The 57671-nt window shown below is 42.7% G+C and carries 49 protein-coding genes (2 of these 49 running past the window's edge); 10 read left to right on the top strand and 39 right to left on the bottom strand.

What is annotated here, in order from left to right; translation table 11 throughout:
• Together IGJ42_RS02415 and IGJ42_RS02410 are read right to left on the bottom strand one after the other, a co-directional pair.
• On the bottom strand, window positions 1–595 hold the 5' portion of the coding sequence (locus tag IGJ42_RS02415; RefSeq protein WP_275626404.1) for a heparinase II/III family protein. The gene continues 1073 nt to the left of window position 1, outside the view; the window shows 595 of its 1668 coding nt (coding positions 1–595); it begins with the start codon at window positions 593–595; its stop codon lies beyond the left edge, outside the window.
• Window positions 592–1440 (bottom strand): hypothetical protein, encoded by an 849-nt coding sequence (locus IGJ42_RS02410; RefSeq protein WP_034878078.1) that lies wholly within the window; start codon window positions 1438–1440, stop codon window positions 592–594. The genes IGJ42_RS02415 and IGJ42_RS02410 overlap by 4 nt, the downstream gene beginning before the upstream one ends.
• A gap of 169 nt (window positions 1441–1609) precedes the next feature.
• Here IGJ42_RS02410 and IGJ42_RS02405 point away from each other — a divergent pair, with 169 nt between their 5' ends.
• The gene (locus IGJ42_RS02405) at window positions 1610–3445 is read left to right on the top strand and encodes a DUF2264 domain-containing protein (protein ID WP_429947023.1); all 1836 of its coding nucleotides are present in this window, start codon (window positions 1610–1612) and stop codon (window positions 3443–3445) included.
• A gap of 247 nt (window positions 3446–3692) precedes the next feature.
• Here the strand turns inward: IGJ42_RS02405 and IGJ42_RS02400 are convergent, their stop codons facing one another.
• The gene (locus IGJ42_RS02400) at window positions 3693–4178 is read right to left on the bottom strand and encodes a hypothetical protein (RefSeq protein ID WP_429947022.1); all 486 of its coding nucleotides are present in this window, start codon (window positions 4176–4178) and stop codon (window positions 3693–3695) included.
• 91 nt (window positions 4179–4269) lie between these two features.
• Window positions 4270–5037: an AraC family transcriptional regulator gene (locus tag IGJ42_RS02395; RefSeq protein ID WP_034878082.1), complete on the bottom strand. Its 768-nt coding sequence runs from the start codon at window positions 5035–5037 to the stop codon at window positions 4270–4272.
• Between the two features lie 101 nt (window positions 5038–5138).
• On the opposite strand from IGJ42_RS02395, the gene IGJ42_RS02390 reads away from it, so the two are divergent.
• Window positions 5139–6671, top strand: coding sequence for an alpha-N-arabinofuranosidase (locus tag IGJ42_RS02390; RefSeq protein ID WP_429947021.1), 1533 nt, complete (start codon window positions 5139–5141; stop codon window positions 6669–6671).
• Between the two features lie 245 nt (window positions 6672–6916).
• Here the strand turns inward: IGJ42_RS02390 and adhE are convergent, their stop codons facing one another.
• The 9 genes from adhE to IGJ42_RS02345 form a co-directional block, all read right to left on the bottom strand.
• Window positions 6917–9508 (bottom strand): bifunctional acetaldehyde-CoA/alcohol dehydrogenase, encoded by a 2592-nt coding sequence (gene adhE / locus IGJ42_RS02385; protein WP_010748754.1) that lies wholly within the window; start codon window positions 9506–9508, stop codon window positions 6917–6919.
• A gap of 308 nt (window positions 9509–9816) precedes the next feature.
• Window positions 9817–10308: an NUDIX hydrolase gene (locus tag IGJ42_RS02380; protein WP_052533141.1), complete on the bottom strand. Its 492-nt coding sequence runs from the start codon at window positions 10306–10308 to the stop codon at window positions 9817–9819.
• 141 nt (window positions 10309–10449) lie between these two features.
• Window positions 10450–10968, bottom strand: coding sequence for a GrdB-related putative oxidoreductase (locus tag IGJ42_RS02375; protein WP_008376052.1), 519 nt, complete (start codon window positions 10966–10968; stop codon window positions 10450–10452).
• Window positions 10969–10985: 17 nt separating this feature from the next.
• Entirely contained in the window at window positions 10986–12341 is a 1356-nt protein-coding gene (gene celB, locus IGJ42_RS02370) for a PTS cellobiose transporter subunit IIC (RefSeq protein ID WP_008376054.1), read from the bottom strand.
• A 68-nt stretch (window positions 12342–12409) separates the two neighbouring features.
• Window positions 12410–12742, bottom strand: coding sequence for a PTS sugar transporter subunit IIB (locus IGJ42_RS02365; protein ID WP_005227348.1), 333 nt, complete (start codon window positions 12740–12742; stop codon window positions 12410–12412).
• A gap of 39 nt (window positions 12743–12781) precedes the next feature.
• Window positions 12782–13729 (bottom strand): N(4)-(beta-N-acetylglucosaminyl)-L-asparaginase, encoded by a 948-nt coding sequence (locus tag IGJ42_RS02360; RefSeq protein ID WP_429947020.1) that lies wholly within the window; start codon window positions 13727–13729, stop codon window positions 12782–12784.
• 123 nt (window positions 13730–13852) lie between these two features.
• Window positions 13853–15154, bottom strand: coding sequence for a Sapep family Mn(2+)-dependent dipeptidase (locus IGJ42_RS02355; protein WP_429947019.1), 1302 nt, complete (start codon window positions 15152–15154; stop codon window positions 13853–13855).
• A 25-nt stretch (window positions 15155–15179) separates the two neighbouring features.
• Window positions 15180–15908 carry a GntR family transcriptional regulator, LSA1692 subfamily gene (locus IGJ42_RS02350; RefSeq protein WP_429947018.1) on the bottom strand — a complete coding sequence of 243 codons (729 nt, stop codon included), beginning with the start codon at window positions 15906–15908 and terminating at the stop codon, window positions 15180–15182.
• 26 nt (window positions 15909–15934) lie between these two features.
• The gene (locus tag IGJ42_RS02345; RefSeq protein ID WP_005227341.1) at window positions 15935–16777 is read right to left on the bottom strand and encodes a YitT family protein; all 843 of its coding nucleotides are present in this window, start codon (window positions 16775–16777) and stop codon (window positions 15935–15937) included.
• Window positions 16778–17024: 247 nt separating this feature from the next.
• On the opposite strand from IGJ42_RS02345, the gene IGJ42_RS02340 reads away from it, so the two are divergent.
• Window positions 17025–17456 carry an Hsp20/alpha crystallin family protein gene (locus IGJ42_RS02340; RefSeq protein ID WP_005227339.1) on the top strand — a complete coding sequence of 144 codons (432 nt, stop codon included), beginning with the start codon at window positions 17025–17027 and terminating at the stop codon, window positions 17454–17456.
• A gap of 131 nt (window positions 17457–17587) precedes the next feature.
• Here IGJ42_RS02340 and yajC read toward each other — a convergent pair whose 3' ends face one another.
• Both yajC and tgt read right to left on the bottom strand, forming a co-directional pair.
• Window positions 17588–17929: a preprotein translocase subunit YajC gene (gene yajC / locus IGJ42_RS02335; protein ID WP_005232170.1), complete on the bottom strand. Its 342-nt coding sequence runs from the start codon at window positions 17927–17929 to the stop codon at window positions 17588–17590.
• Window positions 17930–18011: 82 nt separating this feature from the next.
• Window positions 18012–19157, bottom strand: coding sequence for a tRNA guanosine(34) transglycosylase Tgt (gene tgt / locus IGJ42_RS02330; protein ID WP_429947017.1), 1146 nt, complete (start codon window positions 19155–19157; stop codon window positions 18012–18014).
• A 198-nt stretch (window positions 19158–19355) separates the two neighbouring features.
• On the opposite strand from tgt, the gene IGJ42_RS02325 reads away from it, so the two are divergent.
• Entirely contained in the window at window positions 19356–20066 is a 711-nt protein-coding gene (locus tag IGJ42_RS02325) for a DUF975 family protein (RefSeq protein WP_005227331.1), read from the top strand.
• 450 nt (window positions 20067–20516) lie between these two features.
• On the opposite strand, the gene queA is transcribed toward IGJ42_RS02325, so the two are convergent.
• On the bottom strand, window positions 20517–21548 hold the full coding sequence (queA, locus tag IGJ42_RS02320; protein WP_008376077.1) for a tRNA preQ1(34) S-adenosylmethionine ribosyltransferase-isomerase QueA: 1032 nt from the start codon (window positions 21546–21548) through the stop codon (window positions 20517–20519).
• 352 nt (window positions 21549–21900) lie between these two features.
• Between queA and IGJ42_RS02315 the strand changes: the two genes are divergently transcribed.
• Genes IGJ42_RS02315 through IGJ42_RS02300 form a run of 4 tightly spaced genes read left to right on the top strand, consistent with a single transcriptional unit; the run spans window position 21901 to window position 25302 of the window.
• Window positions 21901–23076 carry a betaine/proline/choline family ABC transporter ATP-binding protein gene (locus IGJ42_RS02315; protein ID WP_008376079.1) on the top strand — a complete coding sequence of 392 codons (1176 nt, stop codon included), beginning with the start codon at window positions 21901–21903 and terminating at the stop codon, window positions 23074–23076.
• Window positions 23077–23079: 3 nt separating this feature from the next.
• Window positions 23080–23715, top strand: a complete 636-nt coding sequence (locus tag IGJ42_RS02310; RefSeq protein ID WP_005227319.1) for an ABC transporter permease — start codon at window positions 23080–23082, stop codon at window positions 23713–23715.
• Window positions 23715–24635 (top strand): osmoprotectant ABC transporter substrate-binding protein, encoded by a 921-nt coding sequence (locus tag IGJ42_RS02305; protein WP_008376082.1) that lies wholly within the window; start codon window positions 23715–23717, stop codon window positions 24633–24635. Before IGJ42_RS02310 ends, IGJ42_RS02305 begins: the two co-directional genes overlap by 1 nt.
• A 4-nt stretch (window positions 24636–24639) precedes the next feature.
• Complete coding sequence (locus IGJ42_RS02300) at window positions 24640–25302, top strand: ABC transporter permease (RefSeq protein WP_005227316.1); 663 nt, start codon at window positions 24640–24642, stop codon at window positions 25300–25302.
• Window positions 25303–25432: 130 nt separating this feature from the next.
• Here IGJ42_RS02300 and IGJ42_RS02295 read toward each other — a convergent pair whose 3' ends face one another.
• From IGJ42_RS02295 to IGJ42_RS02255, 9 genes are all read right to left on the bottom strand, one after another.
• Complete coding sequence (locus tag IGJ42_RS02295) at window positions 25433–28264, bottom strand: endo-beta-N-acetylglucosaminidase (RefSeq protein ID WP_086299058.1); 2832 nt, start codon at window positions 28262–28264, stop codon at window positions 25433–25435.
• Window positions 28265–28439: 175 nt separating this feature from the next.
• Entirely contained in the window at window positions 28440–30380 is a 1941-nt protein-coding gene (locus IGJ42_RS02290) for a glycoside hydrolase family 127 protein (RefSeq protein WP_086299057.1), read from the bottom strand.
• A gap of 49 nt (window positions 30381–30429) precedes the next feature.
• Window positions 30430–31062, bottom strand: coding sequence for a DUF624 domain-containing protein (locus tag IGJ42_RS02285; RefSeq protein WP_086299056.1), 633 nt, complete (start codon window positions 31060–31062; stop codon window positions 30430–30432).
• 4 nt (window positions 31063–31066) lie between these two features.
• A complete protein-coding gene (locus IGJ42_RS02280) occupies window positions 31067–31960 on the bottom strand; it encodes a carbohydrate ABC transporter permease (protein WP_016609627.1) in 894 nt (297 codons plus the stop codon).
• A gap of 12 nt (window positions 31961–31972) precedes the next feature.
• On the bottom strand, window positions 31973–32896 hold the full coding sequence (locus tag IGJ42_RS02275) for an ABC transporter permease (protein ID WP_016609626.1): 924 nt from the start codon (window positions 32894–32896) through the stop codon (window positions 31973–31975).
• A gap of 102 nt (window positions 32897–32998) precedes the next feature.
• Window positions 32999–34585: an extracellular solute-binding protein gene (locus IGJ42_RS02270; RefSeq protein ID WP_086299055.1), complete on the bottom strand. Its 1587-nt coding sequence runs from the start codon at window positions 34583–34585 to the stop codon at window positions 32999–33001.
• A gap of 121 nt (window positions 34586–34706) precedes the next feature.
• Window positions 34707–36257, bottom strand: a complete 1551-nt coding sequence (locus IGJ42_RS02265) for a response regulator transcription factor (RefSeq protein WP_086299054.1) — start codon at window positions 36255–36257, stop codon at window positions 34707–34709.
• Window positions 36232–37875, bottom strand: coding sequence for a sensor histidine kinase (locus IGJ42_RS02260; RefSeq protein WP_086294500.1), 1644 nt, complete (start codon window positions 37873–37875; stop codon window positions 36232–36234). The genes IGJ42_RS02265 and IGJ42_RS02260 overlap by 26 nt, the downstream gene beginning before the upstream one ends.
• Before the next feature lie 40 nt (window positions 37876–37915).
• The gene (locus IGJ42_RS02255; protein ID WP_060792630.1) at window positions 37916–38815 is read right to left on the bottom strand and encodes a helix-turn-helix domain-containing protein; all 900 of its coding nucleotides are present in this window, start codon (window positions 38813–38815) and stop codon (window positions 37916–37918) included.
• 120 nt (window positions 38816–38935) lie between these two features.
• On the opposite strand from IGJ42_RS02255, the gene IGJ42_RS02250 reads away from it, so the two are divergent.
• Window positions 38936–40201, top strand: a complete 1266-nt coding sequence (locus IGJ42_RS02250) for an alpha-galactosidase (protein WP_429947016.1) — start codon at window positions 38936–38938, stop codon at window positions 40199–40201.
• Between the two features lie 124 nt (window positions 40202–40325).
• On the opposite strand, the gene IGJ42_RS02245 is transcribed toward IGJ42_RS02250, so the two are convergent.
• From IGJ42_RS02245 to IGJ42_RS02200, 10 genes are all read right to left on the bottom strand, one after another.
• Window positions 40326–42326 (bottom strand): glycoside hydrolase family 31 protein, encoded by a 2001-nt coding sequence (locus tag IGJ42_RS02245; RefSeq protein ID WP_429947015.1) that lies wholly within the window; start codon window positions 42324–42326, stop codon window positions 40326–40328.
• A 33-nt stretch (window positions 42327–42359) separates the two neighbouring features.
• Window positions 42360–43286: a helix-turn-helix domain-containing protein gene (locus IGJ42_RS02240; protein ID WP_429961050.1), complete on the bottom strand. Its 927-nt coding sequence runs from the start codon at window positions 43284–43286 to the stop codon at window positions 42360–42362.
• 137 nt (window positions 43287–43423) lie between these two features.
• Window positions 43424–43690, bottom strand: coding sequence for a DUF6171 family protein (locus tag IGJ42_RS02235; RefSeq protein WP_429947013.1), 267 nt, complete (start codon window positions 43688–43690; stop codon window positions 43424–43426).
• A 4-nt stretch (window positions 43691–43694) separates the two neighbouring features.
• Window positions 43695–45140: an alpha-N-arabinofuranosidase gene (locus tag IGJ42_RS02230; protein ID WP_429947012.1), complete on the bottom strand. Its 1446-nt coding sequence runs from the start codon at window positions 45138–45140 to the stop codon at window positions 43695–43697.
• Window positions 45141–45150: 10 nt separating this feature from the next.
• Complete coding sequence (locus IGJ42_RS02225; protein WP_429947011.1) at window positions 45151–46773, bottom strand: glycoside hydrolase family 43 protein; 1623 nt, start codon at window positions 46771–46773, stop codon at window positions 45151–45153.
• A gap of 18 nt (window positions 46774–46791) precedes the next feature.
• Entirely contained in the window at window positions 46792–47748 is a 957-nt protein-coding gene (locus IGJ42_RS02220) for a glycoside hydrolase family 43 protein (RefSeq protein ID WP_429947010.1), read from the bottom strand.
• A gap of 15 nt (window positions 47749–47763) precedes the next feature.
• Complete coding sequence (locus tag IGJ42_RS02215) at window positions 47764–48180, bottom strand: hypothetical protein (RefSeq protein ID WP_008376104.1); 417 nt, start codon at window positions 48178–48180, stop codon at window positions 47764–47766.
• A gap of 8 nt (window positions 48181–48188) precedes the next feature.
• Complete coding sequence (locus tag IGJ42_RS02210) at window positions 48189–49040, bottom strand: carbohydrate ABC transporter permease (RefSeq protein WP_005227285.1); 852 nt, start codon at window positions 49038–49040, stop codon at window positions 48189–48191.
• Between the two features lie 12 nt (window positions 49041–49052).
• Complete coding sequence (locus IGJ42_RS02205) at window positions 49053–49943, bottom strand: carbohydrate ABC transporter permease (RefSeq protein WP_176257025.1); 891 nt, start codon at window positions 49941–49943, stop codon at window positions 49053–49055.
• 47 nt (window positions 49944–49990) lie between these two features.
• A complete protein-coding gene (locus tag IGJ42_RS02200; protein ID WP_008376109.1) occupies window positions 49991–51241 on the bottom strand; it encodes an extracellular solute-binding protein in 1251 nt (416 codons plus the stop codon).
• Window positions 51242–51558: 317 nt separating this feature from the next.
• Here IGJ42_RS02200 and IGJ42_RS02195 point away from each other — a divergent pair, with 317 nt between their 5' ends.
• Window positions 51559–52449, top strand: a complete 891-nt coding sequence (locus IGJ42_RS02195; protein ID WP_008376111.1) for an ArsR/SmtB family transcription factor — start codon at window positions 51559–51561, stop codon at window positions 52447–52449.
• 71 nt (window positions 52450–52520) lie between these two features.
• On the opposite strand, the gene IGJ42_RS02190 is transcribed toward IGJ42_RS02195, so the two are convergent.
• The 4 genes from IGJ42_RS02190 to IGJ42_RS02175 all read right to left on the bottom strand — a co-directional run.
• Window positions 52521–54344, bottom strand: coding sequence for an APC family permease (locus IGJ42_RS02190; RefSeq protein ID WP_034872061.1), 1824 nt, complete (start codon window positions 54342–54344; stop codon window positions 52521–52523).
• 217 nt (window positions 54345–54561) lie between these two features.
• Window positions 54562–57267, bottom strand: coding sequence for a YhgE/Pip domain-containing protein (locus IGJ42_RS02185; protein WP_081118311.1), 2706 nt, complete (start codon window positions 57265–57267; stop codon window positions 54562–54564).
• A 15-nt stretch (window positions 57268–57282) separates the two neighbouring features.
• Entirely contained in the window at window positions 57283–57507 is a 225-nt protein-coding gene (locus IGJ42_RS02180) for a hypothetical protein (protein WP_223347157.1), read from the bottom strand.
• A gap of 47 nt (window positions 57508–57554) precedes the next feature.
• Window positions 57555–57671, bottom strand: the 3' end of a protein-coding gene (locus tag IGJ42_RS02175; RefSeq protein WP_005232216.1) for an HAD family hydrolase. Its footprint extends 558 nt past the window's final position; only the last 117 of its 675 coding nucleotides appear in the window; its start codon lies off the right edge, out of view; it ends in the stop codon at window positions 57555–57557.

The raw sequence follows: 57671 nt of genomic DNA, 5'->3' as shown, positions 1-57671 counted from the left end.
TTTGCATTGCGGTATCCAATCGTTTGATCATCCGCAATTGTCGCTCACTTTTTTTCGGCAATACATAGAGCGCCGTCATTCCAAGACAGCCACCAATGACCGCGGACCAATTGTTCTCTTTTGTCTCCCACTCCCAGGTTTGCTCCTCGAAGGGTAAAAAAAGCCGTTGATCGATCTCATACAACACTCGTTCTGTGATGACTGGTGAAAGGTCTCCCCCAATCAGCATCAACAATTCCGCTAAGGATTGCCCAGTTTCAGCTGCAAAAAGATCGACTGTGTGGCGCGCTTGCGAAGAAAACTGGCCATCGACAATCGGCAGATGCGCTGGCAGACACCATGTATATTCATTGCAGATTTCCCAAATCACTTGCTCCAGCAGCACTTTGATCGCTGCCTTACGCTCCATTTCATAAGCAAGTCCTAAAACCACCAACATCCGTCGGCGGGCAAAATAATGGGATTCGAAGACAACACGATTCCCCGATTCGAGATACTCTTGATAGCCTTGATAAGGCAAATAGGGAATCTCACCAGTGTCAAGATAAGCCTGTGCCGCCTGTAAAATTTCTTCTTTTACCTCTGCTGGATTCACGCGTTTTCCTCCTGAATAGAGCGTCCGAAGACTTCGATTTGGGTCAACGCTGGAAATGGTGAGGGATCGTCATTTTGGATCAGTTCATGCAATTTTACCCAAGTGACCGTTCGCGGCTGGAAAGAAAACCGTTGAGGCTGGCTGCTTTTGACCGTATGCAAGATTTCTTGACTCCCATCGGAAAACGCCAACGTGACTTGTTGCCAATAGCTATCATGGGGAAAATCCGCCCGTAACGTAAGCGCACATTGGTCGATGCTGACCTCATGACCAAAGTCGATCGTCAAAGCGGCATCTGCTTGTTGATTGATCCCCCATGAGCCATAGGGATAATTGCCATGAGACGTATTGGCAAAAATGCCATCAATAGCGTTACAAGCGAAAAACGTCGCATCATCTCTTGTTTCAACATTGGCATGGGCATGCGGATAGGCACCCAAGAATTCTTTTTGATCATGAGGGTTTAAGGCGACGTTGCGGTAAGCCGCTAGTTCTTCTTTTGTTGCTACCCGCACACTCAAATAGTGACTTTTCCCAGCAAAACGGCCTTCTGGCGCAGCTTCTTTGGCATTTTTACTAAGATTTACGGGGTAGATCCACTCGTTGCCTTTGATGTACACCAAAGTAGTCGCCAGCGTTTCATCGAGTGTGACCCACACAAATTGTCCGCTGCGTGAGAGCGAAACAACGATTTTATCTCCGTCCTCGTAACAACACTCTTGGGATGCCAACGTGACAAAGTCTTCCGCCGTCGCTTGCAGAAGGGTAGATTCACTTTCAGGTGCTCGTTTGCCTTGTTTTACTTGATGCTTTTGGTCATAAATCGTTAAGGAAATCTGGGTCATTGCATGTAGCTCCTCTCGTATTTTCTCCATTATAGCGATGTCGACAAAAAAATGTAACTGTTTCCAGCGATTTTTTACTATTTTTTTACTTAAAACCGAGAAATGCAACAGTTTCCATTTCTTTATTTTACTAAATAAAGTAAAATAACAACTAAAAGGAGCTGTTTGCATGAGAAACTTCCAAGAAGCATTAAGTAAGAACCCTCTTCGAACCAAAACCGATCTAGAAGAGGCCCTTGTTGATCTGGTCACTCCCATATACGAATGTATGGCACAACAAGGAACTCCCGGGAGGGTCCACCTAGGAAATTCAGGAGCGGTGTACACTCAGGAAAAGAGTGACATCGAAGGCTTTTTACGGACACTCTGGGGATTGGGCCCATTGTTCAGCCAAGAAGAAGCGTGTCTTCGTTTCCCAAAACTTTTTCAACAAGCCAATGCCGGGATCGTTGCAGGCACCACCCCGACCTCTCAGGAGTACTGGGGAAAATTGCATGACTATGACCAATTGTTTGTGGAAATGGGTGCCCTTGCTAGCTATTTGATTTTTACCAAACCGATCTTTTGGGATCGCCTCACACCAAGAGAGCAAACGAATCTCTTTGATTGGCTCAACCAGATCAATCAGCACACGATCCCTAAAACCAATTGGCTCTTCTTTCGGATTTTAGTCAATACCTTCTTTGAAATGGCAGCATTGCCTTTTGTAGAAACCACCCTTTTGGCTGATCAAGAAGAGATCGAGAGGTATTACTTAGCAGACGGCTGGTATTTTGATGGCTATGAAAATCAAATCGACTATTATATTCCTTTTGGGATGCAATACTACGGACTCCTTTACAGTGTTCTTACCTGTCGTTCCCAATGCCCTTATCAGTTTAACTACCGTCAAAGAGCCGCTACGTTTGCTCAATCCTTTAAGCAGTGGTTCACAAAAACCGGTGCGGCATTGCCTTTTGGCCGTAGTCTAACGTATCGGTTTGCGCAATCAAGTTTCTTTGCCGTCGGTGCTTTCGCCGATATAGAATATGAAGGCTTCACAAAAAATGAAGGAAAATATTTACTGTTACAAAACATGCGTTACTGGTTTCGCCAACCAATCTTTACGCAAGAAGGCTTTTTAAGTATTGGCTATGCCTACCCCAACCTAAATATGGCTGAAGGCTATAACGCACCAGGATCGCCTTATTGGGCTTTCAAAAATTTCTGTGTATTGGCAATCCCAGCGGATGCTGAATTTTGGACGCTTGAGGAGCAGGTGCCAACCTTTGCCACACAGGTGCGCAATCTTCATAGTCGGATGCTCTTGGTGCATAACCAAGAAGGCACAGAATTGCAAGCTTTCACGGTGGGGCAGCATTCCCACGAACATGCTCACGGCAATGCCAAATACGAAAAGTTTGTCTATTCGACAACGTTTGGGTTTAGCGTACCGAAAGCAACCGTTTTATTGAAACAAGGTGCTTATGATAATACATTGGCGATCTCAGAAGGGCAGACGGATTTTAAAACGGCTTTTGGTTATGAAGCCTTTGCGATTGAAGATGACTACGTCTATAGTCGCTGGCGTCCCTACGAACAGGTCATCATCGAAACCTTTGTGATTCCGATGTATCCTTGGCATCTGCGTTACCATCGGATTCAAACGGATCGAAGGTTGCAACTGGTCAATGGCAGCTTTGCAGCACCGGCTGATGGTACTGCGTTTTCTAGCAAAGAAGGCACCTTTTATCAAAGCTCGGTTGGCTGTGTTGGTATCAAAACCTTCGCGACGCATCAAGAGGGTACCCTCTTGATGCCAGAACCCAACACGAATCTACTTTATAGTCGAACAGTCATCCCTCAAGTAAGCAAAACCGTTCTCGCCGGACAACAGGAATGGCTCGTTGCGTGTTTAGGCAATGCCTTTTCTGATCAGATCCCACCCTTTGATGTCACTATCACAGCGGACAAAATAACAATGAGCAAAGGGAATCAGAGAAAAACTATTCAGCTTAACTACTAGCAAAAAATTATTGGCAAATGCTAGTAGAAAAGCTACCGAAAACACCTTTCTGATTTACGGGATTGAAGAATGCCCCCCCAGAAGTTCGATTTCAGTCTAAGGTTTCAGCGTCGGTACCTTCTGATCTCTACGTTTCTATTGGCAAAGAGCAAAAAAATACTTGTACCACAAAACGGTTCTTCACGCATTGTGAAGCGCCGTTTTTTTTTTGGTACAAGTGATTCATGTTTTGATTGACGATCAGTGCTTATTTCCCGAAAAGCTTTTGGAGAAACCCTTTTTTCTCAGGGACTTCCTTTGTCTCAGTCACCTGAAGCGGTCCAGTTTCCTTCACGACTTGCTGAAAACCACGATTGTCTTGCAGCAACAGACCGTTTAGTTCCAAAATCCCAGTCAGACTGCCAATCATCCGCCGCACCTCTCCCGCACTTTTGCCAAAAAAGCGCTGGTCGTCGTTTGCTTCGGCTTCTTCCAAAATGACCAGCAGCTGCTGGATGCTTTGATTTTGTTCACCTAAGACGTACGACAACTGGTCAACTTCCACTGTTGTAGTTGCCGCTGACGGTACTAAATCCGTTACGAGCTTTAAGCTATCTAAATAATCCTTTAAGTCAAAAATGAACGTTTGTGCTGCTTCATTATTCATTAATTGGCTTTGACCCAATTCCCTTTGTAGCGCTTCCAATTCGCTTGAACGTTTAGAAAGTTCGCTTACGATCGTTTCTGTATCCATACGCCACCTCCTAATGACATTGTCCCGTTTTCTCTTGCATCCGTCAAGAATTCGTCGGATTTTTTTCAGCGTTTTTACCGATCAGACCTGCCTATTGCTCCTGTTGGTACTTTGTCGGTGCACAGCCATAGCGCTTCGCAAAGAGCCGATTAAAATGGTTGATATTTTGGAACCCAGATTGAAACGCCGCCTCTCGAATCGTTAGTGTTTCGTTGCTGCGTAAATAAAAAAACTTTTGAAACCGAGCTTGCAATAAATCTTCTTTGGGCGTTGTATGAAAAAACTGTTGATAGAGCTTATAGAATTGGCTTTTACCGATGGAAAGCTCTCGGCTAAACTGGGAAAAATCCCATTGCTGCTCACAATTGACTAACATTTTCAACCGCATCGCTTGAAACAGTTGATAGTGTTCGTGTTGTGGTTGCGGGATGCTTTCTTCAAAACTGCGTTCAAGTAAGACCAATAGATTTGTCATATACGCCGCGATCAATTCTTCCGTGTGCCGTTGCGGCAACAAGGATTCATGATTGATCTTTTGGATCAATTTGTTGATTTGTTGAATGTTTTTCGGCTGGAACAGTTGGTTGCAAGGGATCGCATAGGTTTCTTCGATCACCTGATCCGTTTGAAACTCAACAAAGCTATTAAAAAAATCTTCTTTGCCACGATAATCTTGATAGACGGTTGGAGGAAAAAGAATGCAGCTACCTTTTTCACTAGTTTCTTGATGACCATCTTCAAAAGTGAAAACCATTGGAGACAACGTCAACACGAAAAGATAATGCTTTAAGCCAGAGGGTCGATAAATATGATCGGAAACAGCATTGTGCATTTGAAATCCTGAATAGGTTACGTTCAACTTCTCACTCCTTCCTACTTGCCTTTAGTATAAAGAAAACGGACAAAACGTCAATAGAATAAGACAGAATGTAGTGTTTATTTTCATGGACTATCGCTACAATGAAAGAAAAGAGAGGGGTTGCAAAATTGAAGAAAACTACGATGTATTTAGACAAACACTTTATTTTGGCACCAGTCGACGAACGGATCTACGGCTCTTTTGTGGAGCACTTAGGGCGCTGTGTGTACGAAGGGATCTATCAACCAGAAAGTCCTTTTGCCGATGAGCAAGGCTTTCGTCAAGATGTCGTTACCTTGATCAAGCAGTTGAATGTGCCGATCGTCCGTTACCCAGGAGGCAACTTCGTCTCTGGGTATAAATGGGAAGATAGCGTCGGACCTAAAGAGCAACGGCCAGCAAAAATCGATTTGGCCTGGCGGGTGATCGAGAGCAATCAGTTCGGCTTAAACGAATTTATGGATTGGACCAAAGAAGTCAATACGGCACCGATGATGGCGATCAATCTTGGGACACGAGGAATCGAAGCAGCGAAAAACTTGATTGAATACACCAATTTAAAAGGCGGCAGCTATTATAGTGATCTCCGTCGTACCCATGGGGTGGCCGATCCTCATGACATCAAACTTTGGTGTCTAGGCAATGAAATGGACGGCCCTTGGCAAGAAGGACATAAGACAGCCGATGAATACGGCCGTCTCGCAGAAGAAGCTGGCAAAGCGATGCGTCTGGTGGACCCAACGATCGAAACCGTCGCTTGTGGTAGTTCTTCTCTCACGATGCCGACCTTTGGCATGTGGGAAGATACAGTATTAAGTCATTGTTACGACCAAGTCGACTACATCTCCATGCACCAATATTATGGCAACCGTAACGGCGATAGCCAAGATTATCTAGCAAGCAATGTCGCAATGGATCAGTTCATCAGTCAAGTCGCAGCGATCTGTGATGCGGTGAAAGCCAAACGCCGAAGCAAGAAGACGATCAATATTTCCTTCGACGAATGGAACGTCTGGTATCACTCAAATGAACAGGATCAAAAAATTGAACCTTGGAGTCAACACCCACCACAATTAGAAGACGTCTATCACTTTGAAGATGCGTTACTCGTCGCAAGCATGATGATCACGATGCTTCATCACGCAGATCGCGTTAAAATCGCCTGCATGGCACAGCTGGTCAACGTGATCGCACCGATCATGACTTCCGATACTGCCGCTTGGAAACAAACGATTTTTTATCCCTATGAAATGATCAGCAACTATGGTCGCGGTCACGTGTTGCATAGCATCCTTCGAGGAGCTGATTTCGATAGCAGCCACGGAAAAGCTTCTTATGTGGATGCCATTGCGATCGAAAACGAAGATGACTATTTGACCTTTTTCTTGGTAAATAAGGATTTGCAGGATGCCAACGAATTCACTTGCGACTTGCGTCAATATGATTCATTGCAAATCGCTACCCATCAAGTGTTGCACCACCCAGACTTGCATGCCGTCAATACCGAAGCAACCCCGAACAACGTTGTACCCGTCAATGGAAAAACAGCGGAATTGAATGACGGCATTTTGCGTGTCGTCTTGGAAAAACAAAGCTTCCAGATGCTACGCTTGAAGAAAAACGGCAGCAAGTAACGAGCCTATCTGTTTGAGCAAAAAAGCAGCCGCCTTGGCGATACCCTGAAAAAATGAGACTTTTACGGAGTGGAGACATCCACTCCTTTTTTATGATCCCCCCCTGTTCGATTGCTGTTTTTCGCATTCTTAACTGATCTGGGCAAGGAAGCGGCAACTGCCAGCTTGCTTTCTCAAAAAAAATGAAACGACAAAAGAACACCCTGCGGCAGCTAAGATACCGCAGGGTGTTCTTGATTCATTGTTTAGCCGTTATAGGCATCAACGATGATTTGTTTCAATTCAGAGATTAGTGGTTCTTTTGGATTTGCTGTTGTACATTGGTCTTCGTAAGCCAATTCAGCCATGCGATCGACTGTTGTATCTAGTGTTTGTTGAGTGACGCCTTGCGCCTTCAAGCTCATGTCGATACCCACAGATTGTCCTAATTCGTAAACAGCTGTTGCCAATGCTTCAACCAATTCAGCCGTTGTTTTGCCTTTAAGGCCTAAGAATTTCGCAATGTCTGCGTAATCTGTATCGGCACGGAAGAAATCATATTTAGGGAACATTGCATGTTTTTGCGGGTCTTTGGCATTGTAACGGATGATGTGCGGTAAAAGAATCGCATTTGTACGTCCGTGAGGAATACCATATTCACCACCGATTTTGTGGGCTACTGAGTGACAAATACCTAGGAATGCATTGGCGAAGGCCATACCTGCCATTGTTGAAGCATTATGCATTTTTTCGCGAGATTCCATATCAGGTGTTTTCACTGATTTTTCTAAGTAGTCAAAGACTAACTTGATTGCTTGTAAGCTCAATCCACGAGTGTAATCAGATGCCATTACTGACACATAAGATTCGATCGCATGAGTCAAAACGTCCATTCCAGTGTCTGCTGTAACAGAAGCAGGTACTGACATTACGAATTGAGGGTCAACGATTGCAACATCTGGTGTCAATGCGTAATCAGCTAATGGGTACTTCACGTGTGTTTCACTGTCAGTGATAACCGCAAATGGGGTTACTTCAGAACCAGTACCAGACGTTGTTGGGATACAAACGAATTGCGTTTTTTCTGGTTTGTCGATCTTGTAGGTCCGTTTACGGATATCTAAGAATTTTTGTTTCGCGCCGAAGAATGAAGTATCTGGGTGCTCATAGAACATCCACATGCCTTTGGCAGCATCCATTGCTGATCCACCACCAAGAGCGATCACTGTATCTGGTTTGAAATCAACCATCATTTTTGTTCCAGCGTAAACGGTGTTTGTTGATGGGTTTGGTTCTACATCAGAGAAGACTTCGATTTTCACGTCATTTTTACGACGAGCAAGTACTTCACGGACCGTATCGCAATAGCCGAATTGAACCATACCAGGGTCACAAACGATCATGACACGTTCAACGTTTTCCATTTTCTCCAAGTACATTAGAGAGTTCTTTTCAAAGAAGATTTTTGGTGGCAATTTAAACCATTGCATATTATTTCTCCGTTTCGCTACAGTTTTCACGTTGATCAAGTTCACGGCAGAAACATTTCGTGATACAGAGTTTTTCCCGTATGAACCACAACCAAGTGTCAATGATGGAATCATTTCGTTGTAGATATTTCCGATACCACCTTCTGCAGATGGTGTGTTAACTAAGATACGGCAAGCTTTCATGCGTAGGCCGAAGGCTAATTGCAAGTCTTCGTTTTCAGTGTGGATCACCGCTGTATGGCCTAATCCGCCTAAATCAAGCATTGCTTCACATTTTTCGAACGCGTCTTCTGTGTTGTTTGCTTTGATCATTGCTAAAACTGGAGAAAGTTTTTCTCTTGATAGTGGGTAATCAGCACCGACACCGTCAAGTTCAGCGATCAATAATTTTGTTCCTTCTGGTACGTTGATGCCTGCTAATTTCGCGATTTCCATTGCTGAATGTCCAACGATTGCTGGATTTACGGCATATTTTCCTTCGTTCATCACGGCATCTTCAAGTTTTTGTAATTCTTTTGCTTTTACAACATATACTTGATGTGCTTCAAATTCTGCTTTCACAGAGGCATAGACTTCTTTATCAACGATCACTGCTTGTTCAGAGGCACAGATCATTCCGTTATCAAAGGTTTTTGATACGATCAAGTCATTGACTGCTCGTTTCACTTTCGCTGTTTTTTCGATATAGGCAGGTACGTTCCCTGGTCCAACACCTAATGCAGGTTTACCAGTTGAGTATGCTGCTTTGACCATGCCAGCGCCACCAGTTGCTAATACGATCGCAATTCCTGGGTGGTTCATCAATAAGCCAGTCGCTTCGATTGATGGATGTTCGATCCATTGCACACAGTTTTCAGGTGCCCCAGCAGCGATGGCCGCATCACGAACGATACGTGCAGCTTCTGCTGAACATTTTTGTGCAGATGGGTGGAAAGCAAAAACGATCGGGTTACGTGTTTTCAAAGCGATCATTGCTTTAAAGATCGTTGTAGATGTTGGGTTGGTTGTTGGTGTTACCCCACAAACGACACCAACTGGTTCAGCGATTTCGATCAAGCCTTTTTGTTTGTCTTCATTGATCACGCCGACTGTTTTGTCATGTTTGATACTGTTCCAAATATATTCTGAAGCGTACATGTTTTTGATCGCTTTATCTTCATAGATACCACGGCCAGTTTCTTCTACTGCCATTTTAGCTAAAGGCATGTGTTTGTCTAATGCTGCCATTGCCATTTCATGAACAATGTGGTCCACTTTTTCTTGATCAAAGCTTTCCATTTCTTTTAACGCCACATTTGCCTTCGTTGCTAAATCGTCGATCATTGCTTGTACGTCGATTGTCACTTCTTTTTCCAATGTCTTAGCCATTGTATGTCCTCCTAGTTTTTAAACATGTTTTGTTTGTTAACTACTTCACATACAGATCATACAACATCTTTTTTCGTTTGTAAATAGTTTTTGTGATTTTTTTCACAGTTTTATTAAACTCCCTTTAAATTAAGCGTTTTCAAGAGCTTTTAAGGAAAAGAAGTGGACAAAAGTTTCGGTTTTTATTAAGAAAAATGTCATGTGCTAAGTTGAACAATGGAGGGATTTACGAAAACACCTTATCCCTACTAAATATGATCATCTGCTCTTTTCACTTTTTCTGTCAAACGTCATATGATCTGAAAGGATTATTCATAAGAAGGGTCCTCTAATACATCCCATTTCATTAGGCGTTGGCTTCTTGCCGTAAATGCCTTCTGTTTAAACACCTCACAAGCTTTTATTACAAGAGGTGATGCATTTTGTTCATTTAGCTGCTCGATGGGGAAAAAAACTGCTCCCAATGAATCTTGGCCTGTAAATTGAGGAACATTCTTCTCAAGACTTCCAACGGTTGTTTGAATCTCATAAAAGACACAGATGTGATTATTCATAGATGTTCCTTGATAGTGCCAGGGGTAAAGAAAATTAATTGCCCCTAATTGATGATAGCTAGTAACGGTTATGACGGTTTCTTCTTTAAATTCTCGGCACAGTGTGTCTTCCAGCAACTCACCTGCTTCCATGCTGCCGCCCGGCAAATCATAGCGGTTTTGATAAGGTCCCGCCTTCTTTTTGATGACGGCTAAGCAATTACCTTGAAACAAAATTCCATATACTCCAAATGCGGTATGGTACAATCGAATCCCTCCTAACATGTATCTATTCTACGTAAATAAAAAAAAATCATCAACAGGCTTAGTCGATTTATGTCTTACATCGAACATGTTTGGCTTGATTCACACAAAAAAACGACCAGCCAACGCTGATCGTCTTTCTCTTTAAAACAAATCCTCTTGGTCTACTTCTGTTAGAGGCTTCCCGTGGGCAAGCTGGGAAACAACGTGCGCCATCTTTTTGTAGGAATCATTCAATCCAATCCCGCCTTTTTTCGGCATCTTCAAAATATAGATGTCTTTGGCATAGATTGCCACTGCTGGGTTTTCCTCTGACATCGCTGCAGCCCCTGGAATTCCTTGCGCATTGAATACTTTCGTCAATCCTGCTGCCATTTCGCCAAAATTAGGATAATGCATCGCAGGTCCGCAAAGAACGGCATCTGCTTCAAATTTTTTGGCAAACCCCACAAATTTTTTATTCACTTCTTCTTGATGCTCGTGATAATATTGGTCACCACAATAAAGCGTTGCAACGATTTGTGCGTCTTGCTCTTGAAAAAGTGGATTCAAGGTTCGACCTGGACCAAGGGCAGCTTTTTTGCCGCTTGGCGGCAACTGAGCATTTTCATCACTTCCCATCCCTGCAGTGACATGATTGAGAATCAAAATTATTTTTTTCATGAGCGGCGCCTCTTTTCTTATAGATCATCAAAATCGAAATCGTCAAAATTGATTTCCTCTTCTTCTTGTTCAACGGCATCCGCTTCTTCTTTTAGATATTGATTATCTAAGACTTTGATAAACGGATAATAAATAGCCATTCCTAAGAGGATCAACAAGACTTGTAAAACAGACGCTTGCCAACCACTGACTAAGAAACCAGAAATAATCGGCGGCGTGGTCCAGGGCAGTTGAATTCCATTGGTATAGTTGACTAACCCAAGATCCATACAGAAGTAAGAGATAATAATATTGATCGTTGGCACTAAAGCAAAAGGAATCAGCAGAACTGGATTCAAGACGATCGGTAACCCAAAGATGATTGGTTCATTGATCCCAAAGATACCTGGTATCAACGATAACTGTGATAGTTTTTTGACCCTTTGGCTTTTACAGACTAAGATCATGACTAAAATCAAAGACAATGTCGAACCGCCCCCGCCAAAGGTCGCGAACATGTCTTGAAATTGACCGGTGATGATGTTAGGAATTTCTGCGCCATTCTTAAAAGCATCTAAGTTTTCAATAGATAATGCCCGTAAGATAGGGTTGAAGACAGCGCCGACCACACTGGAACCATTGATCCCAAAGAACCAGAAAAAATGCAAAAATAGGTAGGCTATGATCATGGCACCTAAAGTATTTCCTAAACTTAACAACGGTGTCTGTAAGAACTTAAAGAGGATCTCTTGCAGATTGCCATAAGACGTCAAGTTGGCTAACCAGTTGGCGATCATAAAAACCGTCACGATCACAAAGCTGGGAATCAATGCCTCAAAGGATTTCACCACGGTTGGGGGAACACCGTCAGGCATTTTGATCGTCCACCCTTTGCGTAATAACGCAACGAACATTCTGGTGGAAATCAAGGCAACGACCATCCCTAAGAACAAACCGCTAGAACCCATCCATCGTAATGGCAGGCTGCCAACTTCATATACTTCCGTAGAGCCTTCTGGTGTGAAAACGGTCGTAAATGGTGTCACGATAAAAAAAGAAACGAGTGAAATAATGGCTGCTTGCATGGCATCAACTTTAAACTGTTTTGCCAAACTATACCCGATCCCACCAACGGCTAAAATCGTCATAATGTCAAAGCTGGCTGTTGCTGGCATATTCAACATCGTTGCCCAGTTGTCTCCCAGCAAACCGCTCATCATCTCGTTCCAATTTGGAATCGGAAAATTGGTCAAGACTAAAAAGAGTGAACCCACGATCAACAACGGTGTGGATAATAAGAAACCATCGCGAATCGCAATCAAGTATTTGTTTTCACCAATCGTCTTTGCCATCGGTGTTAACACTTTTTCTAACCAGTTTAAAAATTTCTGCATTTTTCTTCCTCCCATCTGCGTGCTATCTGGCAGATAACACGTAGTCCCCTGTTACTCCAACACTTTTATTACTTTGCTTTGGCTTTTTTGATCAAGCTCAAGGCATCTTTCAATGCTCGTTCGCCATCCATCATGCCGTATGCTTCTGTCGCGATCGTGCCGACTGGAATCCCCATTGGCTCGAAAGTTGCTTTCATTTTGCTATCTAAGTGTCGTACTTGTGGACCTAACAAAATAGCGACTGGTTTTTCTTGTTCGACTTTTTCTTCTGCGTGGATCGCAGGGAATGCTTCGATCGTCAAAGGCATGTTGTGCTTTTTGACGACTTCCATCATTTTATTGACCATGATACTCGTTGACATTCCAGCTTCACAAAACAAATAGATTTTTTTCGTTGCCATATCCATTCCTCCAATGTTTGTTTTTCTCAATCGCGGTTGTTAGACCGGCGCTTTGATTCGTTTTTCATAAGCCTCCAACCATTCTTGCGTGATGGGTTCGATCACGGTTGTCTGCTGAGGTCCTGGTGTTGCCATAAAAATAGCAGGCGCTTGATTGGTGGTTGCGACACTAAAGGTAAATTCTACATTGGTTGCCACCCCCCAGCGACCCTGTTTATCTAAGGCGATCAGCGAGAAGGCGCCGGCTTTGCCGTAGCGCTTCTTCAATCGCGCTTCAAAGTCGTAAACGGCTTGATCACATGCTTCTTGCGGTGCTAGCCCTTCTCCCATCAAACGAACGATTTCGTAGGAAAGGCAGCCTTTCATCAAGTCTTCCCCTAACCCTGTGGCAGCGGCACCGCCGATTTCACTATCCACATAAAAACCAGATCCAGACAAAGGTGAATCGCCAACACGACCGCTTTTTTTCATAAATAAACCAGAACTAGAGGTTCCTGCTGCCATGCTTTGGTGTTCATCCAGCGCAACTACTCCCACTGTATCGTGGCCGTCATAGGGATCGAGGTTGTTGGCAGCGATCTCTGCTTTGCGCTTTTCCCAAATGGTTTTGGCTCGCGGTGTCAGCATCTCTTTGGGCTGGAATCCTTCGGCAAGCGCATAAGCGACCGCTCCTTGGCCGATTCGAAAACTATTGAATTTTTCCTCACTTAGGCGGCGTGCCACGGAAATAGGATTTTCCACATCGACGATCCCAGCGACGGCACCAATTTTGAAGGTATCACCATCCATGAAGGCAGCGTCCATTTCCAACACGCCTTCTTCGTTGGGCAGCCCGCCATACCCCACCGATTTATAAAATGGATAATCTTCCACTGCTTTAATGGCTGTTTCTACTGCATCTTGGCAGGAGCCTTGTTGCTCTAATAGTGCTTTAGCAGCGAGCACGCCATCGTGTGCCATCCGCCATGTAGCAATCATTCCCCACATAAATATCCCTCCATTTTTCATAGCGCTTTCAAGTATATTCTATACGGTATATACTACTATGTCTATACTAAAAAAGAGTTTCTCAAAAAAAATGGAAAAACTCTTCTTCGTTCGTGTCTTCGCTTATTTTGTCAGTGCTTGTAAACTGCGCAAATAAATTTCAAGATTCATCCGCAGATCGGCAACCGCCATGTACTCATCTTGGTTATGAGCGATCCCTTTTTGCCCTGGAAAAGACGGACCAAAAGCAAGGATGTTTGGCATTTTGCGGGCGTAGGTTGCTCCTGTAGTCGTCACGGGGGTTGGATCATTGCCCGTTACTTGGTGATAGATCGTCGATAGCGTTTGGATTTCGGGGGCATCTTTTGATCGGCAGAACCCCGGAATGCTGCGAAGGATCGTAAGACTTGCCCCTTTTGGCAATGCCTTTTGCACCCCAGCGAGTACTTGTTCCTCCGTTACCGATACCGGATAGCGAAAGGCCACTTCTAACGCTAGTCCACTGGCGGATTTTTGGAGAACCACAGGGGTCAAGATCAACTTTCCTGAATCAGCATCTTCTAGTACCAAATCAATGCCTTCGCCATAGTGCTGCTGGTGAAAACTTTGGGCGATCCACTGCAAAGCTGCTTGCAAGGATGGTGTCGCTGCTAGTTGCGGTGCTGCTTGCTGGGCAAGCTTTGTAATGGCATTGTCCCCTAGCTCAGGGGCATTGCTAGGGGAACGTTTGCCTAGTGCTTCAAAGGACTGGCTGCCTACGGTTACCGATAGGTGGTCTGGTACATGATCGCGGAATTGATCGCCAGAAAACGCCGCTAACAGCTGCTGTTCTTGGGCGGGCAATGGAAAATCAAGTTGCACATTGACGACACCTCGTTCGCCGTAAACCACTGGATACTTGCAGTCTGGCGTAAAACCAAAACGCGGTGGCTGCTCAACCGCTAGATAATGCGGGATATCCGACATGCCGCTTTCTTCATCTGTACCGAAAATGATCCGCAGCGGTAATTGCGGTTGATGACCAAGGTCTTTCAATAATTTCATGGCAAACAAACAGCTGATGATCGGGCCTTTGTTATCTAAGATCCCTCGGCCATAAAAGTTGCCGTCTTTTTCAGTTAGTGCAAAGGGTGGGTAGCTCCAGCCAGAACCTGCCGAGACGACATCCAAGTGTCCTAACACACCGATATAGTCGGTATCCGTTGGTCCCCAATGGGCATAGCCGATCGCATCATCAATGACCGTTGTTTGAAACCCGTATGCTGCGCTTTTTTCCATGATGTATGCTAACACTTCTCGTGGTCCCTTGCCATAAGGCGCATGGGGCCCCGGCTCACCTTTGACGCTTGCGATCTGCATCACTTCGTCCAAAAGTGTGAGAAATTCTGACCAATTGGCTTCAATACTTGCTGTGAGTGGATCCATTGTCTTCACCTCTAAAGGATTGATTTTATTTTTGACGCACTAATGTATTTTTGAAGGTATATTTGTCTGCTCGGTAATAGGATGTATCGTATAAGATCGGTTTGGCTGATGCGGAATAGGTCATCGAATGGACCAAAAGCATCGGTTCCTCTTGAGGCACCTGCAAAAGTTTCGCAATATCGGCAGGACTTTTCACAGCTTCCACCTCTTGATGGGAATAACCAATCTCGATGTTGGCTTCAATGACTTGATACAAAGACGACTCTAATTGAGCTTTCGTGAGTTCTGCGGTGTCTTCTTGCAGATAGCGTTTCAGTACGTAAAGATTTTCCACCGTCATCGGCTCATCATCAAAGTAACGCAAGCGCACCAAATAAACGATCGGTTCCTTGCCATAATCGCCAAACAGCTGCCCAATCTCTATCGGGAGCTCTTTGACGGTTTCGATATGCAAAACTTCCGTACGGGTCTTTTTCCCTTGGATCTTTGCAGTTTCAGTAAAACTTTGGAGCCCGCCAGAGCCGCTTTGGATCTTGGGCTGTTTCATGACATAGGTTCCTTTGCCTTTTTCTTTCACTAACAAATTCTGGCCAATCAATAGATCGATGGCTTTGCGCACCGTTAAACGGCTGCACTGAAATTCCTCTGCTAAATCATAATCGGAAGGAAGCTTTTGGCTCGTCACGTACGTACCTTCATGAACCCGTTGCGCAATCTGCTGGGCAACTTCTTGAAATACTGCTTGTTTTTTCAACGTCTCTCCTACTTTCTTTCACTTTGCTACCATTCATAAAACGATCGATTGGCACTGACGCCAGAAGAAACACTGACAAACGCTTGTTCATCGATTCCTTGGATCATGCCTTCGACGGTCTTGAGTTCTCTATGGGAAATAACCAGTAATAATAGTTTTTTCTGTTGATGATCAAATCCACCTTCGACATCGTTGATGACCGTGATGCCTCGCTGCAAAGCACATTGCAACGTCGTAATGACGGGTTCTGCTTTTTCTGTAACGACCAGCAGCTGCACACGCCGCTGTTTCAGGTTGACGTAGTCGACCATCCGCCCACTGATGAAGAAGGAAATGGCACTATAAAAAGCATAGGGCCAGCCAAAGATCAGCCCGGCTGCTAGCTGCAAACTGACATTGAAGCCGATAAAGAAACTGCCGATACTTCTACCAGTGGCTTTTTTCACTAAAATCCCTAAAATATCAAGCCCACCCGTTGAAAAATCGTCGTTCAATGTCAAGCCCACCGACACCCCGTGCAGCAATCCGCCGAACACGGCACAGATCACCGGATCGGTCGTTAAAGCAATGACCGGTACCACCTTCATCATAACAGAAGACAGGACGACGGTACAAACCGTCATGATGGTAAATTCTCGATCGATTTTGACCCAAGCAACCGCTAACAATGGCGCATTAAAAAAAAGCACCAAAAGCGGGATCGAAAGCTGCAGATTCAACTGCTCGTCTAAAAGCTGCGACAACAATTGCGACAAACCAGTGATCCCACTCGCATAAATATTTCCCGGCAGCCAAAAGAGATTTAAAGCAATCGACGACAACAATGCATAGATCAAAGCAACAAGCATTCGTTTTCTATAACGTGCCATGTTTTTCCTCCTCCACTTCGCTTTTAGTATATATCATTAAGTATATACTGTCACGCGAAAAAAGCAGGAGAAATGAAGGCAGAAATGGAAACAAAGCAATGTAAAAAAACGCCAAAATCAAGGAGTAAAACGTTGGTATAAAAGGTTTTTTAAGATTTTTTTAAAGCGAGTAAATCACTTGAAATTCGCTAAAAAATGAATAAAATAAAAAGTGTAAAAACAAAAGAATAAAGAAAGGATGATTCTTATGACACATGAGATTGTGCCACGCCGCTCAGATTCATACAGTATGACACCTTTTGATTTCTTTGAAGATTTTGGCCGCAGTTTTTTTGATGGGTTTCCATCGAACCTGATCAAAACCGATATTCACGAGAATGACAAGGAATTTCTCGTTGAAGCAGAACTGCCTGGCATCCCTAAGGAAAATATTCAAGTAACCTATGAGAATGGGGTTTTAACGATTACGGGACAACACCAGACGGATCATGCGACCGAAGATGAAAAAGGACGTCTGGTTCGCAGCGAGCGCAGCTTGACAAGCGTTCGGCGACAATACCTGTTAGAAAACGTCAAAGAGGATGAAATCAAAGCCTCTTACGCTGAAGGAATTTTGAAATTGACGTTGCCAAAAGATCAAGGCAAACAAGCGTCAAAGAAACTGATTCCGATCGAGTAGCGAAGGCAATCAAAACACTGCAGCAAAACGAGCGATCTCTGTTTTGCTGCGGTGCTTGTTTTATTTTAGAAACTGTCCGACTACTAAAAAAACGCACCATCGCTTCTGAGAAAGCGACGGTGCGTTTGTGCTTATTCTTTGGTTTCGTCTTGGATGCTCGTTGCGTCTTCGACATCAGCTGGTTCGATTTGTGTCTCAACGGATGCAACAGTTCCAGGTTTCACTGTGCGGATCGCTGAACGATCAAACTCTAAGAAAATTCCTTCACAGTCGATGATCACGGTGCTTTTTTCTGTGTTGACTTCAGAAAGAACGCCGTGGAGTCCGCCGATGGTTACGACTTCATCGCCAGCTTTCATATTTTCTAAAAGATTTTTACGCTCTTGCTGTTGTTTCTTTTGTGAACGACTCATAAAGAACCACATTGCCACTAAAGCAACCAGCATAAAGAGCATTGGTAAAGATTGTGCCATTTTTTTCACCTCGATTTATTTTCTTTCTATAAGATACTTTATCAGAATTCCTCTATTATTCCCACCATTTTAGTAGAGAATGTTAGAAATTCCTCGCATTTTCCTTGTTGAACCCATACTCTTCAATAAAATGCTCACGGAACTCCAACAAGTTGTCGTCCATGATGGCTTGACGGACATTTTTCATCAGATTCAATAAGAAGTAGACATTGTGGTAAGACGTCAAACGCATACCAAAGGTTTCATCACATTTGATCAAGTGGCGGATGTACGCACGAGAATAGTTTTTACATGTATAGCAATCACACTTCTCGTCAATTGGTCGAAAGTCACGGGCATATTGCGCATTTTTCACGACTAAACGACCTTTTGAAGTCATACAGGTACCGTTTCTTGCGATCCGTGTTGGTAAAACGCAGTCGAACATATCGACACCGCGAATCACGCCATCGATCAAGGAGTCGGCTGCCCCAACGCCCATTAGGTAACGTGGTTTATTTTCTGGAATCCAAGGGGTCGTAAATTCCAACACGCGATTCATTTCCGCTTTTGGTTCGCCAACTGACAGGCCGCCGATAGAATACCCTGGGAAGTCCATACTAATCAAGTCTTGGGCACTTTGCTTGCGCAAGTCGTCAAAGCCTGCACCTTGAATGATCCCAAACAAGCCTTGACGATCTGGATTGGCATGAGCTTTCAAGCCACGTTCTGCCCAGCGAGACGTCCGTTCCACCGATTTTTTGACGTAGTCATAGCTTTCATCAAATGGCGGACACTCATCAAAACTCATCATGATATCTGATCCTAATTTGTTTTGGATATCAATCGCTTTTTCAGGAGATAAAAACATTTTCGACCCATTCAAATGGTTTTTGAAATGGACACCTTCTTCGACGATGTTGCGCATTTCGGCTAATGAAAAGACTTGGAAACCACCTGAATCTGTTAAGATCGGTTGATCCCAATTCATAAATTTATGTAAGCCGCCTGCTTCTGCAACAATGTCTTCTCCTGGACGCAACCACAAGTGATAGGTATTGCTTAAAATGACGCCTGCACCCATTTCTTTCAACTCTTCAGGGGCAAGGGTTTTAACCGTTGCTAATGTGCCGACTGGCATGAACATTGGCGTTGGAAAGGTTCCGTGAGGCGTGATCAGTTCGCCTAAACGGGCACCGGTATGCTTTTCTTTCTTTATCAGACGATAACGAATGGCTGGTTCCGTCATTCATTTCCCTACTTTCTCTCTAAACTCAATTAACTGTGCAACGCTATCTATGATAAGGGTTGCCCTTACATTTTGCAAGGAAGTTTAAAGAAACTAAGAGTATTTTCTCCTAGTTATGCGAAACATCTATTACTTTTTTTTGAAGATTTAGCGAAAGTTTGCTATCATGTTATTTATATTGAAGGGAGGTTTTTTGAAATGAAATCAAATAGAGAACTAAAAGCAGAAGCAAAAGCAATCCTGAGAGGCCGCTGGAAAGACAGTGTTTTGATGTGTATTGTACCGACTTTGATCTCGATCGCTATCGCACTCGTCATTATCGTTCTTGCTGTTATTCCATTGTATCAAAGCGGTATGTTTAATGATCTTGGTTCCACTGACGCAGTCAATTCCGCAGGAGGAAGTGGCAGCGGCAGTGGTGGCGGTTTGATCAGCGGTCTATTTTCTGCCTTATTCGGTGCTGGGATCTCTTGGACTTTCCTTGACATTTTACGCGGTAAGAAGCAATCGATCCAGCCTTTTTCTGATGTCTTTCGCGGCTTCAGTGGCGCTTTCGTGTTAGGGATCATCGTCATCTATATTCTGTCGACTATTTTCACGACGTTGTGGACGTTCCTGTTTATCATTCCTGGGATCATTAAAGCTTATTCTTATTCTCAAGCATATTTTGTCTTTTATGATACCTATGAAGAAACGGGCATGCGGCCAGATTTTCTCAGCTGCATCACAGGTAGCCGTCATTTAATGAAAGGCTACAAAGGTCAACTGTTCATCCTTGATCTGAGCTTCATCGGCTGGCACATTTTGGCCATCATGACAGCAGGAATTGGCTACTTATGGTTGACGCCATACATCAGTGCAACCAAAGCAGCATTCTATGACAATCTGCCTAAACGAGCACTTGCTTAAAAGATCGGTTCGCCGGTCTTTTTTTTTGAAGAAAAGAATCGTTTCCTTTTGCAAACGCTTCCGTTTCGTGTTATAGTATAAGTGTAAGGAAGGTAGCAACTCTGTTGGTGGTTTTCGTAAATATCGCAAACTCAATCTACTAAAAGTTGTTGAACGTACAAGTTTCACCTAGTACCAAACGTGTAAAGTAACAAGAAGAAAAACGTAACAAGGATCGAACATTTCCATATCGAAAAATGATACGTCTCATTTTGTATCGGAATACACGAAACATGTGTAAGTTTGTAAATGAAAACAAATTTTCGAGAAACATTGCTTTGCATGGACCACAAAAAGCGACCACCACTTATACCTTCCTCTAGTAGTAAGCTGGGCGACAAAAAAAGCAGTTCTAAAAGTTGAGAAATTGATTCAACTTAAAGAGCCGCTTACGTCGCTCAGTTTTTTTGTTTATTTTAAGAACATCGCATCGCCAAAGCTAAAGAAGCGATATCGCTCATCGATGGCATGCTGGTAGGCAGAAAGTGTTAGGTCGCGTCCTGCAAAGGCACTGACTAACATCACTAAGGTTGATTTTGGTAGGTGGAAGTTGGTAGAAAAAGCTTCCACGATTTTAAACTGATAGCCTGGCGTGATAAAAATACTCGTCCACCCACTATCGGCTTTGATTTGCCCATCAAACTTGGTCCCAATGGTTTCTAATGTACGGATCGAAGTCGTTCCGACTGCAACGATCTTGCCACCATTTGCCCGAACCTCGTTCAATTGTGCGGCAGCTTCTTCTGTCAAACGGTAAAATTCGCTGTGCATCTCATGATCAGCGATATTATCGACACTGACTGGACGAAACGTTCCTAAACCAACGTGCAAAGTCAGATAAACCAGCTTGACGCCTTTCGCTGCAATCTGCTCTAGCAATTCTGGGGTAAAATGCAAGCCGGCAGTTGGTGCGGCCGCTGAGCCGTTTTCTTTGGCATAAACCGTTTGATAGCGGTCTGGGTCTTCTAGCCGTTCTTTGATGTAAGGCGGTAACGGCATTTCGCCAAGCGATTCCAGAATCTCTAAAAAGATTCCTTTGTATTGAAAACGAATGATCCGGCCGCCGTGATCGAGCTCTTCTTCCACCACTGCCTCTAATCGTCCGTCGCCGAAGGTGATCTTCGTGCCGACTTTGGCTCTTTTGGCTGGCTTGATCAAGGTTTCCCACGTATCCCCTTCAATATTGTTCAGTAAAAGGATTTCCAGATGGGCACCTGTTTCTTGTTTTTCGCCATAGATACGAGCTGGTAATACCCGCGTATCATTCATCACCAAGGCATCCCCTGGTTCCAATTCATCAATGATGTTATAGAAGTGCTTGTCCTCAAATTTGCCAGTCTCGCGGTCAACCACTAATAAACGGGAACTTGAGCGATCACTTAATGGCGTTTGAGCGATCAGTTCTTCCGGTAAGTCAAAATCAAAATCTTCAGTTGTAAGCATGTTGTTCCTCTCTTTCCCTAAATTCTTCTCTATTCTAGCATGTTTTTATAAAAATTGAAAAAACAGCTTTTAATTCTGCCCTTTCTTAGAAAAAAATAAAGAGACTGCTGCTAAGGCCTTCAGCAAAAAAGCACCCCTTTTCCCAATGAAAAATAACGACATATTTTCGCTGCTTCTTTTCTCTATGCATCGCTCCTTAATTTGGACTTGCTTATGGCGCTATTTTCGTTTTTGTCTATACAATTATGAAAAAAATGGGCAGATTATTTGAATAACACGTGACTTTTCGGCATACTTAGTACAGATTATAAGCCATTATTCAGATTGCTTAAATAAAAATAGAGGTGACATCATGATTGAGTTTCAGCAGGTATCCAAAATTTACAAAGGTGGTAAAGTCGCTGTTGAAGATGTGAATCTTTCCTTTGAAAAAGGCGAATTCATTTGCTTCATCGGGACAAGTGGTAGCGGAAAGACGACTTGTATGCGGATGATCAACCGTATGACGGATCCTTCTAAAGGAAAAATCTTGATCAATGGAAAAAGCGTTACAGAGATCAACCCAGTGGAGTTACGCCGTCAAATCGGCTATGTGATCCAAAGCATCGGTTTGATGCCTCACATGACGATTCGGGAAAACATCACATTGGTTCAAAAATTGTTAAAAGTCAGCCAAGAAGAACGCAACAAAACTGCCGAGCGCATGATCGACTTAGTGGAATTGCCACGAGAAATGCTCGACCGTTACCCCAACGAATTGTCTGGAGGGCAACAGCAACGGATCGGTGTTGTCCGTGCCTTGGCAGCTGACCAAGATGTCATTTTAATGGATGAGCCTTTTGGCGCACTAGACCCAATCACTCGTGACTCCTTACAAGATTTGGTTAAAGACTTGCAAGAACGGCTTGGAAAAACCGTCGTCTTCGTTACCCATGATATGGACGAAGCATTGAAGCTTGCTAGCCGTATCGTGATCATGAGTGAAGGAAAAGTCATTCAATTTGATACACCAGAAAATATTCTGCAACACCCAGCAACACCGTTTGTGGAAGAATTGATCGGTGAAGACCGCTTGTTACAAGCAAAACCTGACACGACGCCAGTCAAAGACGTAATGTTAAATACCCCGATCGCTATCACACCAGAAAAATCCATACAAGAAGCGATTCACTTGATGCGGGAAAAACGGGTCGATACCTTGCTTGTTACCGACAATAGCAACGTGCTAAAAGGCTACATCGATGTCGAATCCATCGACCGCAACCGTGGCAAAGTTACTAGTGTCGGCGATATCTTGAACAAAGATGTCTTTTTCGTTCGCGAAACCGCCTTGTTGCGGGATACCTTGCAACGCATCTTAAAACGCGGCTTAAAATATGTCCCAGTAGTAGATGCCGACAAACATTTAGTTGGGATTTTGACCCGTGCTTCCTTAGTTGATATCGTTTATGACGTGATTTGGGGCGATGAGCCATCGATCATGGAAGCCATTGAGTCGGCGAAACCTGAAGAAACTGAGGAGGTCTAGCGCATGCAAAGCTTCTTTAATGAATATGGCGGCCAATTGGTCACCAAAAGTCTTGAACATTTGTATATTTCCTTTGCGGCTTTGCTCTTAGGGATTCTTGTTGCCGTACCGATCGGTGTGATCTTGACCCGTTTCCCCAAAGCAGCAACGATCGTGATCGGCATCACCAGTGCGTTGCAAACCGTGCCTTCTTTGGCACTATTGGCATTGATGATCCCGATTTTAGGTGTCGGAAAAGTCCCTGCTATCGTCGCTCTTTTCATTTATTCCTTGTTGCCGATTTTGCGAAATACCTACATTGGAATGAAAAAAGTCGATTGGAATTACCGCGATGTTGCCAAAGGGATGGGGATGACCAACTTGCAGTCGATCATCAGTGTGGAATTACCTCTAGCGATCCCAACGATCATGGCAGGGATCCGCTTATCGGCCGTGTATGTTTTAGCCTGGGCTACCTTGGCTTCTTACATCGGTGCCGGTGGACTTGGTGATTTGATCTTTAGCGGACTAAACAACTACCAACCGCCTTTGATTTTTGCTGGGACGATTCCAGTGACGATCTTTGCTTTATTAGCTGACTGGTTACTGGGTTTGTTAGAAAACAAACTGACACCAGCTGCCTTAAGGGGGGATGCGTAATGAAAAAAACTTCAAAATTAGCGCTGTTGTTTTCCTTAAGTGTCGCTTTACTGTCTGGCTGTTCCTTTCCCGGTTTAGCATCGACTTCTGATGAGAATACCGTGGCGATCACAGGCGGGATCACTTCCGAAGCCCAAATTCTTGGCGCGGTGGTTGCCGGTATGGTCGAACACTATACGGATAAAAACACAACCGTCATTAACAACTTAGCAACAACGACCATCAATCACCAAGCGATGATGAATGGCGATGCGTCGATCTCAGCTGCCCGCTACACAGGAACTGACTTGACCACTACGTTAGGGTTGGAACCAGAATCTGATCCGCAAGCCGCCTTTGACAAAGTCAAATCAGAATTTGAGAAACGATACCAACAGACTTGGTTCCCATCTTACGGCTTTGATAACACATATGTCTTTCTTGTCAGGAAAGACACTGCTGAAAAATACGGATTGGAAAAAGTCAGTGACTTGAAAGATGTCGCAGATCAATTGGTCGCAGGGGTCGATACCGCGTGGATCACACGGGTCGGCGATGGGTACGATGGCTTCCAGGAAGCCTATGGATTCTCTTTCCAAAATATCCTACCGATGCAGATCGGTCTCGTCTATGATGCTGTTGATAACGGAAAAATGGATATCGTTTTAGGGTACTCAACCGACGGCCGGATCGGCAGTTACGATCTCGTGATGCTAGAAGATGATCTAAACTTCTTCCCGCCTTATGATGCCGCACCGATCGTCGATGACAAATTATTGAAAGAAACACCTGAAATCGGCGATGCCCTGAACAAATTAGCAGGCAAAATTGATACCGAAAAAATGCAAGAATTGAATTACCAAGTGGATAATGACCTTCTAGAACCAACGGTAGTTGCCGAACGTTTCTTAGAAGAAAATAATTACTTCGAAGGAGAGTGACGAAATGGCAGACATGAATTTATTCCAACAATTTCTTTTCTATTTTCAAGAAAATGGCGGCTATGTTTTTGCCCAGTTCATTCGTCACTTCTTGATTTCAATCTACGGGGTACTTTTTGCCTCAATCGTCGGGATTCCAATCGGGATCTTGATTTCTAAAAAAATGCGTTTGGCAGATTGGGTGATTCGTTTCGCCAATATCATCCAGACGATTCCATCTTTAGCGATGATCTCGATTTTAATGATCGGCATGGGCTTAGGTGTGAATGTCGTGATTTTAACGATTTTCCTTTATTCTTTGTTACCGATCATCAAAAATACCTATACCGGCATGCGCCAAGTCGACCGCAATACGTTAGATGTCGGCAAAGGGATGGGGATGACTAGCTGGCAACGATTGTATATGATCGAATTGCCATTGTCTGTTTCGGTGATCATGGCAGGGATTCGAAACGCCTTAGTCGTGGCGATCGGTATCACCGCTATTGGGGCTTTCGTTGGTGCTGGTGGACTGGGGGACATCATCATCCGTGGAACCAATGCGACGGATGGTGCATCGATCATCTTAGCCGGTGCTTTACCAACTGCCTTGATGGCGATCATTACGGATCTTGGATTGAGCTTTATTGAACGCCGCTTAGATCCAGCCAGCCGTACGTCACGCTAAACTTATTTGCAAAAAGCAAAAGCCGTTGTGACCATTTATTGGTCGCAACGGCTTTTTGGGTTTGGTCATTTTTCAGAAAAGCATGCTTCAGACGCTTCCCTTCTTAGGTTTAACGCCCTGCTCTTTTTCGCTATTTATCCATTCCGTATACTTCGACTTCATAGATTCGGGCTGCCGAATCTGCTCCTTGTGTTGGTTTATCGATACTGATTTTTACATATTGCACCTTCTGGACGGCAAACGTATTGGTGCTATTGCCGGCTTCATTTTTCAACGTTCGTGAAACTGGCTCATAGTCTTTGCCATCTTCACTGACGAGCACCGTATACGCCCGCGTATTCATGTCTGGACCTTCTCCACCAGCCTCCGCATGAGCGAGGCGTACTTCACTGACCGTTTGTGGCCGACCGAGATCGATCATCAACTCATGAGGCGCATTGCCTGTCGCACACCACTTCGTACTCAAATCACCATCGAGGGCAAAAGCCGGTGCTTCGGCATCATTGACAAACGATGAAGCAGTTGCTTCGGCATCTTTTGAAAGCAGCAGCAACTCTTTCGGCGCATCAGCAGAAATCGTGATCAATCCCGCCATTTCCAGAGGGGTCTCTCCTGCTTCGTTTTTGGCAACAAGCGTGACTTTGTAGGTACCTGGTTCCGAATAGGTCACTTGGGGATTTTCTTCTGTACTGCTCGTGATATCGCCGCCTTCAAACGTCCATTCGAATGCTTCAGCATTCGCAGATGAGGTATTCGTGAAGGTAATCGTTTCCCCCGGTGCTGCCAAGGTTCTAGAGGCTGTAAAGGCCGCTTTTGGCAGCTGATTGTTCGGCCAAGTGATCTCCACCGTATCTGATAGCTTGCCACGATTGCCATAGCGATCCACTGCCACCACCGCGAACTTGGTTTTCGTCCCTTTTGGACGTTCAACGGCATTCAAATAGTGGTTGGTTGCTGGCGTAGCTGCTAAGAAAGAGCGTGAGCCGTCATCGTTCAATTGGTAGATCTCATAAACCGCAGCTGTCTTGTCCTTGGCAGCTTCCCACGTTAAACGGACACCCGCATAGTTGCCCTCTTCCTCATCAAAGAGCACATCCTCAACCGTCAATGCTTCGGCAGCGAATTTCTCCGCTTTCTGATCTCCGATCGTTAATTGCCCTAAATTCAATTCATAGACATCACTGGTTTCTTTCGTGGTTATGTCATAACCGATCGCTGTCACTTCTCCTTTGATGTCTTTCAATGAGTAGGTGATCGTCGTCCAGTCTGTTGCGACCTCTTTGTCTCCTTTGATTGTTTGTGTCGAACCATCGGCTAAGGTCACGACCAAATCAAGAGTTGTCGGTACCGTTGCTTTGACAGTCGTTGTTAGCTTCGTCTTTTTCGTCACAGGAAATGCTGTCTGATACAATGCCATGTGACTGGTACTGCCTTTTGTCATCTGTCCACGTAGTTTCAGTGCATTTCCGCCATTGTAGGCATCCGCATAATTGATTGATACAGCCAAATCATTATCTTTTCCATGATCAAAGACCCAACGATAGGTCGGCAAAACAGCTTGCAAGCTTCGGTTGTTCCAATTGCGGCTGGACACTTTTTCTCCGTCGATAAAATAGTTGTAGCCATTACCCAGACTAAAATTCGTCACAAAAGGCAGCTCTGTGATAGCGGTCTGTTCCAGGGCATACGTGGAGATTCCAGGCCACTCTGTCGCTTCTGGCAGCTGGCTTTCCCGAGGATCGCCCGTGTTATTGACCCAAAAAGCATTCTCTTTGCTTTGGAAATCATCCGGCGTACTAGCAGAAGAATAGGTCCAGCTAGGCACATACAGGCCCAATGAGGTATAAGGAACGCCTTTTTCATCCGTAAACAGATCCCAGCGCACAGGCGTTGCATAGCCATTTTCTTGTACATCGATCCCAGCAAAAAGATCGTAAGGATCGACACCGATTTCACGGGCTTTTTCATTGGAGGCCTTCAACAGCTCTTTGTCCGCCAATTTGTCAGTGGTCCACCAGAAATTCAAGAACATACTATCTGCCAATGGGTTCATCTCTGCATCCACTAAATAGGCTTTGTTCTTATCCGTCAACGCGTTTTGCCAATCCATTTTCCCATCACTCGTCATGGAATCATACCACATGATCTCTAAATGCTCGTCGGCTTGTTCTTTGAATTGGGCGATCAGTTCTTGCATCGCTTTGGCGTGGCTTTCATTTAGTCCTTTACCATCAGCCCCCGATTGTTCGACACCTTCCGCTGCATCATCAAAACTAGTGACCGCCGTATCGGTTTCTTGATTGATGAACCAGCCATCAAAGCCATACGTATTGGCAACTTCGATCATTTTTTCTACGATCGGAAAATTGCCGTCCTCATCCTTAGCTAAAAACGTATCTAGCCATTCCAACTTCCCACCATGGGCAGTTTGTGGAAAGAAGATCGTTCCTAAAACCGGCACGCCATTCCTATGAGCAGCATCCGTTACATCAGGACTTGGTGGTACGATAATCCCTTCGCCAGAAGAGCCGCCCCAATAAACCAATTGATCGATGTATTGCCAATAAGAAAAGACATTGGCATCAAAGGTATTGATCCCTCGTGGTGCATTGCCGCTCGTACTGCTATTCATGATCGAAAGCGCTACGACTTTGGTTTCTGCCGTTTGCGTGTCATTCATCTTCGGCAACGTCTCTTTAGCTGCCCGCTGCGCTAATGGAACAACGCTGGTATTATATTTCGCATCTGGATCTTTTTCAAAAGACCATGCCAACAAATCCTCTGGGAACCAATAAGACGACTCCGGTTGATTGTCCATCGCTTTTTCCAACGTACTTTTGGCTGTTTCTTGGTAAACGACTTTTCCAGTTGTCTTCGCCTCACTTTGGGTGCAGCCACCGATTGCCGTTGCCGCTGCCAATACCAACAAAGATACGCCAACTTTACTGATTTTCCTTGTCACACTTCTTCCTCCTTGTTTTACATAAACCCGCCAACATTCCTACACTAAAACGATAACGCTTTCAAAGATAGGAATATAGGAACAAATTAAAGAAATCATGCAACAAATCCAAGAAGGTTGAGTTTAGAAAAAAAAGAGCCTCCTTTTGGGGAAGCTCTTTGGCCCTGCTTACTTCTTACTCCTTTCCAACGAGCGGCAGCCAAACGCGCATTTCGCCTATGCCCCGATTGCCCCATAAATGGTATGGGATCAGTTGCCACGTACGAGGTATGACCGTTTCCGCTCGTTCTTCGTAAAGGGTTGTTCCCGACCATTCTTCGCTTTGGTAGCCTTTGATCGCCAAACGTAAAGTAGTTGGCAACAACGTATCCTCTTTCGCAAAGGTCGCCTCCAGCGCCTGTGGGTCGATGCGGCAACGCCAGAGTGCTTGACCATTGTCGGCTTCTTCTATGCAATACACGAAGGGGCCACGTTGCAATACGACTTGATTGATGTCTTGAATAACTTGAGGATTCGCACGCAAGATTTGCAATGGTTGTTCAAAACGGATATTGGCCGTCACGTTTTCGACTGCCTCAAAGATGATTGCCTCGTTCGTCTCCTGCCATTCGTGTTCACTATCGATTTGAAACTTACTTAGTCCGTTAGGTTTGTGGATGATGAGCGTCTTTGGAATGCCTTGATAGCGAATCGTGAGGTCCTCTGTAAAAGGAAACCCGCCCGTTTGTTCAAACGTAAATTGATCAGGTTCTTCTAAACGGCTTGCTACAAATAAATTCACGTAAAGCTTCTCTTGATCGCAAGTGTAAACCAAGCGCTGCAGCGATGCGACCATCCGTGCAAAATTGGGCGGACAACACGCACAACCGAGCCAATCGGGTCGTTGGGCTTTGACGTGACCTTTGCCAGGATTTTCTTGATCTCGTTGGGGATTGACCTCCAAAGGATTCACGTAGAAAAAGTGTTTGCCGTCAATTGCCGCACCAGAAAGGACGCTATTATACAACGCTCGTTCCATCGTCGCTAAATATTTTGGTTCATTGGTTAGTTTGAACAGCTCAAAAGAAAATTGGACCAATGCAATGGCTGCACAGGTTTCACAATACATCGTATCATTTGGCAAATCATAGGGACCGACAAAGGCTTCCCCGTGAACGGTTGAGCCGACGCCACCGGTCACATACATTTTCTTACAGGCGATGTCTTCCCAAATCGCTTCACAAGCGTCGATTAATGCTTGATCTTGGGTATGCTGGGCGACTTTTGCCATCCCGCTTGCCATATACAGCATTCGTACCGCATGACCTTTGGCTTCATGCTGCTTTTTAGGTTGATCGTAGGCTTGTAAATAGGTGAGGTCTACCCTTGGCGTTTCATCCGATAAGCCATCCGCTTGGTTTTTCAAGATTTCTTTTTCGTAAAAGGCAGGATCTTCCCCACGTACTTCAAGAAAGAAATCAGCGAATGTCAAATAGGTTTGTTTACCGGTGTATTCATACAAACGCACCAGAGCCAATTCGATCTCTTGATGGCCATCAGCACCTTGAATTTTTCCAGGCTCCCGCCCAAAATACGTGCAAATATTGGCGATATTTTTCTCTGCCACGGTCAGTAATTTATCCTTACCTGTTGCTTGATCATAAGCGATAGCCGCTTCGACTAGATGCCCCGCACAATAAAGTTCATGACTGAAATACAACTGACGGTATTTTAACTTCGGTCGAGTCAATTGAAAGAAGGTATTTAAGTAGCCATCCGCTTCTTGCGCCGCAGCAACTAAGTCAATCACTTCATCTACTGTCTTTTCCAATTGCGGATCGCTGGTATTCAACAAGCTATACCCAGCCGACTCGATCCATTTGTAGACATCGCTATCTTGGAAAAACCAGCCAAAATGTTCTCCTTCCATTTGCCCTGCAGCGATGCGAAAATTCGCCAAGGCATGGCTTTTCCCAGCTGGCAAATTAGGATCTTCCCGTTCTGCTTGAACATCTACATCGATTTCATCATTTAGGACTTGGTATTGGTAAGGAATCGTTTCTTTGCGAACAAGCTCTTGGTACCCTTGCCAAAACTCGTCCGTGAGCTGGATCTTGTTTAATGCGAATTCTTTCATTTCGTTCTCCTATTCTTTTATTTTGAGATTTTATGGTAAATGTACGAGCTTAGACAGTCGTATGCTTTTTTTCAGGTAAAAAGACATACGCATCTTTTTGTTTAAACAAATTAAGTTGAAAATAAACCAGCGGTGTAACACCAAATACGAAGAATAAACCCGGTAGTAGGTAGTAGCAACAGCTGATCCCGACCATAAGGACGAAAATTTGACCGGTCAATCCAGGTTTGCCAAGCATTAGAATCAAACTTTTTTTAAGCATGGGTTTCCAAGCTCGTTCGTGTTGAAAAAACCAAAAGAGATTGGCTAAAAAAAGGAGACTAATCACTATCAGAAGTTGGATCAACAAATAAACGGTTGTATCGGCTTCGGTAAAGACATAGTGTCTCATTAGCATCAAGTCAATCGAAAAAAGGGCTGTTAAAGGAAGTATAAAGAGTCCTAATCGATTCATTCTCCAAAAGTTTTTTCGAAAGCTTTTTGCAAAGGACTGAAACAATTTTATCGCATTTGCTTCTTGATATTTTTCATCATTGCAAAGTTCGTAAACCGCATTGGTTGCTGGCAATAGTCCGAAAAGAACTAAGCCGAATAAGGTAAACAGCAGCCAATAGCAATGCAACAGAAATAACAGTAAGCCTTTTTTCCCAATGCTCACATGTAAATCGACTAGCTTATTCATGTACTCACCCTTTCATTGCACCAATCATGACTCCTTTATCAAAGTATTTCTGTAGGAAAGGATAGATCACCAAAATCGGTAAGGTCGAAACAATGATGGCGCCATATTTGATCTGATCTGCATATTGTTGTCCGTAGCCATCACCCAAAGCGCCCGCACCACCTGCAGATGCTTGATTTGATAGTAAAATATCTCGCAGAACGATCTGTAAAGGTTGTTTTTCGTAGTCGCGAATAAATACGAGTCCTGTAAAGAAATCGTTCCAATGTTGGACCAAATAGTAAAGACCCACCACAGAAATGACTGCTTTGGATAGCGGTAGTGCTACAGTAACAAAAAATTTTGCATAGGAGCAACCATCTAGAGCGGCTGCTTCATAGAGACTATCCGGAATGCTTGTCTCAAAAAAGCTTCTTGCAATGATCAAATTATAGACATTGACTGCCGAGGGAATAATAAAGACCCACATACTATCGATCAACCCCACATCTCGATAAAGTAAATACGTAGGGATCAAGCCACCATTGAAAAACATCGTAAAGGTAAAGAGAAACATCAAAAGTTTTCGAGGTTTAAATTCCTTTCTTGATAAGGCAAAAGCTGCGGGTAAAGTAAAAATTAAATTGACCGCCGTTCCTCCTAACGTATAAATCAAGGTATTGCGATAGCCCGTCCAGATCCTAGCATCTTGTAAAATTTTTTCAAAACCAAAAAAGCTGATATTCCTAGGAAAGAGCGTGACTAATCCTTTAGAAACCATGTTGGAATCACTAATTGAAGCGATGACGACAAAAAAGAGCGGATAGACGACAATCAAAAAGATACTCAAGCAAAGTATGATGATCGCTAGGTTAAAAAGAAGATCTGATTTAGGTTTGTTTGTTAGTGATAGATTCATATAGCCACCCCTTTACCATAAACTACGGTTCGTGTATTTTTTCGAAAGACCATTTGCTAAAACTAAAAAGAGAAAATTAATGATGTTATTGAATAGCCCGATCGCTGTTGAATAACTAAATTGACTGTTTAAGATCCCAATTTTATACACATACGTAGAAATGACTTCTGAGACGCTCAAATTCAAACTATTTTGCATCAGGAAAATCTTCTCAAAGCCAGCATTTAAAACCCCACCCATATTCATAATCAACAAAATAACCATCGTTGGCACTAATGCTGGTATATCAACATGGAGGATTTTTTGAAAACGATTGGCGCCATCGATATCTGCTGATTCATAGAGTTGCGTATCGATACTCGAAAGTGCCGCTAAGTAAATAATGCTGTTCCAGCCACAGTGCTGCCAAACCTCAGAAATGACATAGACGGGCACGAACGTACTGTCGCTCCCCATTAAGTTGACAGAAGAATCCAAGTTCAAGAGGTTGACTAAAACACCTGTTTCTGGTGAAAGAAAGACTTGCAATATCCCTACCATCACGACCGTAGAAATGAAGTGAGGTAAATAAACCGCAGTTTGCATGACTTTTTTTCTTTTAGGGTTTCTGATTTGATTGATGATCAATGCCAATAAAATGGGAGCAATGAACCCAAAAATCAGCGTTGTCACACTGATCCGCAACGTATTGACTATCACGGTTTGGAACATCGGGCTTTCGAAAAATTGTTGGAAATACTTGAAACCGACAAATTCGCCACCAGTGAGTCCCTTCGTAAAATCGAATTCCCGAAATGCTAGTTGGATACCATACATTGGTATGTAATTAAAAACCAAAATGATCGCTAATGCCGGTAAAACCATCAACCATAGCTGCCATTGTCGACTGAAATGAGAAAGTAACCGATTATTTTTTTTCACGAGAACTGTGTCCATGATCTTCACTCCTTTGATAGATTTAGGTAAATGGCTGGTCTTTGTTATTCAAGCATGAACTTGCGATTGCTTTACTCAACTCTGACCAGCCTCACCACTCACTTAATTCCCGTAATATTGATCAAATCCTTTTTGAACGATCTCGATATTTTGATCTAAGCCGCTATTTTGCAAGGTTGTGACATATTGCTCCCACTCATCTTCAATGCCACCTTTTGTCACCCATTTAGCAAATTTTGTCATTGCTTCATTGAGGATCGTTGTATTGTTGTTTGCTAGTGTTGTGGCATCCTCATTACTAAATTTCAAGAGATTGAATGGTACTACTTGTTCTTCAGGAACGATTTTATCCACGTAAGGATGCAACACTTCATCTTGGACCTCATTCGCTTTCATATCTGCGCCAAGTTCGACATCAAGAGCGTCTGAAATATACATTGGACTATTGTCCGCCCAAGTTGTTGTCCACTTCCATGTCCCTGGATCGACATTTTCATCCGCAGGTGGCAAGACGCGGTAAGTGTCCCCCTCTTTTTCGATGTTAGTGCCCAATGACCCAAACAATGCTTGGATTCCGATTTCTGGATCGTATAGCGCATTGACGAATTTTAAGGCTCCGTCCATATTTTTGGTTTGAGAGGAAACAACGGCAAAGTTTACCCCATAATTAAGCGAGGTTTCATAGCTCCATGTCGGTTCCACTCCAGCTTTTTGAATCAATGGTGCCATTGATGTATATTGATCTGCTAACTGATTACCAAATCGGTCTGAAGCTTCCCAGCCCCAAGTAAAACCGACTTTTGCCGTCTCGCCTTCTCCTCTACCAGTGGACTGATAGGCACTATAATCTTGAGAAAAAGCCTTAGGATTAATCAAGCCAGCTTCCCAGCACTTGTTCAAAAATTCCACTGTTTCTTTGTAACGCTCATCAACAAAGAAGTTGCCTACCTGTCCATTTTCAGCAAAGTAGCCGGTATTTCCTCCTTCTGAAACAACGATACCCGTACTTGCTAAAAGCTGCATTGGTTGGAAATAGCCAAAACCGCCGGTTCCAACTGGACTCCAATCCATTGGAATTTCATCGCTAGCATCCCCATCTCCATTCGCATCGTTTTCTTTGAATGCGACCAACACTTCGAATAGTTCATCCCATGTTTCAGGTACGTCTAACCCAAGATTGTCCAGCCACGTTTGATTGATATATTGACGAGAAGCAGATTTAGGCCAAAAACGCTGGTATTTTGGTAAGCCATAGATCTCTCCATTCAGTTGAGTAGCAAGTGCTTTTGTTTCTGGTTTTTCTTCAAACATCTTTTGAACATTTGGCAGGGCATCTAAGTGATCAGATAAATCGGTGAACAAGCCAGGAAACTTCGCAAATTCCGCATCCGTCACAACATTTGGTCCCAGAATCAAATCGGGAATATCTCCAGAAGCCAACATTGGGGCTTTTTTCTGATCCCAATCAGCGGAAACTTCCTCCCACTTTATGGTCAGCTCAAGTTCTTCTTCTAGTTTGTTCAACCACTCAATATCTTTGTTCTTTTGCGTCAAGCCATGCTTTACCACTAACACATTTAACTGGTTGCTTGACGACTCTCCATCTCCCTCACTTGAAGATCCTCCCCCGCATCCAGAGAGCAATCCGATCAATGCTGCGGAACAAAACACCAAACCTAATTTTTTCATTTTCTCATCCCTTTCACTCTTGTTACACTAAGTATAACGTCGAAAATGAAAACGCTTTTATTAACAATTTTTACTTCTACTCTCTTTTTTTTACTCGCCAACCATTTTTACATGATTCGCTTCATTCATAGTCCATAATGTTGCGGTTAAACTGATATGGAGAGATTCCTACACGTTCTTTAAAAACACGGAAAAAATAATTATAGTTCGCAAATCCGCTTTGCCTTGCGACTTCATTGACACTACAAGACGAGATACTCAACAATAATTTTGCATAATCGATCCGCAACTCAGACAAGTATTTTGAAAAAGACTGTCCCCATTGCTGCTTAAACACCCTACTTAAATAGGAATAATTTAAATCAATCGCTTCGGCGCAGGTCTGCAAGCTGATCGGTTCTTTGAAGTGTTGATGAAGATAAAGAATACATTTTTTTACCGGCTCGTCAACAGGCTTAAAGACTTCTTTTTGGAAATTTTTTACACTTAATGAAATGGCTTCAAAAAAATCTGCTTCGATTCTTAGTAACGTATCGAACTGTTGATAATAATTGATTTGAATCATCGTTTCCATCGGCTGTCTAAAGCTATTACTCATCGCTAAACTGATTTGAAAATCAATTTGTGCAATTAGCTCTAAGGCCAGCGAACGTGCGACCCGTTTTTCTCTTATATACTCAAACAGTTTTTTACTATAATATTCGATGTTTTCTGGTTCGATGTATTTGGTATAAAAATAGATTTTTTTCAGATACAAAGCGATCTCATGCTGTTGAAAGACGTTTTTACTGCATTCTTGGCTTGAAAAATGCAGCAACTCATTCGGACGTGAAAAAAAGAGTAAATCTGAGATTCGTTCATCGCTCTTAAATAGTTCTAATACCTCCGACAGTTGATTGCTTACTGGGGATCGCAGGAGAAAAAGTTCAACATCTAGTAAGCGCTTAGCAGCATGGTAGCACTTGGTTTTGATCGTTTCCAAGTAATCATTGATCGCTTTATAGGATTTGATTTTTGCAAACGAGTAAAGCATAAAAAGCTTCCCATCATCAGTCACGAAAGAGAGCATTTCTATGGTTTCTTTCTTTGTGTCTAAAATCAATTGCTCTAAAACAGCGCTCACTTTTCGTTTATACTTTTCTTTGTCCCAAACATTTTTGCTGATAGAGATAGGTATCATAACAAGTCCTACCATTTTTTCAGTTACAAAATGCGGATACTGTTGCATCAAGAAGCTTGTATTTCCATGAAAAAAGTCTCGTAGAGAGGGTGTCTCGTAAGCAGGCGCAGCCATTGGCTCGTCTGTAAAAAAATTGATTTTTTTCAGCGCTTCCGAAATCACTTCCTCGCTCAATTCATGTTTCAAAAGATAGTCAACGACCCCATATTTCATGCTACCACTCGCATAATTAAAGTCGGCGTAGCCACTCATCACGATCACTTTAGTCGTGCGATCGATCAGTTCCAATTGTTCTAAAAAGGCTAAGCCATTCATAATTGGCATATTCATGTCTAAAAAAATGAGATCTACAGAATAAATCTCCAAATAATTTAACAACTCGTAAGGATTTGCCGTACTGAGTACAATTTCAAATTGAGGGAAATTTTGTAAAATAGTACTTATTTTGTTGCGTGAAATCAACTCATCATCTAAGAGGGCTATTTTCTTCATCGTCTTTTTCTCCAATCATAGGAAGCTCAATAATGACTCGGGTGTAAACCCCTAACTCTGTTTCATATGTGATCCCATAGTCTGGACCATAGTAGAGCTTGATTCGTTTATCGATATTATGGATACCAATTTTCGAATAGTGTTTTCCATTGCTTTTTTCTCGCTCGTTTATCTGTTTTATCGCTTCTTCTGTTAGTCCATTGCCATTATCTTCAACCATTAAACAAAGCTTATCTCCCTTTTTTTCTCCACTTATTTTTATTTGCCCTTTTTCGCTATTCGTTCCAACAAAATTGTGCAAAATGCTATTTTCAACAATGGGTTGCAAAATAAATCGAAGGATACGGCAAGATAAAATCGCTGGATCAAGCGCCCAATGAACATCAAAGCTATCAATATAGGCAACTTTTTGGATGGACACATAGCTTTTGACATGGGCTACTTCTTCAGACAAAGGAATCAAGTCTTGTCCCTTATACATCGTGGCATGCAACAATGATACAAGTGATTTCGAAAGATGGGCAATATTGTTAGCCTGTTGTAATTCAGCCATCCAGGTAATCGAGTTTAGCGTATTGGACAGAAAATGGGGGTTGATTTGAGCTTGTAGAAAGTCGATTTCAATTTCTTTTTTCTCTTTTTCTCTGGCTTTATTTTCTTCCATTAAAGTATTGATATTGGCAACCATCGAATTAAAGACTATACTCATTTGTTTTAATTCGTCATTTCCTTGAATCTCAACAGTGGTCGATAAGTCCTTATTCTTGACCCGCTCCATTGCTTGGTTTAATTGATCGATTCGTTTCGACAGTTTTAATATAATCAGCGTAGCCACAAAAATACTCATGCTGACGATCACGATACACAGGAAAATCATCAGTCGCAAATTCTGTGTCAACGGTCCCAAAAATGGTTTTTTGGGGAGATGGAGATGAAACCACGCTTCGACTTCTTCACTATAGAATGATTTCTCATACAAATTGGCTTGGTCTTCATCAATGGTGCCAACTTCAGCAAGCACCGTTTGCTTTTGATCTAACAAGGCGATCTGCGTCCCAGCTGGGAGGTTTTCTAATTGATCATTAAGAAACTCGCTTGTATGAAGAAATCCCACCAAGTGCCCTAGGACTACTTGCCCGACTTTGATTTCATTTTTGATATAAACAGTCGAATCATCAATTTCTCTTGCATAAGCGGCCTCATTGGTGTAACCAATCAACGTTTCTTCAACAACTGGATCAACTAACCCAAACGACATCAACCGATTTTCTTTGGAATAAATCGCCATTCCCAGCAAATAAGGTTGAAATTGATACAATGGTTCCACGATCTCCTTCAATTCCATGGTCAGTTTGATGCTCTCAAAGGTGTCTCTCGTAATCCGTGGTTGTTCACTGGCCTCTTTCAACGTGTCGTAGCCATCCATAATCAATTTATAATTGATATGATTAAGATCCGTACTGATCGTATGGATATTACGTAAAATAGAGACCTCGATCTCTTTCGCTTGGATCTCCATATTTTTATCAATGATCTTATTCGCGGTATTAGAAAAAAAGAGAATGATCAGTGACGAAGTAACGACATTCGCAATAATGATCGTTACCATAAGTTTCATTTTTATCTTCAATCGCTTCACACTTTCTAACTATCTGTCTTTACTTCATTCTTAAAAAAGCTGTATGTTCCCCTAATATATGTTGTCCTGCTTCTTCTTTGATTTGATGGGTGTAGATTTGACGATAAACTTTAGGACTCATGCCTTTTTTCTGTTTAAAGGTATTGGTAAAGTGCTGCCTACTGTTGAATCCTGCTTGAGCGGCAATTTCGACGATTGGCAGCTGACTATTGCTTAGTAAAAATGCTGCCTGCTTCAGACGCTCACTGGTGAGAAAATGGTTGACCGTCACTCCCAGTTGCTCATGAAAGAGTTTATGCAAGTAGGCTTTCGTAATCCCCACAGCCGCTGCGATTTGGGAGACTTGAATATCTTCATCAAAATGCTGTTGAATATAGTTGACCGCAGCGTTCACATAGCAATTGCCCCGTTTGGTTTCTTTCGTACGTAATGAAAAGGCTAATTCCATCAACATCCGCTTAAACAAGAGCTCGATCGTAAATTGCCGTTCAGCAGACGGTTGCTCTTGAGTATCATCGATCATTAGCAGCTGCAGCAATGACTTGATCGCTTGTCCAAATTGGCGGACATCGCGACTTTTCGCGTAAGGCTCATTCAATTGTACATTTCCTTTGATGTATGCAAAAACATCACGAACACAAAGGCCGGACGGTGTCTCACTCAGAAGAAATTCAATATTCAGTAAGGTGCAGGAATCTCCTTCAACGAGTAAGGCGTGTTCCACAAACGCGTTTATGAAAACGAAATCATTTCTTTCCAGAACAATTACTTGATCTTGCACCTTTATCTTACACTTCCCTTTGGTCACAAACATGATCTCACACGCTGGGTGTTGATGTGGATCCATGGAAAAACGCTCAAGGGCAACACTATAGTATGCTGTAATCTTCGCATAGTTTGTTTCTTGTGGAAACACCATTGATCAACTCCTTTTTCATTCGTTGACGATTTCTTTCTTTTTTATTTCTAGTAGACAAAACTTTCCCTCTCTTTTTTATTGCTTACTATACTATAAGAAAAACGTACTAGGAGGAAATCGATGTCTTTTTTACATTTTGCACAAACACCCCCAATGGGATGGAATTCTTGGGACTGCTATGGCGCTTCTGTGACCGAAGCAGAAGTGATCGCCCATGCCGATTTTATGGCAGAGCATTTGAAAGCTTATGGTTGGGAGTATGTCGTCGTGGATATTCAATGGAGCGAACCAGAAGCAAAGTCTACAAGGTACAATGATTTTTATCCGTTGTGTATGGACGACTATTCTCGCTTGATTCCTGCTGAGAACCGTTTCCCTTCAGCAAAAGATGGCGCTGGTTTCAAAAAACTTGGTGACTATCTGCATCAAAAAGGGCTGAAGTTTGGTATCCATATCATGCGCGGCATTCCACGACAAGCAGTTCATCAAAATACGCCGATCAAAGGAACGGATAAACGGGCACGGGACATTGCTATGAATTCAATCTGCCCTTGGAATTCCGATATGTATGGGGTCGATGTTTCATTGCCTGAAGGACAGCTTTATTATGATTCTTTGCTCGAATTATATGCTTCTTGGGGTGTTGACTTTATAAAGGTGGATGATATCGGCGATTCGAAAATTTACGGTGATGCCCATAAAGCAGAAATCAAAGCGATTCGCCGTGCAATCGATCGATCCGGTCGAGAGATCGTCCTTTCTTTGTCTCCCGGACCAGCTGCCCTCAAAAATGGTAGTTTCTTTCAAAATCATGCCAATATGTGGCGCTTGACGGATGACTTTTGGGATCATTGGGACGCCCTTTACGCCATGTTTGACCGAGCAGCAGAGTGGGCACCTTTCGTTCGTCCAGGTAACTGGCCTGACTGTGATATGCTACCGTTGGGTCATATCGGCATTCGAGCAGTTGATGGAGGCGGTGGTGACAGCTGGACACGTTTTACGGAAGACGAGCAATACTTATTGATGAGTTTATGGACGATCTTCCAATCTCCATTGATGTTTGGTGGTACTTTACCAGACATCGATCTCTTTACCTTACGTTTATTGACGAATACTGAAGTCTTAGAAATGTATCGAAGAATTTATACGAAAAAAGAGTTCTATCGTGATCAAGAGTGGATCATTTGGGAGGCGTTGAGCGACACAGCAGTCTACTATGCCATTTTCAATGTTTCTGATCAAACGCAAACCATCCCAAAATCGATCGCTGCTTTACTACCAATTAAAAGCGGCACTGAGTTATGGCAACAAAAAGAACAAACAATTGCCGATGCTGAGGTTCCTACTCATGGTGTCTTGTTACTCAAAAGCCCATTACAATAGTCCTCTCAATGAAAGCAACACAATGTGCCGAGCACATTGTGTTGCTTTTCTATTCATATTGTTCTTACCCTCTCAACAAGGTACCTACCAGTCTTACAAACAACTGACCGTAACCATTTCCAGCCTATACTTCATGAATCAAGTAACTCTGTTTTCCCTCTCGCAAAAAGATTGGTAAGGAATCAATTTGTGCCTGTGCGACAATCCATTGTCCACCTTCATAGATAGTTCCATCTCGAGCATCGGTCCATTTTGCTCCTGTTGGCAAATATACCTCACGCTCAGTAGCATGCGCTACAACGATGGGCGCTACTAGAATATCAGAACCATAGAGATACTGTGTTGTCAGTTCCCATGCCTGGTGATCCTCTGGAAATTCATAAAAAGTTGGGCGAATGACTGGCGTTCCTTTTTCATGAGCTGCGCGCATCAATTCACGCGAGTAGTCCCGCATCAATTCACGAATTCCAATAAATTTTTTCATAATCTCATAGTTCTTTTCCCCAAACGCCCATATTTCGTTAGCTGCTCCGGTTTGCTCTGTTTCTTCACCATCTGCCTTGAAGATTTTTTTATGGGGAGTACGTGAACCATGCAATCGCATGACTGGACAAAAAGTCCCATATTGAAACCAGCGGATCAATAAATCTTGAAAATCTAGACTTGTCACAGAACCACCATGAAATCCGCCGATGTCACTTGTCCACCACGGGATGCCTGCTAACCCCATTTGCATGCCAGCAACGATTTGGTTGCGAAAGTCTTGGTAAGTCGAATGAATATCGCCGGACCAAACCAATGCCCCATATCGTTGGCTGCCCGCCCAAGCACAACGAACCAATTTGATTGAATGTTCTTTTTGTGAGGAGGCTTCTCCCTCATCAAAACCACGAACATACTCACGGGGGTAAATATTGCCTTTTTGCAGCACACTCCCTACATAATAACGATAGGAATCATAGTCATACGTACCAAATTCTGGTTCAGCCTCATCCAACCAAAACAAGCGAATGCCGTTATTGACATAATTTTTTGATACTTTCTCCCAGACATAGTTTCGAGCTTTAGGATTTGTTGGATCATAAAAAATGTTATTCCCATGAAACAACATCTGCACATCAATGCCGCGATCCGTTTTGACTAATAAGCCTTTTTCTTTCATCTCTTGAAAATTCTCACTACGCGTGTCGATTTGGGGCCAGATCGATACCATTAGCTCGATTCCATATTTATCTCGTACTTCTTCTGCCATCGCCTTGGGGTCTGGAAAGAAATTTTCATCAAAGCGAAAATCACCACAGCGCGGCCAATGATAATAATCGATCACTAGTACATCAACAGGAATGTTCCGCTCTTTGTGTTCCCTAGCGATCGCCACTACTTCCGCTTGTGTCGCATAGCGAAGTTTACATTGCCAAAATCCTAGACCATATTCGGGCATCATAGGTGCCCGTCCTGTCACTTGGCTAAATTGTTCTTCGATTTGAGCTGGTGTCTCTCCAGCAGTGATCCAGTAATCCAATTGCTTCGTACTTTCGGCACGCCATTCGGTCGTATTTTTACCAAAAGAGACCGAACCGATTGCTGGATTGTGCCAAAAAAAGCCGTATCCTTTGTTTGATAAATAAAAGGGGATCGAAGCTTGTGAATTTCGATGCGCTAATTCTAAATTACACCCTTTTAGATCAAAAATATCCTGTTGATATTGCCCCATACCATAGATTTTCTCCTCATGATTGGCTTCGAAAGTAGCTTTTAGTTGAAAATCTCCTCCAATAATCGACTTGAAAAACCGCGCCTTTTTCAAGAGCGCACCGCCAGATGCTGCTTCTTTCAAAATCACTTCACCTTTTTGATTGTAAAAAGTGATCTTGCCATAGTTGTTCCAGCCTGACTCTTTGGTGACTACTGCGTGGATTTTTCCATTACCGATAGCTCCTACATCCCCCTCAATCGCAACCTCGGCCTTAGAATCTTGTGTTAATAATGCACAGCAGGATAAATCTAGTTCACCAGACGGTGCACTCACCACCCGCAAACTGTTCGTGCCCCAAGCAATAATGCGCACGACTTCATTTCCATTTTGAAATTCGAGGTAATTCTCACCTATTGAAAAAAACGACATTTTTGAACCCTCCTTTTTTTCAGTATAGCTGGATTACAGAGGGCTATCCTTCAATTTTATGGCGTGTTCTATCGTAATCATGTCATTTTTCCGATATTGTGTAGGGGTCTCACCAAACATCTTTTTGAAGCACACAGAAAAATGATTACTATTACAAAAACCGACAGCTTGAGCGATCGCCACCATGGTCAAATCAGTCTCTCGCAACAATTCTGCCGATCGGATCAAGCGATAATGATTTAGATAAGCCATTGGGGAAGTTCGAAATGATTGTTTAAAAAATCGTGTAAATTGCTCTTTACTTAAGGAAACAGAATCGGCCAAATCTTGTAATTGGATCATTTCATGATAATTACTATGAATATAAGATAAAACTATTTTTTCCCGTTTTTCTTGGAGGCGCTCGCTTGATTTTTTTGCTGGCTGGTCGGTCCCAACTTCTAATAGATATGACAAGAGTTGGATAACAATCCCTTTCAGACGTAATTCACGATAGGACGATTTCCCCATAAAGCATTGATCAAATAGTTGAAACAAGGTGAGACTTTGTTGACTTTTATCTGGAAAATCCACATAAGAAGTAACACATTCTTGTATCAAAAAAGGATCGATTTGTTGGCTTTGAATTCTATCTGATTGCCGACTCGTAATTAATTTTTCAGAAAAAACGATACATGAAAAACGGCAGCTTTGTTGTGCGATTCGATAGGCAGTGTGTAAAGTATTGGGAGGAATCAGTACGATCGTATTTGCTTTAATCTTGCGTGAGACTCCATTAACGACTAATTCTAGCTGTCCTTGATGGACACATAAAATTTCGATTTCTTTATGCCAATGTGGCACAAAAAAGAATTCTCGCCAAACACTCACTAAATTAGGATAATATGCTAATGGGAAATCTTCCGTGCCATGATTCGCAGCTTCATAATAAGTAAGCGCTGCGGGTTGATTTATTTTCATTGAATCACTCGCTCACTTTCCACTTTATTAACATTGTTTTTCGTTTTATCATAGCGTATCTACAACGTTTATGTAAGCGTAATCGAAAAAATATTTTATCTGTTGATCCTTCTGACCAATTGAAACAAACAGGACAGCTACTTGACGAGCTGTCCTGTTTGTTCCCACATTCCTGCAGGACAGTTTTTCTTAGCTAAATTTGCGCGAAACTGATAAAAGCAGCCGCATTTTGTACAGGTATGATTCAATCGCAGTGGACAGATCTCACAAACAGCGATTCTCCTACTGACGATCTCCGGCGAAGCCAAGTCGCTTTCTAAAGAAAGTTGTTCTGCAATCAAGGATTCAATGTCTTCCTGTGCTGCTGCCGCAGCATCTTTCACTTCGCATCCTTTACAAGTCATGGGTTCAGACTGTCAATGAGATCGTGAGAACACTCATTGCTGGCACCCGCAAGCTGACTTTGTTCTCTTCAACATCGTAAGCGGTGAAGTCTTGGATCACCACATCTTCAGGATGATCAAAATCATTGTGTGCGTTCATTTTGTCCCCCACGATATAACGAGCTTCTTTCACTTCATTGACCGCTGTTTCAAGGGAGAAAGATAATTCTTCCGTGCCTTGGGTAGCAAAATTACAAACCGATAGATGGATCGTATCTTCTTTTTTCGAAATCGTATACGTAATGGTATCGCTGCTGGTTCCATGGCTATCAATGGTTTCAGCATCTTGATGGACTTTGTACAAATCAAAGACATGATAGCTTGGGGTTTTCACCATTTGTTCGCCATCTGTCAAAATCATCGCTTGCAGGACATTGACGGTTTGTGCGATATTTGCCATATGCACTCGCTTAGCATGTTTATGGAAAATATTCAAGGTGATCGCTGCGACCATGGCATCACGGATCGTATTTTGTTGGTATAAGAAGCCTGGATTGGTCCCAGGTTCCGCTGAGAACCAAGTGCCCCATTCATCAACAATGATTCCCACACGCTGTTCTGGGTCATACTGGTCCATGATCGCGCTGTGGCGGGTCAATAATTCATCCATGTAGGCTGCTTTTTCACAGGTCACTTGCCACTCTGCCTCATCAAATTCCAAGGCGCTACCTTTTTCTTCCCAGCCCTGCGGATGAACGTAGTAGTGCAAGCTTAGGCCGTCCATCAACCAATGGGCGTTTTTCATCAGCGTTTCTGTCCAATGATAGTCTGCGACATTCGCTCCGCCGGCGACTTTGTAGATTTTTTTGTCGCCGTATTGGCGGACATAGGTTTGATAGCGGCGATACAGATCCGCATAATACTCTGGCCGCATATTGCCGCCGCAGCCCCAGTTTTCGTTTCCTACGCCAAAAAATTTCATTTCCCACGCTTCTTCATGGCCATTTTCTCTGCGAAGATCAGCCATCGGAGAAATGCCATCCATCGTGATGTATTCCACCCATTCCGACATTTCTTGCACCGTTCCGCTGCCGACATTGCCGTTGACATACGCATCACATTCCAGCTGCTTGATCAATTCAAAAAATTCATGGGTCCCGAAATGATTGTTTTCAGTCACGCCGCCCCAGTGGGTGTTGACCATCGTTTTGCGGTTTTCTTTAGGACCAATCCCGTCTTTCCAATGGTATTCATCGGCGAAGCAGCCGCCTGGCCAACGTAGCACAGGGATTTGAATGTTTTTCAGTGCTTCAACCACATCAATCCGCATCCCATTTTTATTTGGGATCGGCGAATCTTCTCCAACGTATAATCCTTCATAGATACAACGGCCTAGATGCTCTGCAAAATGACCGTAGATATATTTACTGATCGTTGTTCCTGATTTTGTGTTTTGAATGTTAATCGTCATTGTTATACTCCTATTCTTTGATTCCCCAAATGGATTCATTATTATCGCCAATCGTTGAAAACGTTAATTTTTGCTGCTCAAATTCTGTTATTTCCTGACTTAATAAGATACCTTTGAAGGTGGCTTCTTCAAAAGTCAATGCCAAGTATCCCGCATCGTACGTCCAAGTTCCGGTCAAGTCACCAGTAATGCTTCCATCTTTTTGAAGCTCGATTGTCTGCGTTTTTAGCATGGTCGTTCCATTATCGGTACCATGGTTAATGATTTCATAGCGCCCGATAATGTCATCTTCTGACAAAGCATCTGCTACTTGTTCATTGCCTCGATACTCGTAGGGTGCTGGAACTGGCCAGCCCTCCTCATTCATATACATTCTGTTGACCCGTACTTCATGGGCTTCGGTTCCATTGTTAAAGCGCGTATGGTACACCAAGGACCACTGACCATTCTCATCGATGATCGCCGAATTGTGTCCCGCTGCTCGATACCCCATTTGTTGAAACGAGAATTGGTAGTTGCCAATCAATTTGATGCCGTAGTTTGAATTTTGGTCCCCTTGTTCGAAGATTGGGCTATTTCCTTGGGCATCAAGGTAAGGTCCTTCTGGTTTTTCAGCGCGAAATAGTCGCATATTGTAACCACCTTTTGCTGCTAAACCACCATAAGTGACGAACAGGTAATAATAATCGGTTTCCTCATCATAAACAATATAGGGACCTTCTCCTGATTGATGATAGCCGCCAAAAAGCTTGATCCCGAAATAGCGATCAATGATACGCCCATCTTCCGTCGTGCTATCTTCCCCAGGATACATTGGTTTTCCAGTGGCTGGATCAACTTCTAATAAAAAGATACCGCCAGACCAAGAACCATAGGTCATCCATAGTTTCCCTTCTTCATCATAAAACAACGCTGGATCAATGGCGTTTGGCGCATAATCGGTGTTATACGTCAGACCATCTTCGATCGCCCAGTTTTCACTGAACCCACTGATTTTCCCCTCTTTGATCAATTTCGCCAAATGGGTATTTTGATAGTTGGTATTGCGTTCACTACCATCTGTCGAATCTTTTTCTGTAAAGCCAGAATAGACCACGGTATCCGCATAGCTATAGGGTCCTTCGATTGTTTTAGCTACGGCCAATCCAATCGCTGAACGCCGCCACGTAGAACTAGCTGAGTAGTAGAGCATATAGGCTCCTTTGTCTCCATTTGTCCATTCATAATCAGCATTCCAAATGACATCTGGTGCCCAAAGGCTGTAACCACCTTTTGAATCGGCATCATCGTAGCCTGCCCATTCAAAAGTCTCAGCTAGATTTTCTTTTGTGTTACCATAGATCATATTGTCTTCCATTGATTCATATTCGTGAGTGAAAGGTACTTCCCAAGTTTGTAAATCTTCTGTTTTCGCTTGGGCGAGATGCGAACCAAATACGTAAAACAGCTCTTGGTCACCAACATGAATAGAAGTAATCGATGGGTCATGAATCGACACTCGATTTTTTGTCGTTGTTTCCCACTCCTTTTGTGAAAGTTGCTCAGCAGCATCTCCTGTTTGACAGCCAGCAAGAAATAAACTAGTAAAAAAAACGGACATGGTTAAACAGAGCATTTTTCTTTTTGTATTCATTTTTTCCCTCTCTTTTATCTATCCTTTGACTACACCGGGTTCGCCAAAATCAGGCAATCCATTTTTCTTCCAAGTAAACGGTTGGACGTACGCATGTCGATTGGGATTTTCTAAAGGATTACTGTAATCATTTTTTTCTGGTCTTGCATGATACACTAAGATATCTTGTTTCCCTTCCTCATCGACTGTAAAGGAGTTATGTCCTGGTCCGTATAGGGAATTTTGTTCAGAACTTGAAAAGACTGGTTCCTTCAACTTATGCCAAGAATACCCATTCAATAGATCACTATCCTCATCTGCCCACAACAGTCCCATCGCGTAGTTTTCATCCGTCGCACTGGCTGAATAAGTAATGATCACTTTTCCATTTCTAATCAAAGCAGCTGGAGCTTCGTTCACTTTGAAGCCGATTTTTTCCCATTCATAATAAGGAATGCTCAGCAGAATCTGCTTTCCTTGCAATGTCCAAGGATTTTCCATCTCTGATAAATAAAGATTGGAATTGCCTGGAATGTTTGGATCTGCTTGTGCCCAGACATAATACAATCGGTTCCTGTGTTCAAATACCGTAGCATCTAAACTGAAACTCTCAAATTGCGTCTCGATCTGTCCTTTTTCTACCCACTCGCCTGCAAAGGGATCTTCATTCGCATTTTCGATCGCAAACATCCGATGATGATGCTGATCATTTCTGACTTCTCCATGATCTGCAGCAGCAAAATAGATGTACCATTTTCCTTGAATAAAATGAATCTCTGGTGCCCAGATCAGCTCACTCATGGGGCCTTCGGCATGAGCCGTCCAGATGACTTTCACTTCATTGTCAGCCAGACCTTTCAAGGTTTTCGCACGCCTTAATTCGATTTCCTGATACCCTGGTTTTGATCCAGTGAAGTAATAATATCCATCGGTATGCTTGTATATCCATGGGTCTGCACGTTCTAATACAATCGGTTCCAAATAATTTTCTGCCATAAATTCTACACCTTCTTAAAAAATTCCATTTTCCGTTTTTAGTATTTTTATTGCTTTGTTTTTAGACATATACATCGTCGTAGCTAGTAAATAGAGGACGACACCGATCACATCATAGATGATCAAATGGATGATGACACAGGCGATCATCCAACGTATCGTTCCTTTGTTTATTTGTTTGTCTCGCATATTCTTCGCGTTGATCCAACTGATAACGCCCATCAAAATCGTCGCTAACGCAACGATCATAACTACCTTCGATATCATTCCTACCAGACTTGACTGCAAGTATTCATACTGATTTTGATTTTGAAATGCTGCGATCCCTTGTTCTTCAAACCAAGGATAATACCCAAACATCGTTACGAGACCAATACAGACATCCCAGACCGCACTGGCACGTAGTAAATTTCTTTCCAATTTTCGATTCATGATCTTCACTATCCTTTTATTCCTGCATTTAAGTTCATAGATTCAATGAAGTATTTTTGAGCAAATAGAAACAGCATGACGGTTGGAATGATCGCAATCAATGCCGAGCCCATCAATTGACCAATCATTCGGTAGTTGCCATAAATGTCTTGTAGTAATAGCAAACCGGCTGTAATCGGCATCTTACTAACATCCGTATACACGATCACTGGCCACAAGAAATCATTCCATGAGCCTGTGAAAGAAAAGAGGCCTGCAACGATCAACACAGGTTTGATCAAAGGAACGATGATCTCTGCAAAAATTGTAAATTCATCTGCACCATCCATTCGTGCTGACTCGTCAAATTCAAGCGGGATACCTTTCATAAACTGTCGCACAAGAAAGATATTTCCCATCCCTGCTAAGCCTGGAATGATCATAGCAAGAGAAGAGTTGACCCAGCCGAAGGTTTCAATGATTTTGTAAGACGGGATCAAATTCACTACACCGGGAAACATCGAGATCCCCATCAAAAGATAAAAGATACGATCACGGTATTTAAACCGCATTCTGCCATAGCCATAAGCGGTCACTGAAACAACGATCACAACTAAAACAGTGTGCGTGACTGCGATAAACATTGAATTCCATAACCACTGCATAATTGGTGCAGTAGACGTATTAGTCAAAATCGCTACATAGTTATCTAATATCCAGTTTACGGGTAATAAACGAAACCCAGTAGAGACGATTTCGGTTTGAGAACGAAAAGAAGTGGCGAAGCTAAAAATCAGTGGAATAACCCAGATGATACATAAAACGATCAGAAACAAATATGCGATGACCATACTAGGTATATGTTTCTTTTGTGTATTCATTTTTTTGCCCCCTTAAGTATTGCTTCTATCTAAAAGAAAATATTGAAATACGGACACACACATAATGATCAATCCTAAGATGACTGCCATTGCCGAAGCCATTCCGGCAATTGATTCTCCTTGACTAAAAGCCAGTGAGCGGATATACATCATCAATACAGTCGTGCTTTGGTTTGGACCTCCACCTGTCATCATCAAAGGCTGTGCAAAGACATTAAATGCTCCAGCAGTTGTCATCACGATCGTATATAACAGTGGAAAGCGAATAGATGGCAAGGTCACATTCAAGAATTTTTGGAATGCTCCAGCTCCGTCGATCTCTGCCGCTTCATAAAGGTCTTCATTGACACCCGCTAAAGCTGAGCGATAAATGATCATGTTACCACCGATCGCTCCCCAAATGCTGACAACAAAAATCAAGATCCATGCATAGGGTTGTCGCGAAGCCCAAGAGAAATCGAACCCAAAAATATTATTGATGGCACCTAATCGAGAGTGGAAAATCAATGACCAGATCAAAGAACCTGCTGAAACAGAGATAAGACCTGGAATATATAGAATTGCTTGAAAAAGTCCTTTCAGCTTCACTTTTTTATGTTGCAATGCAGCTGCAATCATCAGTGGAATGATGATTTGTAACGGCACCATGATCAAAACGAAAATAAAGGTATTTTTCAAACCATTCCAAAATTGGGTATAGAATGTCGAGGAACTATCAAATAATAATGTTTTATAGTTGTTAAAACCGACCCAGACTGGATCAGAGATCAAATTCCATTGCGTAAATGAAGCATAAATACCATAGATCGTTGGAATACATACAAAAATAATAAAGAGTACCATGTGTGGTCCAATGAATGCGATCGATGCCCAGTTAATGCTCTTTTTTTTCATTCCTTTCATTCCCTTCTAAAAATTGGAAAAGGGGATAGAATTATCCCCCCCTTCACTTATCTAGCTACTTCTGCAATCTTATCTTCGACATATTGTTGCATCGTTGCTAATCCTTCATCCATATCTAATTCACCGTAAGCGATATCTGTACTATAAACATCTAATGCTTCTAAGACATAAGAGAAATAAACGTAGTCAAAGATGTAAAGTGTTTCTTCTTCCTCTGGTGTAGAAGTAAAGAATGATTGTGGGTATTGTTGGTAATCATCACTTTCTAAAATATCTTTACTTGCAACGATTTGACCGGCTTTTGCCCATTCGATCGAGTTTGTACGAACGAATTCTAAAAATTGTGCGATTACTTCTTCTTTTTCTTCTGTTCTGCTTTCACTCTTCAACATGCCAAACATATGAGAAGCTGCTCGGTTAGTTGCGATGTCATCTGAAGTCGAATAAATATTTGTTACGCCCCAATTCAAGCCCTCAACCGCATCATGAGCGGTGGAAGTCCAAGTACCATCTGTTGATAAGAGTACGTTTCCGCCTTGGAACATCAAATACCCATCTTCTCCATAAGGTGTCATCAAACCTGCATCTGTTAACGCTTTAATTTTTTCTAACGCTTCTTTCATTTCTGGCGTATTCACCGTCGGGTTCCCAGCATCGTCAGAAATTGCGCCACCTAAGTTACGGATTTGCGCTAAGATAACCCAAGAAAGTAACGCATTATTTACGACATAATCGCCTTCTTCCATCTGCCCTGCTAATGACATCATTTCATCAAACGTCACGATGTTATCGTCTAGCCAAGAAGTGACATTGTATTTTTCTAAAAGATCTTGATTGTAATACATGGCACTGGCATGGATATCTAATGGGATCGTATATTGAGTATCGCCGATTTTTCCTGCATTCCACGCTGTATCTAAATAATTGCTTTCTTCTAACTCAGGTTGATAAGAAACCAGACGATCAACCGGATCAATAATATCGGAATTGACAAATTCCTCTACTTTATAAGAATGCATCAAAGTCAAATCTGGAATCCCACTTTTAGAACTAACAACCGTACTTAATTTAGTATACATATCAGACGTGATCACATGATTGATTGTATAATCGGAACCTGATTGTTCATTGAATTCATTTACGATCTGATCCATATAAGCGCCATCATCACCAGTAAGGGGTGACCAAAAATTAATCGTGTATTTTTCTTTTTCCGCTGCCTGATAACGATTAAAACCAATAAGGGCAACTGCAACGACTGCAACTAAAGCACCAATAATAATAAGTTTCTTCTTCATGTTTTTCCCTCTTTCATAGAAATTGAATTTTGGTCTTTGAAGCCGAACACACGCCTATCCTCCTTCTCTTATTTGCTATCCCAGCATTTATAATTGCATTATTCATTTCTAGCGTTTGCAAACACTTTCAATTTACAAATAAATCATAACTTGATTTGTAATCGCTGTCAACAATATTTTGATTAATTTATCAAGGATAATATCTATATTAATTAATAAATATATTAATAACTAGCGAAATAAACAACGCTATTTACACAAATTAGCAAATATGTTAACATTCAAGTAAATCAAACAGTTTAAGCGGAGGTGACACGATGCAATTAGAAATCAATCAAGAAGCATTGCCTGTCTATGAGGCACTTGCCAGTAACGTGCGAATCAAAATCATTCAATTGCTGGCTAAAAACAAGATGAATGTCAAAGAGTTGGCACAAGAGTTAGGCTTAAGCAGCGCTATCATTACGATGCATATCAAAAAATTAGAAGAAGCCAAAATCATCAAAACAGAGCGTGTAGGGCAAAAAAAGATTTCCAGTTTGAGAGTGGATCATATCGATATCAACTTTCCTGAGAAAATCTTTAATGCCTTTGATACGAAAGAAACGGCGATACCGATCGGTCATTATACAAATTATTCGGTAGAACCAACGTGCGGGCTTGCTACTTCAGCTGATTTTGTGGGAATGGTAGATGAACCGAAGTTTTTCATGGATCCCCGACGAATGGATGCCCGCATCTTGTGGTTTACGAAAGGATTTGTCGAATACCAATCGCCAAACTTCTTAGCAAAAGAAGAAAAACTCGAAATGATGGAGATTTCAATGGAAGTTTCGTCTGAATTTCCTTTTTCCAATAACAACTGGCCTTCAGACATCACCTTCAGCTTAAATGGCGTGGAGCTTGGTACATGGACTAGCCCAGGGGATTTTGCAGACATTCGTGGAAAGTATACACCGGATTGGTATCCAGACAATCTTAATCAGTACGGGTTATTGAAGACGATCCGCATCATGGATCATGGAACCTACATGGAAGGTGTTCCTCTTTCCGACATTACGATCAAGGATATACCTGCCTACGAAGATACGTGGCATTTAAAAGTGGAAGTCAAAGAAGATGCCGAGCATGTCGGCGGTTGTACCCTCTTTGGCAAGGGGTTTGGGAATTACGATCAAGATATCAAACTAAAAATGTTTTATAGCTAAAAAAAACGCTAGTCTTAGCGGCTGACCTAAACATTTCTTTTGGGAATCAGGTCGCTAAACTAGCGTTTTTGTTATTTTTTCAAATGGTAACTGTACGTACTTACAATGATGTTTTCACGCCAAGAGAGTCTGAAACGCAAGCGCAGGCTTGTTTGGTTGTGCAAAATATTTTGCCAGCGACGTCTTGGGACAAACTGTGGAATGATGACGGTCGTTGTGTAATTGTGTTTGGCTGCATTGCGGCTGACTAGATCCACATAACGTAAGATGGGATTTTCAATCGAACGATAAGAAGAATGAACGACGGAGAAACGCACGTCTGGGAATTTTTGCTTAAATTCTTGTTCGATTTCTTTTTCTTTCTTCACATCTTCATCCAACGATACGTGCATCGCTACGACATAATCACCAATCGATTGGGCATAGTTCAATGCGCCGATATTTACTCGGGTAACATTTCCGACTAAAACGATCACAGTATTTCCTTCATAAACATGTAGTGCTTCTTGTTTTTCCAACCGCAGCTGTTCTGCGACTTTCTTATAATGATCATGGATCTTGTAAAAGATATACAAGAGGATCGGCATGATAATAAAGAATGGCCAAATATCGCCTAAGCGATACACGAACAAGATGGCAATGATCGCAAAGGAAATCAAAGCCCCAACGATGTTGGCGATCGATTTAAAGAACCAGCCTTTGCCTTCTTTTCTCCATTTGATCACCATTCCGCTTTGGGACAAGGCAAAAGGAATAAATACCCCAATGGAATACAAAGGAATCAAACGCTCGGTCGATCCTTGGAAGATAAACAATAATACGATGGAACCAGCAGCCAAGGTGATGATTCCGTTCGAATAGCCAAGACGGTCCCCACGGTCTTGATACATATGCGGCATATATTTGTCTTTCGCTAGGTTATACGCCAACACGGGGAAAGCTGAAAATCCGGTATTTGCGGCAACTGCTAAAATCAGTGCCGTAGCAAATTGCAAAACGTAGTACATAAACCCATGACCAAAAACGGCAGAACCGATTTGAGATAGGACGGTCACTTCTGTTTCTGGTACGATACCATACCAATAGTTGATAAAAGTGATGCCGACAAAGAAGAATCCTAAAATCGACGCCATGATTGTCAAGGTCGCAGCTGCATTTTTCGCCCGTGGTTTTTTGAAAAACGGCACCGCGTTACTGATCGCTTCGACCCCTGTCAAAGAAGAGGAACCTGATGAGAAAGCCCGTAAAATCAAGGCCACGGATACCCCAGGTACGACCGCTCCCGGTAGTGCGGTTGCATTTAACGGTTGCGCACCCGTTACGATATTGTACAAACCGACCACGATCAAGACTGTGATCACTGCGATAAAGGTGTAGACAGGAATCATCAAGAAGCTAGCTGATTCTCGCAACCCTCGCAGATTCATCATCATGATCAAGATTACGATCACGACAGAAATGGCCACTTGATGACCGAACAACGCCGGCACAGCTGAAGTGATAGCTTCTGCCCCTGCTGAGACGGATACTGCCACTGTCAGCATATAATCGATCAATAGAGAGCCGCCGGCAATCAGGCCCGCATTTTTCCCTAAATTTTCACTACTTACTACATATGCCCCACCGCCGTGAGGGTAAGCATGAATGATCTGGCGGTAAGACAAGGTCAATGAAATCAAAAGAATAATAACAAAAGCAGCGATCGGCAATGAATACCAGATAGCAGCAGCGGAAAGTGCCACTAATACGACAACGATCTGCTCTGTCCCATAAGCAATCGAAGACAAAGCATCAGAAGATAGCAACGCAAGGGCCGCCGTCCGGCTCAGTTTTTGTTCATCATTCTCTGCGGATTTCAATGGACGTCCGACCAACAAACGTTTCAAATACTCCACTTTTTCTACACTCCTTTTCATGAAAAAATCCTTCGTTAAACTTGTAACGATATCCTCACAAATATTGAATTATCAAGACTGTATGCTACTCTTGTAACCGCGAAAAGTCAATGAAAATCAGATGAAAAAACGACCCTTTTTCCCTCTTTTGATTATTAGAAATTTCACGTGATGGCACAAAAGCAGAAAGAACAAATGCTCTTTCTGCTTTAAGATTTTAGTGGAAGAAATGACTTTCTTTGGAAATGTCACTTAGTTTCTTCGTAGAGTTGACTAGATAAGGATACGCGTACGTACCGACGATCCCAAAGACTAGGAACAAAATCGTTAAAATGATCAACTGCGGGATAGCGTTTGGCCAATAGATCCCACCGGCTGATTCTCTTAACAGATTGACCGCATGAGTAAACGGCAGTAGCGGATTAATGAATTGGAAGAACTTCCCAGAGACTTGGATTGGGTAATTTCCTCCCCCACCTGAAATGGAGAGAACCAAAATAATGATGGCGATCCCTTTCCCGAGGTTGCCGAACAGTCCCGCCAGTACGTAGACGATCATCATAAAGGCGAGTCCGACGAGTAATGCGAAGAAGACACTGTACACAGGGTTGTGGACATCGACGCCTAATAAAAACATATTTCCTAGGGTCACGATCAAACTTTGGGCGACTGCCATCGTCAAGAACGTCAGCATCCGTGCCACAAAGGTTTCACGTTGTGTAAAGCGTTTTTTGTCTTTCTTCTCTAAATGATACTCCGTTGTAGCGACACTTGACAATAATAATGCCCCTACCCACAAACACAATGCGGTATAAAATGGTGTGCTAGCTGAACCATTGTTGGCGATTGGGTAGATTTCATTGCTTTTTAATTCCACTGGTTGTTTGAAGAAGTCGGCTTCATCCGTGGCATCAAGTTTCAATAATTTGATGACTTCCCCGAGATCGACTTCATTTTCTCCTGCTCGGATCGCATCAGCGGCTTTGTGGATGCCTGCTTTGATACTTGGCCAATCGTTATTGATTAAATCGACAGCCGCATCCAAGGCTTTTTCAACTTCTGGCAGTTTTTCATCCACCATCGCCATCGTAGAACTGATTTCTGATTTGATGGTTGGCCAATCGTTTTGCAAGAAGTCTACGGCCAGCCCTAATTTTTCTTCGACAACTGGTAATTCGTTGTTGTACAGGTCGGCTCCTTTGTTGATGGCATTGACGATTTCATCCATATGACCATTCAGCATCGTATTGGCATCGTGCAATTCTTGCTTGATGGCAGGCAATTCTTTTTGGTATTTTTCCAAAATCGTCACGGCATTGCTGACCACTGATTTGGTGGAAGACAGCAACGAGTCAAAATCGATTTCTTGGGCTTTTTTCAAGACATCTTCGGCAGTGGTGATGGTTTCGATTAGTTTGGTTAGAATGTCGTTGATGGTTGCAGTGATTGAATCAACATTGATGCTGTTCATAAGATCAGCGATGTTTTGAGCAGCTGCGGTAACTTGATCGAGGTACGCTGTAATTTCATCAACAGACCCATTTTGAACAAGGTTATTCAATTGCGATAAGCGGTCAGATAAAACTCCTAGCGATGTTTTAGCATTGCTTAGTTGCGTAATGATACCTTCTAAATCGGCGTTACTACCGGAATTCTGAATATTGGTTAAAAAGGCAATCAAGGAATCCAAGGCTGCTTGTTGTTGCTGGATGTTCTTTTGAAAGTCAGTGATCGTTGCACTGATTGCTTGACGCTCTTCATCCGTTAGTTCATTGTCAGCTAGTGCTTGACGAATCGTACTTGTCAGCCCAGCGGTAGTTGTTGCCACTTGACTGATCGACTCAATCGTCACCTTCACACTGCTAGAAATACTTGGCAGGGCATCTTGCAACTGTTGGGCCCCATCTTTGGTCGCTGTGGCGAAGCTGGCGGCTTGGTCGCCTAGTTGTTCGATCTGTGGTAACGCGGCTTGAACTTGTTCGATGACTTGCAGTCCTTGTTTGGCGGTATCGATGCCGTCCGTCATGGTGCTGGCAATGTCATCAAAATCATCATCGATCATCTTCAATTGTTTGCCGGCATTTTGGATCTCTGGGATCTTCTCTTGCAAGGTCAAAATGATGCTGGCTTCTTTCTTCAATGTCGGCAGCTTATCGTTTAGGCCAATCAGTTTTTCCCCCATGGCATCCACTTGCGGAATATAATCGGTAAATTCTTCGGCTTTTGCGATCTTTTCTTTGATTTCTGGAAACTTATCGTGCAAGGTGACGATCTCTTTCGTATAACCGTCGATCGTAGCCAAATTGTCATCGGTATCTAAGATCATGGATTTGACTTTGTTGATGCTGACTAAGTTGGAATCAATGTCATAGCCGATTTCATTGAAGACTTTTATTAACGTAGAGCTGGCGGTTTCAATAAAGTTCTGTGAGATCTCTTCTTGAAGGCTGCTAGCTCCTTTCTCGGTGATTTTTGGTGCGATGGCGTTGATTTTTTGGTTGCTGTAATACTCAATGGTCGGTTTTTCAATTGTCCCGCTGGTAAAGCTGATCAGATCATCTGAAAAATCAGCTGGCAGATAAATACCGGCGTAATATTTTCCTGATTTGACCCCTTCTACCAAGTCCTCTTTTGAATCCACGAAACGCCAGCCTAACTGTTTGTTATCATGGAGGGTGTCGATGACTTCATCACCGATATCGATATGCTTGCCTTGAAATTCTGCCCCTTTATCCGCACTATACACGGCGATTGGCAATTCACTGGTGTTGCCATATGGATCCCAAAGTGCTTTGATATTGAACCACGCATAAAGCGAGGGTAAGATCATTAAGGCAATGATCAAAAATGCAGAGATTGGATTGCTGAAAATTCGTTTCCAGTCCAGTTTATATAAATAGAAAACATTCTTTAGTTTATTCATTTTTTTCTTCCCCCACTAGTTCTTCGTCGAAGGATAATTTACCATGTTTTTCCCCCGCCGCCAACGGCTACGATCGACCAAGAAAAGTCCTTTTGACAAATGGACGTTTTTGTCAAAATGAAACCCCTTTACTTTTTGTTTTTTTTCGCTTATTGTTAAACTTTCTTTAACTTTACCATGATGGCGAAAAACAAACCACTCATATCCTTTGAACTGTTTTTTTACCGGTCTTTTCTTCACAAAAAAACTTCCTTTTTCTGCAACGAAAAAGGAAGTTTTTTTAGGTGTTATTTCAGTTGATCCTTTGCCAATAAATCATACACATACTTCAATGAGGTGGCTTCGCCATATAACTGAAGTCCGGCCTTCTCTTCTGGGGAGTAGACTTGATCAAAGCTTTGATC

Source organism: Enterococcus sp. DIV1067f (genome assembly GCF_050543505.1).
GTDB classification, from domain to species: domain Bacteria; phylum Bacillota; class Bacilli; order Lactobacillales; family Enterococcaceae; genus Enterococcus_D; species Enterococcus_D entomosocium.
This window is presented reverse-complemented; position numbering and strand designations above follow the sequence as displayed.

What these genes read in the sequence shown, in the direction of transcription:
- IGJ42_RS02410 (WP_034878078.1), bottom strand. Translation starts at nt 1,440, where the DNA reads ATGACCCAGATTTCCTTAACGATTTATGACCAAAAGCATCAAGTAAAA.
- IGJ42_RS02405 (WP_429947023.1), top strand. Translation starts at nt 1,610, where the DNA reads ATGAGAAACTTCCAAGAAGCATTAAGTAAGAACCCTCTTCGAACCAAA.
- IGJ42_RS02400 (WP_429947022.1), bottom strand. Translation starts at nt 4,178, where the DNA reads ATGGATACAGAAACGATCGTAAGCGAACTTTCTAAACGTTCAAGCGAA.
- IGJ42_RS02390 (WP_429947021.1), top strand. Translation starts at nt 5,139, where the DNA reads ATGAAAGAAAAGAGAGGGGTTGCAAAATTGAAGAAAACTACGATGTAT.
- adhE (WP_010748754.1), bottom strand. Translation starts at nt 9,508, where the DNA reads ATGGCTAAGACATTGGAAAAAGAAGTGACAATCGACGTACAAGCAATG.
- IGJ42_RS02375 (WP_008376052.1), bottom strand. Translation starts at nt 10,968, where the DNA reads ATGAAAAAAATAATTTTGATTCTCAATCATGTCACTGCAGGGATGGGA.
- celB (WP_008376054.1), bottom strand. Translation starts at nt 12,341, where the DNA reads ATGCAGAAATTTTTAAACTGGTTAGAAAAAGTGTTAACACCGATGGCA.
- IGJ42_RS02365 (WP_005227348.1), bottom strand. Translation starts at nt 12,742, where the DNA reads ATGGCAACGAAAAAAATCTATTTGTTTTGTGAAGCTGGAATGTCAACG.
- IGJ42_RS02360 (WP_429947020.1), bottom strand. Translation starts at nt 13,729, where the DNA reads ATGTGGGGAATGATTGCTACATGGCGGATGGCACACGATGGCGTGCTC.
- IGJ42_RS02355 (WP_429947019.1), bottom strand. Translation starts at nt 15,154, where the DNA reads ATGGATCCACTCACAGCAAGTATTGAAGCCAATTGGTCAGAATTTCTC.
- IGJ42_RS02345 (WP_005227341.1), bottom strand. Translation starts at nt 16,777, where the DNA reads ATGGCACGTTATAGAAAACGAATGCTTGTTGCTTTGATCTATGCATTG.
- IGJ42_RS02340 (WP_005227339.1), top strand. Translation starts at nt 17,025, where the DNA reads ATGACACATGAGATTGTGCCACGCCGCTCAGATTCATACAGTATGACA.
- yajC (WP_005232170.1), bottom strand. Translation starts at nt 17,929, where the DNA reads ATGGCACAATCTTTACCAATGCTCTTTATGCTGGTTGCTTTAGTGGCA.
- tgt (WP_429947017.1), bottom strand. Translation starts at nt 19,157, where the DNA reads ATGACGGAACCAGCCATTCGTTATCGTCTGATAAAGAAAGAAAAGCAT.
- IGJ42_RS02325 (WP_005227331.1), top strand. Translation starts at nt 19,356, where the DNA reads ATGAAATCAAATAGAGAACTAAAAGCAGAAGCAAAAGCAATCCTGAGA.
- queA (WP_008376077.1), bottom strand. Translation starts at nt 21,548, where the DNA reads ATGCTTACAACTGAAGATTTTGATTTTGACTTACCGGAAGAACTGATC.
- IGJ42_RS02315 (WP_008376079.1), top strand. Translation starts at nt 21,901, where the DNA reads ATGATTGAGTTTCAGCAGGTATCCAAAATTTACAAAGGTGGTAAAGTC.
- IGJ42_RS02310 (WP_005227319.1), top strand. Translation starts at nt 23,080, where the DNA reads ATGCAAAGCTTCTTTAATGAATATGGCGGCCAATTGGTCACCAAAAGT.
- IGJ42_RS02305 (WP_008376082.1), top strand. Translation starts at nt 23,715, where the DNA reads ATGAAAAAAACTTCAAAATTAGCGCTGTTGTTTTCCTTAAGTGTCGCT.
- IGJ42_RS02300 (WP_005227316.1), top strand. Translation starts at nt 24,640, where the DNA reads ATGGCAGACATGAATTTATTCCAACAATTTCTTTTCTATTTTCAAGAA.
- IGJ42_RS02290 (WP_086299057.1), bottom strand. Translation starts at nt 30,380, where the DNA reads ATGAAAGAATTCGCATTAAACAAGATCCAGCTCACGGACGAGTTTTGG.
- IGJ42_RS02285 (WP_086299056.1), bottom strand. Translation starts at nt 31,062, where the DNA reads ATGAATAAGCTAGTCGATTTACATGTGAGCATTGGGAAAAAAGGCTTA.
- IGJ42_RS02280 (WP_016609627.1), bottom strand. Translation starts at nt 31,960, where the DNA reads ATGAATCTATCACTAACAAACAAACCTAAATCAGATCTTCTTTTTAAC.
- IGJ42_RS02275 (WP_016609626.1), bottom strand. Translation starts at nt 32,896, where the DNA reads ATGGACACAGTTCTCGTGAAAAAAAATAATCGGTTACTTTCTCATTTC.
- IGJ42_RS02270 (WP_086299055.1), bottom strand. Translation starts at nt 34,585, where the DNA reads ATGAAAAAATTAGGTTTGGTGTTTTGTTCCGCAGCATTGATCGGATTG.
- IGJ42_RS02265 (WP_086299054.1), bottom strand. Translation starts at nt 36,257, where the DNA reads ATGAAGAAAATAGCCCTCTTAGATGATGAGTTGATTTCACGCAACAAA.
- IGJ42_RS02260 (WP_086294500.1), bottom strand. Translation starts at nt 37,875, where the DNA reads ATGAAACTTATGGTAACGATCATTATTGCGAATGTCGTTACTTCGTCA.
- IGJ42_RS02255 (WP_060792630.1), bottom strand. Translation starts at nt 38,815, where the DNA reads ATGGTGTTTCCACAAGAAACAAACTATGCGAAGATTACAGCATACTAT.
- IGJ42_RS02250 (WP_429947016.1), top strand. Translation starts at nt 38,936, where the DNA reads ATGTCTTTTTTACATTTTGCACAAACACCCCCAATGGGATGGAATTCT.
- IGJ42_RS02245 (WP_429947015.1), bottom strand. Translation starts at nt 42,326, where the DNA reads ATGTCGTTTTTTTCAATAGGTGAGAATTACCTCGAATTTCAAAATGGA.
- IGJ42_RS02240 (WP_429961050.1), bottom strand. Translation starts at nt 43,286, where the DNA reads ATGAAAATAAATCAACCCGCAGCGCTTACTTATTATGAAGCTGCGAAT.
- IGJ42_RS02235 (WP_429947013.1), bottom strand. Translation starts at nt 43,690, where the DNA reads ATGACTTGTAAAGGATGCGAAGTGAAAGATGCTGCGGCAGCAGCACAG.
- IGJ42_RS02230 (WP_429947012.1), bottom strand. Translation starts at nt 45,140, where the DNA reads ATGACGATTAACATTCAAAACACAAAATCAGGAACAACGATCAGTAAA.
- IGJ42_RS02225 (WP_429947011.1), bottom strand. Translation starts at nt 46,773, where the DNA reads ATGAATACAAAAAGAAAAATGCTCTGTTTAACCATGTCCGTTTTTTTT.
- IGJ42_RS02220 (WP_429947010.1), bottom strand. Translation starts at nt 47,748, where the DNA reads ATGGCAGAAAATTATTTGGAACCGATTGTATTAGAACGTGCAGACCCA.
- IGJ42_RS02215 (WP_008376104.1), bottom strand. Translation starts at nt 48,180, where the DNA reads ATGAATCGAAAATTGGAAAGAAATTTACTACGTGCCAGTGCGGTCTGG.
- IGJ42_RS02210 (WP_005227285.1), bottom strand. Translation starts at nt 49,040, where the DNA reads ATGAATACACAAAAGAAACATATACCTAGTATGGTCATCGCATATTTG.
- IGJ42_RS02205 (WP_176257025.1), bottom strand. Translation starts at nt 49,943, where the DNA reads ATGAAAGGAATGAAAAAAAAGAGCATTAACTGGGCATCGATCGCATTC.
- IGJ42_RS02200 (WP_008376109.1), bottom strand. Translation starts at nt 51,241, where the DNA reads ATGAAGAAGAAACTTATTATTATTGGTGCTTTAGTTGCAGTCGTTGCA.
- IGJ42_RS02195 (WP_008376111.1), top strand. Translation starts at nt 51,559, where the DNA reads ATGCAATTAGAAATCAATCAAGAAGCATTGCCTGTCTATGAGGCACTT.
- IGJ42_RS02185 (WP_081118311.1), bottom strand. Translation starts at nt 57,267, where the DNA reads ATGAATAAACTAAAGAATGTTTTCTATTTATATAAACTGGACTGGAAA.